Consider the following 56,621-nt stretch of genomic DNA (forward strand, 5'->3'; position numbering starts at 1 on the left):
ATTTTATTCGTCTCTTCATTTTATACGCATTTGGACGTATTAAGCTATATCGGAACTGTTTATACATACTATAATGGATGGGAATGGGAAAGAGACTCTGCGGAAATTGATGAAGACCGCCGCGTGTACAGTTTATATGTAACAAAAACAGGCGTAACGTATGAAAGGGGAAAGGCTTAATGTCCAAAACAAAAAAAATGATGGCGGGAGTTTTGACCACTGCTTTAATGACATCGCTCGTTGCCTGCGGTTCAACTGATCAGGCAAGACCGGCTAAACCGAAAGATAAATCGTGCGACAAGTGGAAATGGGATGAAGATACGCAAACGTACTACTGTTCAGATTCTTCTTCTTCGCACAGCGGCTCATATTATCACGGAGGGCGCTACTACGGGTCTGAAAAACAGCTGACCTCATCATCGTCCTATAAATCATTTAAATCAAGCAGCTCGTATAAATCTGGAATTGGGAGCGGCTCTAAAGGCGGTTTTGGCGGGTAATGCATAAAGAAAAGCGAGAAATGTTTTATAAAGAAATTCAAGATTTTTGGTACGACTTATATGGAACAGAGTACGCTCTTTATGATGTACATATAGAATCTTCTCACATCATTCATTCCATTAAAGAAGCCGCAAATCAAATCGGGGAACTATTTTTTAAAACGGCACCTTTACTTCGTTCATTAGATGATCAGACGCTTCTTTCTTTAGGATTTCCAAAAGCCAGTTTCCCGTACCTACGACTGAAAACGATGGAAACAGAAAGTGTGATTTCACGCCTTGATTTTGCTGTTACGGATGATCAAATCAAGCTTTTAGAACTAAACGCCGATACGCCTACGTTCATTAAAGAATTATTTCATGTAAATGAGTTAGTCTGCCGGCATTTTCAAGTGCAAAACCCTAATAAGTTTGAAGAAAAAAAGCTTGCTTTAGCATTAAAACACGCCATTTTTGAAGCTTATAACGAGCTCGATAGAACGAACTATCCAAACGTCGTTTTTTCTTCTCATGATACACATGAAGAAGATAAGCTAACCACTCTTTATTTAATGAAGCTAGCCGATGTAGATGCTACATATGTTCCATTATCGCAGCTTCGAATTGTCCCTGCCTCTACAGTTGAAGAAGGTCAACATATAGAAGCGGGCGTGTATGATCAATATGGACAAAAAATAGACGTACTCTATCGCCAAACTTATCCGCTTGAACATTTAATTGAAGATGAAGATCCGAGTACGCATGAAAAAGTCGGACACATGCTTTTAACATTGGCACAGCAAAAACAAGTAGCCATAATCAATCCGCCTTCTGCATTTTTACTGCAGTCCAAAGCCGTGCAAGCACTCATTTGGGCTTTGCATGAACAACATCATCCTTTCCTCACTAAAGAAGAGCATCACATCATTGAAACATACTTTTTACCAACGTATTTAGAAGAGGATCCATTTATTGAAAGAAAACAAGCATTTGTGAAGAAACCATCGTTTGGTCGTGAGGGAGATACCGTTGAAATTTATAATGAAGACGGAATCAAAATAGACGAAGATCAGCATAAGACATATCAAGAATACACTGCTGTATATCAACAGTTTATTTCTTTGCCAACTGCAACAATGAAGACGCAAACGCAAACAATAGAGGCTCATATCATGTACGGGTGCTTTTTATTAAATGGAAAAGCAAGCGCAGTAGGAATCCGAGCTGGAAATCAAATTACAGATAACGAATCGTATTATTTGCCGATTGGATTAAAATGAAAAGGGGAACTAAAAATGACACAATGGATTGATTGGGCTAGTATAGGGAGCTTTTTATCTCACGTAGCGGTAGGATTAGGGCTATTATTTATCGGAGTAATCGTATTTGAATTAACAACAAAATTTAATGATCGTGAACTCATAAAAAAAGGAAATGTAGCAGTCGCTTTGAAGTTATGGGGAAAAGGAATTGGGCTTGCTATTGTCATTTTCACTGTGTGGAGCAACAGCTTAAATTTGGTAGATGCAACTCTTTGGGGAATAGTAGGTATCATTACTCAAGTAGTGACATATTGGATTATTGAATTTATTATGACACCTAAAACGAGCCTAGCCAAAAAAGTAGAAGAAGGAAATGTAGCGGTTGGAGTAACTCTTTTTGCAGCGTCGATAGCTGTTAGCCTTATTGTAGCTGGAAGCTTAACATATTAAAAGAAGGCGATTCCTGTTTTACGGGGAATCGCTTTTTTTATGTCCAGATTGCTCGTGTTCACTTAGTAATAATGTACGTGTATTTTCACGGTCGGCACGAACAATTTTTTGCTGTGTGTAAAGCGGAATGACAAAGAGCAAAATAAATAAAAAAACATAGCTCATTTTTGTTATCCTCCCATGTAAATTGTAAACGCCTGCTAATAGTGTGTGACAAACCATACGTAAATATAGCATATTTAATTGGGTAAACTGGGAAAAATTGAGGGATACAGAAAGAATATAATCTTACCGTCAACAAAAACTAAAAGCAGTATAGAGGCACGTCTTTTATTAAGAAAGGAGTTGGGAAAAGTGAAAAGGTGGCTCATTTTGTGTTTATTGATCGTAATCGCGGCTGGATGTGGACGTCCAGATGAAACGTCTCAACCGAGCATTTTCCTTATACCAGAAGGGTACAAAGGATGGGTTATGGTCGAATATGACAAAGATAACGGAAATCCTAGCAAGACAGAAGGAGACTACATTGTATTTAAAGTAAACGAGCAGGGAGTCGGGAAAACCAAAACGCTTTTAAGCGGCGGCGGCTGGGCAAGAAATAAATATTTCTATGTAAATAAAAATGGGGAGCGAAAGCAATTGAAGCAGGGGAAGATGATTCATGGAACGACTCAAGGTAACAAAAATCATACGGTAACCTACTTTTTCGTCGGCACCGCAAAAGAGTTCGACAAAGCCGGGGATTATCGAAGAAAACTTACCGAAGAAAGTTCTTCGTAAAAAAAGAAACGCTGCCTCTTCGGCAACGTTTCTTTTCTATCTTCACTTGAATGTGCAAAAGACGGTGTCTTTTAAACGTTGAATTTCGTTTAATGCTTCTTCCTGCTTATGAATTACCCAATCTGGCAATGAGTGTTCAACCGACAGCTCGTCGAAACAAGCCCCGCATGTTTTAACTTCAATATAAGATTCAATATACTGAAGGTGATCTAAGTTATAAGCCCAAAGTCGACGTTCAGGGCAGATTGTTTCCAAGTAAAGCGGAAGCTGAAAAAAAGGATCTACTGCTTCAGAAAGTTCTAACGGTCCTTGGCCCTCAGCGCTGATGACGTCTAGATAACCACAGTGAGGACACGTGCATGAGTGCGTTGACCCGCTCAATTTTTTATCCAGTTTTACAACTCGCGCACATAGTTCGCAGTTTGGACATTTTACTAAGATAAAGTCAAGGAACTTATCTAAAAATTGTTGCTGTATTACTTGCTGATTTGTCATTTTTTGTACCTCTAACTGTCAAACTTTTTTTAGTTACGAAAATAAATCATGAAACCTACATACTATTCATAACACATGATGGTGGTTAAAACAACAAAAACCCTTTTCGACAGAAGGGTTGTGTGATATAGTATGACAAATCAGAATAAATAAAGAAAAATGGTGAGAAAAATGAGTCAAAACGAACAATGGACATCAAAAATCGGCTTTATCTTGGCATCTGCCGGTTCAGCAATTGGAATAGGAGCCATTTGGAAACTTCCTTATGTAGCCGGAACAAGCGGAGGTGGAGCCTTCTTTTTACTGTTTATCTTGTTTACAGCAATTATTGGTTTACCGCTTTTGCTTGCTGAATTTGTACTAGGTAGACATACACAAAAAGAAGCAATTCGTGCTTATGATGCAGTCGCTCCCGGTTCTCTCTGGAAAGGCATCGGGTATTTAGGCGTGATTACATGCTTCATTTTATTATCATTCTATAGTGTAGTAGGAGGATGGATTTTACAATATATTTTTGCAAGCGTCACGGGTCAGTTGAATGGAGTAAGTGACTACGGGAGTTTATTTAACTCCACCATCGCTAATCCGGCAAGTGCTGTTATCTCTCAATTTGTTTTTCTTCTTTTAACAATTGTTGTAGTCGCAAGAGGCATTCAAAATGGTATTGAAAAAGCAAACAAAATTTTAATGCCTGCTCTCTTTATTTTATTTATTATTATTATTATTCGTTCTTTAACATTAGACGGAGCGATGGAAGGCGTATCTTTCTTTTTGTATCCAGATTTTTCAAAGCTTACCTCCCAAACCATTTTGTTTGCAATGGGACAAGCATTCTTTTCGCTTAGCGTAGGCGTTTCGGTTATGGTTACGTACAGTTCGTATCTGTCTAAGCAGCAAAACTTGCCAAAATCGGCTATTTCAATTTCAGCGTTAAATATTTTGATTTCTTTACTAGCAGGGCTGGCAATTTTCCCTGCGGTCTTTTCAATGGGCGTAAAGCCGACGGAAGGCCCAGGTCTTTTATTTATTGTATTGCCTTCTATTTTTGAACAGCTTCCGTTCGGAATTGTGTTTCAAACTTTCTTTTTGGCGCTGTTTTTATTTGCTACTTTAACATCTGCGTTTTCGATGTTAGAAATTATTGTTGCTTCATTAGCCAAAGGAGAGCAGCATAAGCGTATAAAGCTATCTTGGATTTCAGGCTTACTAATCTTTGTGGTAGGAATACCTTCAGCGCTATCGTATGGTTTATTAAGTGACGTATCGATCTTTGGAAAAAGCATTTTTGACGCTTTTGATTTTCTTGTAAGTAATATCCTTATGCCTCTCGGTGCTCTTTTAATTGCCATCTTTGTTCCTTGGAAAATGAAAAAAGATGTGCTTATTGAAGAATTTAAGCATGGTTCAACGAATGTGAAGCGCTGGTTTTCTTTATGGCTTCTTGCCATTCGATATATCGCACCGGTTTTAATTATCATTGTATTTATTAATATGCTAGGCTTTATCTAACGAAAAAACGCTATTAAAACGCTTGGTTTTAATAGCGTTTTTTGGGAGGAAGAGGAGGAGTATGATGCTTGATTTCTTGTACGATATGTTTGTAGGAGCAGGGGTATTTATTTTATTATTAATTCTGTTGCTAGTAGCGAGAACGTCGGGAAAACGCAAGAAATAGGCGGGTATAATTCCCAGTGTGAAAACCCAAAAAAAGACTAACACCACAGAATTAAACTATGATAATATATTATCCTATGAGCATAACCAATGCTCACATATGTTGTGATGAAGCGTTTTTTAGAAAGAGGGATCATCTTGAGTGGAGAAGTTCTTGTCAAGATTTTATCTCAAGCGTATGAACAAAAAAAGACATTACCAATCGTCTCATTCTCGTCTTTTTTTGAACAAAAAAAGGTGGGCTTTCGTTTAAATAACGATGTGTCCGCTGATATCATCTACCATACGCTTACATGTATTCAGAGAAAAACGTGTGTCCAAGATGTGTTAGTGGAAGTACTAAAAGTTGATAGTCCAAACAATGACGGGGCATTTTCTGATTGTGTATATATTTTAGCAAATGGTACAAAACAGCAAGTGAAAGAATGGGTTCAACCCTTACATCCTAAAAGAGTGAAGCAAGGATATCAGCACGGGACACCCATTGATGCGCCACAGTTAAAAAATGACTACCACGTGTTTGCCGTTACTTGGTCATAAGCGTTTAACCCAAAAAACATCCTGCTGTCGCTGCAGGATGTTTTTTGTTAATAAGGATGAGCGTCTTTTCCTTTTTCATTAGCTTCTTCTACCGCATCGGCAGCTTTGTTACTTCCTAACGGTGAACCGCCTTCTTTTGGCAATTTACCGTATGTAGGAGTTATTTCTGCTCCCATTTCAATTTCTAAAGAGCCATCATCATGCATGAGAAGACCTATACCGTTGGCTACCCGATTGCCGTAGTCAAAATCGCATTGAGTTAAAAGCTCAATCATCTTTGTTTGAACGGTATGGTGACAGCATTTTAAGCCGTCTACTAAGTTTTGAATAAGCTCATCACGCTCCCAGTCCTCTAGTAAACGGTAGCGTTCACCGGCTTGCTTAAAGTCATTTGTACGATCAATTTTTTCTTTTTTACATTTCCTTCAACATAAGGCTGATGAGGTTTTGGATGGTCATGCGCTTCTTGAAGACCCCCAAGAGAAGAAGGCTCATTGACGCGTAGTAAGCGTCTGTTCGTTCTCTCCGCTTGCATAGCGTTTGTCTTCCGAGTCACCTGATCCGCTGACATTTGTACCATGCATGCCTTTATGGCTCATAAAATAATCCTCCTTGTTTCCAACATAATAAGACTATTTTTTTCAGCCCTCGCTTTTTTATTCATTAATATGGAAATAATATAAATTTTTAGAAGAAAAGCTGTTTTACTGAAGAGGGGAACAAATCCGCTAAACGAATAAATTTTAAAAAAGTTTCACATTTCGAAAAAAAATAAATTGTTTTTTTTGAAATATAAAGATAATGTTACGGGTGATTTTTTACCTATTATTAGTGTAGGAAAAGGAATAATATTGGAATATATTAGCTTTTTTGTCGAACTTATTAAGTGTTAAACGACAAGAAACTACGACAATATACACCATACAGCTGTGCTGCTGTCGTTTCCTGTAACATAAATGTAATATTAGTGATGTTATTTTGTAATAATGTGTTGTTACAATGTAAACGTCTTATAGATTAGTAGATTATGGCATTGGAGGAACCTTTTTTTATGAAAAAGTTGATATATTCGTTAGCGTTATGTGGATCTTTAACAGTAGTACCTACAATTAGTGAAGCTGCTTTAGGAGATGCTACGCTACACCCAGGAACAAGTAATTCAGATGTGAAAGAATTACAGCAAAAATTAAAAAACAAAGGTTATTTTACATACGGTACAACCACAAACTATTACGGTTCAATCACGACTAGCGCAGTAAAATCGTTTCAGCGTGCAAATGGTTTATCTGCAGATGGTATTGCAGGTCCATCTACATTTAATAAGCTGCTAGGAAGCGGAAGTTCATCAATTAGCTCAAGTTCATTATTGCGCGTTGGTTCAACTGGATCAAACGTACAATCTTTACAGCAACAGCTAAAGAATAAAGGTTATTTTAAAGGAACTACAACTCAATATTTCGGTTCAATTACAAAGAATGCAGTAATGGCATTTCAACGTGCAAACGGACTCTCTGTGGACGGAATTGCGGGTCCAGCTACGTTAAGTAAATTAAAAAATGGCGGTTCTAGCGCTTCAACTGGCGGTTCTAGCTCTAGCAGTTCAACTATTTTACGTCAAGGCATGAAAGGTTCAGCAGTAAGCAGCCTTCAGCAAAAACTAAAAAATAAAGGTTACTTCTCAGCTGGTGTAACAGGCTACTTTGGCTCAATTACAACAAGTGCAGTAAAATCATTTCAGCGTGCAAATGGTTTATTAGTAGACGGAGAAGCGGGTCCGGATACGCTGAATAAATTAAATTCAAGCAGCTCTAGCAGCTCAAAACCTTCAACATCAACAGGAAGCAGCACAAGCTCAAGCTCAGCTTCAAAAGTTATTTCATACGGTAAACGTTTTATGGGAACACCTTACGTTTGGGGCGGAGCTGCGCCTGGAGGATTTGATTGCAGCGGTTACCTTAACTATGTATATCGCAATGCAGTAGGTGTAAGTCTTCCTCGTACAGTGGCTAGCATCTATCAAACTGGTACGCGTGTAAGTTCACCTCAGCCTGGCGATATCGTTTTCTTTGAAACGTACCAACCAGGAGCTAGCCATGCTGGAATTTATATCGGAAACGGTCAATTCATGCATGCAGGTTCTTCAACAGGCGTAACAATTACATCACTAAGCAACTCTTACTGGTCAAAACGTTACTTAGGAGCAAAGCGTTACCTATAAGATAAGAGTGTAATAAAAAGGAGTAGTTGTAGAACTATTCCTTTTTTCTGTGCACCATAAACGTAAAAGTAGGAAATTTTTGTGTCGTTTGGTATGATAATTAGGAAATAAACAAAAGGAGTGTATAACATGGCTATTGTAGATGTAACCATTATTCCGGTAGGTACGGAAACGCCAAGCGTGAGTCAGTATGTAGCTGATATTCAAAAGGTGTTGGCCAAGCATGAAGATGAAATTACATATCAATTAACCCCTATGAATACGTTGATTGAAGGGGAATTAAGCACGCTGCTAAAAATTGTTCAAGAGATGCATGAAGTACCTTTTGAAAATGGTATTCAGCGCGTATGTACCAATTTACGAATTGATGATCGCCGTGATAAAGAAAATCATACGATGGCTGGGAAATTACAATCAGTACAGTCTAAATTAAAAGCAAAATAAATAGTATGAAATACAATAAAAAACGCTTGAGTATCCACTCAGGCGTTTTTTATTGTATTTATACTTAAGTAGCATGCACAAGAGAAAAAATTTGAAAAGCGACGCGCAGCCGAAGGGTTTCCTCTGATGTGTGAATAGGTCTTTTTAATAACTCTTCGCATTTTTCGATTCGATAGATTACCGTGTTCCGGTGAACGAATAACTGCTTAGCAGTCTCTGAGATTTGGCAATTGGAATTTAGATATGTTTCAAGCGTGTCAAGTAAGATGGAGCGATCTTTTTTATCGTACTGCAGCAAACCTTCTAATGTTTGAGAATAGTAATCCTGTAAATCGTTTGCTGGAAGCAACCTCAGCAGTTCTTTAAACTGTTTTGGCTGATAAAATTGAATAAGCTTCGACTGATCTTTAAAATGGATGGTTTCAAGAGCTTCAACAGCTTCTTTATATGAGTCAGCGATTGTAAGTAGGGATTGGCTTTGGTTTCCAATTCCAAATGACATTCGCTTATCGTAGTGACGGTAAACAGCTTCCTGCAAGCGATGCAAGCATTCTATAATCATAGGTTGAGAATGAGGTGTAAACAAAAGGATGTAAAGATTGTCATAGAAAAACAAAATGGCCTCTGTACGACCTGCTGATAACTCATATTGAAGGAGCTCATAGATCATATCATCATCGCTGTAAGGCGTGAATGTAGAATGAATTTTCCCAACGGCGCAAATATAGCTGTTTCCTGCTGATAAGCCCATCATCTGTGCTTGAAAGGAAGCATCCTCAGGTGTTTTATAATAATTGTTAACAAGCTGATTGAAAAAATCGTTTTTTCGTCGCCGTTCAGCTTCATACAAAGCCTGCTGTCTCATCATTTCGAAGGATAAAACGTTTGTCGCTTGTTCAATCGTTAGGAGCGCTGAATCGGATAAAGAAACTTGGTGTTCAATAAGTAAATAACTGTACTTTCTTGTATGAGTAGCAATGGGAAAAAGCGTAACGGTTTTTTTTGTGTGTAAAAAGGAAAAGGCTGTGTATTTTGACGTTCGTAAAAACAGCTGCTTAGCACCCACTACCGCTTCTTCCATCGGGAGTGAAAAAGGTTCGCGTTTGTTTGTGTAAAAGAGTTCATGGCCATGGGTATCAAAAAGGGCAACGTGAGCATTGCATAACGTTCGAATGGACTGCATAATTTTCTCCATGCCTTTTCCTTGTAAGATGTAGGAGGAAAATAGCTGATGTGTGACCATCGCTTGCTGAAGCTCGGCTGTTTTTTTATCTAAAATAAAGCTGAGAGATTCGTTAATAACCGCGCCTAACGTTTCGTCCGTTTGGAAATCAATGATCGGAAAGTGAAGTTCATCAGCTAGCTGACAAATAGAAGCAGGCACGTGTTCGAAAAAGCGCTTCGTTTTTATGGCCAATCCTGCACATTTCTTTTTAGCCATTCCTTCTACAAGTTTTGCTAAGCTTTCTTCATGTTCTTTGAAGTGATAACCCGTTGTAATTAAAAATTCTCCTTCTTTTAAAAAAGATAAAATATCGGGTGCGTCCATCATATTGACGTTATGTACTTTGCGGGTGACTCCTTTTTGCCCAGCTACTACAGATGCTTTCTCGTAAATTGGAATGCGTAAAAGAGTTTGTAGTTCCATTATTCATTACTCCTTTTGTTAAAAATTCTCACATTTACCTGCGCGTATTTTTATCTATCTTTTATTTTATAAGAAAATTTAGTTAAAATAAATAAAATTTTCAGAAAAAAATGTATAAATTGTTAATGAAGAAGTTTTTTCAATCCTGTAAGATAAAATAAATAACATATAATGTTAGAAAAAGTGACGTATATAAGACTTTGCGTATTTAGTGATAATAGCTAAAAAACCACTAAATCATTGTAGGAAGTGTTAATGAAAACAATCAGTCATTTTCTTAAAATGAAGATAGCAGGAGGGATAGCAATGGTTGCAGATATGACGGGAAAATCTAAGCTTTGTCAGCAAATCGAAGAAAATATTAGCTGGTTGTCACAGTTTGGGTTAGATGAAAAAGAAGGGGTTACGAGACTTTTATATACGGAACAGTGGAATGCAGCTCAAAAGGCATTGGAAGAAAAAATGAGGGGACTTCACCTCAAAACGTATTACGATGATGTAGGAAATTTATTTGGACGGTTGCAAGGAACGGGTCCAGAACAACAAGTTATTTTAACAGGATCCCATATCGACACCGTGATAAACGGAGGAAAATATGACGGGGCGTTTGGTGTTGTAGCAGGTATCATTGCTCTGCAGTACCTATATGCGCATTATGGCTCCCCTACAAAAACCTTAGAGGTTGTATCACTTTGTGAAGAAGAAGGTAGCAGATTTCCTCTTACGTATTGGGGATCAGGTAATATGAATGGATTACACAGCAAAAGTGATGCAAAACATGTTATAAATAAAGAAGGGGTTAAGCTAGATGACGCAATGAAACAGCTCAATTTCGGAGAAGGCCTCCACAGCGAGCCATACCGCACGGACATCGCTTCTTTTATTGAACTGCATATCGAGCAAGGAAAGCAGCTTGAAATGTCTCATTGCGATATCGGAATTGTTTCTAGTATCGTCGGGCAGAAACGGTTTACAGTATCTGTTAAAGGTGAAAGTAACCATGCGGGCACAACCCCTATGAACATCAGAAAAGATGCATTTTATGTGAGCTGCAAACTCGCTAAAGCATTTATTGAATTGAGCGAAAAATATCAGAACGCTTTATACGTAACGGTTGGCAAAATTACACTTTCTCCAAACGCACCGAATGTCATACCAGGATATGTAGAATTCACGGTCGATATAAGACATCATAAGTATGAGGTTTTACAAGAAGCAGAACGAGAAATGAAGGAAATTATAAAGCGAACAGCAGGGGATTTAGAAGTGAATATCAACTGCTGGATGGATGAAAAACCCGTCGCCATGAGCGAAAAATTATCTGAACTTTCCAAAATTATTTCCTCGGAAAAGAATATCTCCTCCCGAGAATTAGTAAGCGGTGCAGGACACGACTCGCAGGTATTCGGGCGAAGAGTTCCCACATGTTTGTTATTCGTACCGAGCCAAGATGGAATCAGCCATTCCCCAAAGGAATTCACCAAAGGAGAACAGTTAGAAAAAGGAGTAAAGGTCTTAATAGAACTATTATATAAACTTGCCTACTAGGAGGAATTTGACATGACTATCACAAAACAGCTTCATACACCGCCGCGTACAATTATGACACCCGGACCCGTAGAAGCAGATCCACGCGTATTAAGAGCATTAGGAACACCTATTTTAGGTCAGTTTGACCCCGCATTTACGCGCATTATGAACGAAACGATGGAAATGCTTCGTGAACTATTTCAAACCAAAAACAAATGGGCTTTTCCCGTTGATGGAACATCTAGAGCTGGGATTGAAGCAGTTCTTGCAAGTGTAGTTGAGCCAGGCGATAAAGTATTCGTCCCGATTTTCGGCCGCTTCGGCTATTTATTAACGGAAATTGCCGAGCGCTACGGAGCTGAGGTACACAATATTGAATGCGAATGGGGGGAAGTGTTTGACCCTGAGACAGTAATCCATGAAATAAAAAAAGTAAACCCAAAAATCGTTGCAATGGTTCATGGTGAAACCTCTACAGGAAGAATGCAGCCCCTTAAAGAAATTGGTGCTGCATGTCGCGACCAAGATGTTTTGTTTATCGTCGACGCAGTAGCCACTATCGGCGGTACGGATGTAAAAGTAGACGAGTGGAACATTGACGCATTGATTGCAGGTACACAAAAATGTTTATCTGTTCCGTCGGGTATGGCACCTATTACGTACAATGATCGTGTTGAAAAAATTATCATGGAACGTAAAAAAGTTGAAAAAGGAATTGCGACAAAAGCAGATGCTCAAACTGTTCGTCTGCGTCCGAATATTATCAGCAACTATTTTGATTTGAGTCAGCTTCAAGACTATTGGAGTGAGCGCAGGCTAAATCATCACACGGAAGCAACGTCCATGCTCTATGCTTTAAGAGAAGGACTGCGCATTATTTTAGAAGAAGGGTTAGAAGAAAGATTTGCAAGGCATCGTCTTCACGAAAAAGCACTTGTAGCCGGAATTAAAGCAATGGGATTATCGTTATTCGGGGATGAGCATTCAAAAGTTCCAACCGTTACGTGTGTCTTAATTCCGCTTGGAGTTGACGGAGAAGCAGTTCGTTCGACGCTTCTTGAACAATTTGGAATTGAAATCGCAAGTTCTTTCGGGCCGATGCACGGAAAAATATGGCGTATCGGTACAATGGGATACAGCTGCCGGAAAGACAACATTCTCTTTACATTGGCTGGTCTTGAAGCAGTGCTTATTCGAAACGGGGCAAGCGTGAATGCAGGTTCTGCTTTGCAAGCAGCATTAGAAGTTTACGAGGAAGAGGTAGCGTTGTCTAGTCTGTAAAGATTCGTTTTATTCATCATATAAAGAAAAGAGGAGATTTTCTATGAGCGAATACTTTTTCACACACCCCTATGCATCGCAGCGTACGTGCACGTTTGGAAAAAACGGAATGGTAGCAACCAGTCAGCCTCTTGCCGCTCAGGCGGGTCTTGAAATGTTGAAAAAAGGAGGCAATGCAGTAGATGCTGCTATTGCCTCCGCAGCTTGTTTAACGGTTGTAGAACCTACGTCAAATGGAATTGGCGGAGACGCATTTGCTCTTGTGTGGATAAATGAAGAGCTATACGGACTCAACGCGAGCGGTCCTGCTCCTGCTTCTATCTCTATTGAAGCTCTGCATGCCATGGGGATAACAGAGATGCCGGCTCGCGGTTTTGTTCCTGTTACGGTCCCAGGGGCCCCGAGCGCGTGGGCGGAGCTGTCAAAACGCTTTGGCCGGCTATCGTTAAAAGAAGTGCTGCAGCCCGCTATTTCATATGCACAAGAAGGGTTCCCAATCTCCCCGATTTTAGGGTACAATTGGGAACGAGCGTTTGAACGATTTACACACGCGTTAAAAGGTGACGAATATAAGCACTGGTTTGAGACATTTACCAACAATGGATCTGCTCCTAAGGTAGGGGAAATGTGGCGGTCACCAGACCACGCTGCTACGCTGCTTGAAATTGCCGAAACGAATGGAGAATCTTTTTATAGAGGGAACTTAGCTGATAAAATAGCAGCTTTTTCGAAAAAACACGGCGGATTTTTAGCAAAAGAGGATTTAGCAGCTTTTAAAGCAGAGTGGGTAAAGCCGATTTCAACTTCTTACCGAGGATACGATGTGTGGGAAATACCGCCCAACGGCCAAGGCCTTATTGCGCTTTTAGCTCTAAATACGCTAAAAGGTTTTTCTTTTGATGCCAAAGATTCTGTCGATACATACCACAAGCAAATTGAAGCTATGAAGCTAGCGTTTGCAGATGGACAAAAATTCATTACAGATGCTGATAAAATGACAGTAGCAGTTGAAGACTTATTGAATGATTCTTATGCAAACAAGCGCAGAGGGCTAATTGGTGAAAAAGCGCTTATTCCCGAAGCCGGACAGCCGTCTCATAGCGGCACGATCTATTTAGCGACAGCCGATGGAGAAGGAAACATGGTATCATTCATTCAAAGTAATTACATGGATTTTGGCTCAGGGCTTGTCGTACCTAATACGGGCATATGCCTGCAAAACCGCGGGCATAATTTTTCGTTAGACCCACAGCACCATAATCGGTTAGAGCCTGGAAAACGAACCTATCATACCATTATTCCTGGATTTTTAACAAAGAATAAAAGTGCTGTAGGTTCATTCGGTGTAATGGGCAAATTCATGCAGCCTCAAGGACATGTGCAAGTCGTCATGAATATGATTGATTTTCATCTAAATCCTCAGGCAGCTTTAGATGCACCAAGATGGCAGTGGATTGAACACAAAAAGGTTCTTGTGGAAAAAGAAATGCCTTCACATATTGTAGAAGCATTAGAACGCAAAGGGCATGATATTCATGTGGCTACGAGCAGACATACGTTTGGAAGAGGGCAGATTATTTTAAGAGATGAACAAACCGGTGTATTATACGGCGGTACAGAAGCGCGAACAGACGGAGCCGTCGTTGCTTATTAGATCACAGAGAAAGGAGCGCGAGAAATGCGACAATTGGATATTTTTATAGCGTTTTTTCGCTCAGGTATGCTCGGCTACGGAGGAGGACCGTCAGCTATTCCACTTGTTAAAAAAGAAGTGGTCGATACGTACAAGTGGATGGATGACGATGAATTTGGCGATTTATTAGCAATTGCCAATACGCTGCCTGGGCCTATTGCTACAAAGCTCGCTGGATACATCGGCTATCGAGTCGGCGGTATTTTGGGTCTCGTGACAGCTTTATTTGCAGCCGTCATTCCAACCGTTTTTTTAATGGTATTGCTGTTAACAACTTTAACGCAATTTAAAGATCAGCCGTGGGTTATGGGCATGACAAAAGCAGTTGTCCCTGTAGTAGGAGTGATGCTCGCAGTTATGACGTGGGACTTTTTTAAAAAATCAACGTCTGGTTTAGGATGGACGCCAGCTATTATCTTACTCATTATTAGCTTAGGTTTAATGGAATTTGCCCATATCCATCCAGCGGTCATTATTATTGTCCTTATGGCAGCAGCTTGGATTCCGCTAAAACGAAAAGGAAAAAAAGACGAAAGTGCTGAGCAGAAGCAGAAGAGGGAATCGGTATGATTTATATTCAGCTATTTATGGCGTTTTTTGTTTCAAATATTTTAGGCTATGGAGGCGGACCTGCGTCGATTCCGCTTATTCAAAAAGAAGTCGTAGATCGCTACCATTGGCTTACGGTCAAAGAGTTTAGTGAAATGCTAGCAATTGGAAATGCGCTGCCGGGTCCGATTGCGACAAAAATGGCGGGGTTTATCGGATATCAGCAGGCAGGGGTTTTAGGCTCGGTGGTTGCTCTTTTTGCAACGATTGCTCCGTCGGTTTTACTTTTAGTTATTTTACTTCGAATATTATTTAAGTATAAAGATTCGCCAAACGTAAAAAAAATGACGAACTACATTCGTCCTGTTATCGCCATTTTACTGGGCTTGATGGCGTATGAATTTTTTATGAATTCATACGGTGATTCAGGTATATGGCAGACTCTATTTTTAGTAGCAGCCAGCTTTCTTTTATTGGAAAAATTACGTGTGCATCCAGCGTTCGTTATTGTCGGAGCACTCGTATACGGAGCTGTTTTTCTCGCGTGAATGAAGCTCTCAAATGATGAGAGTTTTTTTGTGTAAAAGAGACGAAAAGAGGGAGAGCGATGGTTGAAAAAGCGGTGTTAGAAAACGTTCAGGATCTGGTTAACTTGCGAATTTTGCTTATGAAAGAACTCGGAGAATTAAACGGGAACGAGGAGCTGTTTCAAAAAGCTACAGAAGAATATTTTACTGCAAATATAAATAATCCAAATAGCTATACGGCTATTTTAAAAGCGGATGGAGAAATTGTATCAGCAGGAAGCATCGTCTTTTTTATACGTCCGCCTTCACCGGGTAACCTCCAAGGGAAAGAAGCATATGTTATGAACATGTATACAGCTTTTGATCACCGAAAGCACGGCTATTCTTCCGCTATTTTAAAGCATTTGATGCAGTACGGCCAAAAAAGTGGTGTAACCCGAATATGGTTAAATGCTTCCTCCGCTGGAAAAAGCTTGTACCAAAAACATGGATTTATTGAATATGGATCTGAAATGGAATACAAGTTTGAAAAAAATTAAAACAGCAAAACTCTTGATAGAGATGGGTTTGAAGGAGTCATAGTTTTTAAAAAATAAAAAAAATAATAAAAAGTGTTGACGAAGATAAAAAAACCATTCATAATACAAATCAACATCACACAACATTACACACAACTTGGAAGCGACAAACAGTTTCAAACGATTGGAACTGATCATCCAAGTACACATACATAGTCAATACTGAGCGTTGATAGGAGCACTAGTAGAAAAAATTTCCCTGTAACAGAGAGCTGACGGTTGCTGCGAGTCAGAACAAAAATTTTTTCGAAGTACATTCCTTGAGCATCTTTTCCGAGCAGGAAAAGACGGCCTAGCCGTTATTTTAATGAAGAGGCAAGCGAAACGCTTGCAACTAGGGTGGTACCGCGAACTTTCGTCCCTACTGACTCTTAAGAACAATCTTAAGGGTGAGTAGGGACTTTTTGTATTTCGGTCCATTATAATTTTATATCCATTACAAGCGATGAAAAGAGCATAGTAGCAAAATCTTCCCTGTAACAGAGAGCTGATGGTTGGTGCGAATCAGTACAAAAGAGATTGCGAATTACATTCTTGGAGCTTTCTTTTGGCGATAGTCAAAAGCGGCAATAGCCGTTATCTTAATGAAGAGGCAAGCAATGCTTGCAATTAGGGTGGTACCGCGATCAATTCGTCCCTACTGATACAATCAGTAGGGACTTTTTGTATATCCGCATAAGCGGCTGTGTAGGTGTAAAACGGGTTTTTCAATACAAACTAATCGAGAAGATCCGTTCAAGGTTATAAAATCAAAGGAGGATTTTTAAAATGACAAAATCACTAGAACAATTACGAGGACAAATCGACGAAATAAATTTAGAAATTTTAGAATTATTAAATAAACGCGGTGAAATCGCACAAGAAATCGGAAAAGTAAAAGGGACACAAGGTGTGAATCGCTTTGATCCAGTTCGTGAACGTAAATCGTTAGATCAAATCTTAGCTAACCATAATGGACCATTCGAAGCTTCAACAATTCAGCATATTTTCAAAGAAATTTTCAAAGCAAGCTTAGAGCTTCAAGAAGACGATCACCGTAAAGCACTTCTTGTATCTCGCAAAAAGAAATCTGAAGATACAATCGTTGACATCAACGGCACAAAAGTAGGTCCTGGAAACTTAGAATTTGTAATGGGACCATGTGCAGTAGAAAGCTACGAACAAGTAAAAGAAGTGGGCTTAGCGCTTAAAGAACAAGGCATTACATTAATGCGCGGCGGAGCGTTCAAACCACGTACATCACCTTACGATTTCCAAGGTCTTGGAGTGGAAGGGTTAAAAATCTTACGTCAAGTAGGAGATGAGCTAGGCCTATCAATTATCAGTGAAATTGTTTCTCCTCAAGATATTGAAACGGCTCTAGACTACGTAGATGTGATTCAAATTGGTGCACGTAACATGCAAAACTTCGAGCTATTAAAAGCTGCAGGTTCTGTAGACAAACCAATTCTTTTAAAACGTGGATTGGCAGCAACAATTGAAGAATTCATTAACGCTGCTGAATACATTATGTCTCGCGGAAATGGAAACATTATTCTTTGTGAACGCGGTATCCGCACATACGAGCGTGCAACACGCAACACATTAGATATCTCAGCTGTTCCAATCTTGAAAAAAGAAACGCATTTACCAGTTGTAGTAGACGTAACGCATTCAACAGGACGCAAAGACTTACTATTACCATGTGCAAAAGCAGCGATTGCTATCGGCGCAGATGCTGTAATGGCAGAAGTTCATCCAGACCCAGCAGTAGCACTATCAGATTCAGCACAGCAAATGAACATTCCTGAATTCCACAAATTCATGGAAGAATTAAAAGGTGCAGCAGTAAAATTATCTTAATTTCATAGTGATACAGTGATAAGAAACTAGTAGCAAACATTTCCCTGTCTCAGAGAGCTGACGGTTGGTGAAAGTCAGTACAAAAATGTGAGCGAATTACACTCTTGGAGTACTCTTTTACAGAGCGGTCAGCGGATCGTTAACAATTCGAGGTGGCAAGCAATGTTTGCAACTAGGGTGGTATCGCGAGAAAGACTCGTCCCTATGACGTAGGGGCGAGTCTTTTTATTTTTTATAACAGAAAGGAATCGATAATATGAGATATTTAACAGCAGGAGAATCGCACGGCCCTCAATTAACAGCGATTATTGAAGGAGTACCGGCAGGGCTTGAATTAACAGCCGAACATATTAATGAAGATTTAGCAAGAAGACAAAAGGGACATGGGCGCGGACGCCGCATGCAGATTGAAAAAGATCAAGTTCAGATTAAAGGCGGGGTTCGCCACGGTGAAACGCTTGGTTCACCCATTGCTTTAGTCGTTGAAAACAAAGATTTTACTCACTGGAGAAATATTATGGGTGCTGATCCAGTTGATCATGATGCTGAAGTAAAGCGACAAATCACAAAACCTCGTCCAGGTCATGCGGATTTAAATGGAGCGATTAAATACGGTCACAGAGATATGCGAAACGTATTGGAACGTTCATCTGCTCGTGAAACGACGGTACGAGTAGCCACAGGCGCAGTTGCCAAACAGGTACTAAAAGCTGTAGGCGTAAATATTGCGTGTCACGTACTTGAAATCGGCGGTGTGAAAGCTGAAAAAACGGCATATGAGTCACTGACAGAACTTCAGGAAAAAACAGAAGCGTCACCTGTTCGCTGCTTAGATGAAGAAGCGGGACAGAAAATGATGAAAGCAATCGATGATGCAAAAGAAAATGGAGACAGCATTGGTGGCGTAGTGGAAGTAGTAGTAGAAGGAATGCCTACTGCAGTAGGAAGTTACGTGCACTATGATCGTAAGTTAGATTCAAAGCTAGCTGCTGCTATTATGAGCATTAACGCGTTTAAAGGCGTTGAAATCGGCGTAGGCTTTGAAGCAGCTCGCAGACCGGGAAGTGAAGTCCATGATGAAATTCTATGGGATGAACAAAACGGCTATACGCGTAAAACGAACAACGCTGGAGGTTTAGAAGGAGGCATGACAACAGGGATGCCGATTGTTGTGCGAGGTGTCATGAAACCTATTCCTACCTTATACAAGCCGCTGCAAAGTGTAGATATTGATACAAAAGAGCCATTTGCTGCAAGTATTGAACGCTCAGACAGCTGTGCAGTACCGGCGGCAGCGGTTGTAGCAGAATCAGTGATTGCTTGGGAACTAGCATCTGCTATTATCGATCAGTTTGGGGCAGATCGAATTCAGTTAATTCAAGAAAACGTAAAAAAACATGAAGAATACGCAAAGCAATTTTAATGAATAGAGGAGAATGAAAGGTGAAAACACGTGTATTACTTATTGGCGTCGGCCTTATTGGAGGATCAGTAGCGCTAGCTATGAAGAAGCATCGTCACGTCACAGTCGTTGGAGCTGATATCAATACAAATGAAGTACAAGTAGCCAACCAGCTAGGTATCGTTGATTATGTAGCTGAAGATATAAAAACAGAAGCAGCCCAAGCAGATTATATCGTGCTTGCTACTCCAGTAGAGTACACGACAGCATGGATACACGACCTTTCTACTTGGAAGCTTAAAGAAACGGTTATCGTAACGGATGTCGGAAGTACCAAAGGTGAAATTATGAAAGCAGCCCAAGCGCTGAATAAGAAACGTATTTCATTTATTGGCGGGCATCCGATGGCTGGTTCTCATACGAGCGGTGCAGTCAATGCACGAGCGGATTTATTTTGTTCGGCGCGCTATATTTTAACGCCGTTTGAAAATGAGCAAAAAGAAAAAATAGATGCGCTTATGCATTTGCTAGAGCCTACAGGTGCACAATTTGTACCGCTTGATGCAGCTACTCATGACCAAATCACTGGAGTTGTCAGTCATTTACCCCATGTGATTGCGACCAGCCTTGTAAGACAAGTCAAAGGATATTCAGCAAATAATCAGCTTGTTACAGAAATGGCGGCAGGCGGTTTTCGAGATATTACCAGAATTGCTTCAAGCAATCCTCATATGTGGAGAGACATATTAAAACAAAACCGTTCTATGCTTTTAACATTGCTTGATGACTGGATGAAAGAAATGGAACAAGTAAAACTATTAGTAGAAAAAGGTGACGGACACGAGTTATTTGATTACTTTTCAGATGCCAAAGAATTTCGTGATTCGCTTCACGCATAAAAGGAGAGACAGATTGTGACAGTAAAAGCTTTACGAGGAACGATTCAAATTCCAGGAGATAAATCCATTTCTCACCGTTCCGTTATGTTTGGTTCAATCGCAGAAGGAACAACAACAATTAACGGATTTTTGCCAGGAGATGATTGCCTTAGCACCATTTCCTGCTTTCAAAAACTAGGTGTAGATATTCAAATGATTGATGAACAAAGCGTTGTGGTAAAAGGAAAAGGTCTACAAGCTCTAAAAGAGCCATCTGATATTTTAGATGTCGGAAATTCGGGCACCACGATTCGCCTCATGATGGGCATTTTAGCAAATACACCTTTTCATTCAACGTTAATTGGAGACGAATCCATTGCCAAACGTCCCATGAAGCGTGTGACCGGTCCGCTGCGTGATATGAATATTCATTTAGATGGCCGAGAAGACGCTAATTTTACGCCGCTTGTTATTAGAGGTGGTAAAGCAAAAGGTATGCACTATACATCTCCTGTTGCAAGCGCACAAGTAAAATCAGCTATTTTACTTGCTGGACTGCAGGCAGAAGGAACAACTTCTGTAACGGAACCGGCGAAATCGCGTGATCATACAGAACGTATGCTAGAGGCGTTTGGAGTTAAAGTGGACGAAGAAGGCTTAACCGTTTCAATTGAAGGCGGTCAAACGTTAAAAGGAACGCATGTAGAAGTGCCTGGTGATATTTCGTCAGCTGCATTCTTTTTAGTAGCCGGGGCTATTATTGCAAACAGCCGCATTGAAATTCAAAAAGTTGGGATGAATCCGACTCGAACGGGTATTTTAGATGTGCTTTCAAATATGGGCGCTTCGATCGAGACAGTCAAAGAAACAAAAGAAACAGCGGAACCCTATGCAGATTTAGTTGTAGAAGCTTCTCACTTAAAAGGTACGGAAGTAGGCGGAGACTTAATTCCACGCCTAATTGACGAAATCCCAATTATTGCACTAGCTGCCACACAAGCAGAAGGGATTACAGTTATTAAAGATGCTGCAGAGTTAAAAGTCAAAGAAACAAACCGTATTGATACGGTAGTGAATGAGTTAACCAAAATGGGAGCTAACATTGAAGCAACAGAAGATGGAATGATTATTCACGGAGGTACAAAACTTCATGGGGCAAATGTAAACAGCCACGGAGATCACCGTATCGGCATGATGCTCGCTGTTGCCTCTTGTATTGCAGAAGGAGAAACAATTATTGAAAATCGTGATGCGGTATCCGTTTCGTACCCGCAGTTTTTTGCTCATCTAGAGTCTTTACAGCAGTAAATTCCCTTATTATGTTAAAATAGCAGTTTGAAAGTTGTGAGGAATTTATAAAATTAAAACCAATGACTCTATATTTCGCCGGAGAAATCCGATATAATCATTACAACACCTCTAGTATTAAATAGAATTTGGTGAATGATTATGTTTTTGATGATTGTCTACATCGGGGCCATTTTATTTTTTATAAAAATGTTTATGGATCGAGATTTTATTTGGTTTTTGTTTCTATTGCCATTTTTGATGTTTGTTATGTTTTTTGAAACAGACTATCTTGATCATGTCCCTGAATCTGGAAGGTTAATTATCTTTACGTTTTCTTTTTTAGTCATTTATGCAATGGTTTTAGTGTATAATCGATACTTTAGAAAAGAAGGATGTAAAGAGTAAACTCAAATGTGAATCCATTGATAATGATAAAAAAAGCATGCCCTACGGCGTGCTTTTTTTATCGCTTGAATCGACATCCACTGGTGTGAGCGGCTTTTTAGCAGGGCCTTCTACCACAGATCCGTCGTAAGAGAAACGAGAACCGTGACAAGGGCAGTCCCATGTGCGGTCACCGGCGTTCCAATTTACTTCACACCCTAAGTGCGTGCATGTAGTATCGACGCAGTGAAGCTTCCCTTGAGGATCTTTGTAAGCCCCCGTACGTTTGCTGTTTACATATACAACTGACCCTTCATCATTTTGAAGCTGATCCAGTCCTTTTTCAGGCATGGAAAACTTACCGGTAATAAAATGTTCAGCCACATCAAGATTTTGACGAAAGAAATGCTTAAGGCTAGGGTCCGCATAAAAACGAGACGGATTATATAACTCTGCATAGGGGTTGTCTTTTCCTGTTATTGCATCTCGAATAATATGTGCTGCAATGGTGCTATGAGTCATTCCCCATTTTTTAAATCCGGTAGCAATAAAGATATTTGGCTTGCTTTCTTTAATGGGACCGATATATGGAATTTTATCAAGCGTAAATAAATCTTGTGCAGACCATTTGTAACGAAAATGTTGAACAGTAAAATTTTCTTCAGCAAACCTCTGAAGGGACTCATAGTGGAACATAGTATTAATTCCTTGTCCAGCTTTGTGGCCTTCTCCACCAATTAAGATGAGTTCTTCTCCGTCAACTTTTGTTGAACGCAGTGAATGAGTAGGCTGATCAGCACTTAAATACATGCCTCCAGGGTAAGCTTGTTCAACTTTTGCTGCTAACACATACGAACGTTTAGCATACATGCGCGTATAGTAAAAGCCCGCTCCATCATAAAAGGGAAAGTGTGAACATGCCACTACATATTTGCAAGAAATTCGATGTCCGTCTCTTGTGACGACCGTGGGCGACGTGCTTTCTTCTACATCCGTTGCTACGGTGTTCTCAAAAATCAATCCGCCGCTTTCTGTGAATTTTTTTACTAAATGAAGCAGATATTTTAACGGATGAAACTGAGCTTGATCTTTCATAATAGCTGCTGCCCTAATATCAAAACTAAAAGGAAGCTCTGTTGCAAATTCACATGGAATATGTAATCGCTGATAGGCTCGAAATTCTTTGCGAACTCGATGATCAAACTCCAGCGTTTCTCCGTATAAGTAAGCATCTTGTACTGAAAAATCACAGTCAATGTTTTCCGTTTGAATTAAGTTTTTCATAAACTGCAAGGCTTGTTCGTTTGCTTTATAATACAGCAGCGTTTTTTCTTCGCCAATGTGTGAAAGCAGCTCATCGTAGATAACGTCATGCTGAGCTGTAATCTTTGCTGTTGTGTGACCGGTTGTCCCATTTAAAATATTATCAGCTTCAATTAACGCCACGTTCAGTCCTTCTTTTTGTAATAAATAAGCCGTTGTAATACCGCTAATACCGCCTCCTACTACTACAACATCAACTTTTCGATTTTCTGAAAGAGATGGGTATGTTGGAAACTTTAAATGATCGCGCCAGTAGGGCTCAGTATCCTTTGGGATATTTGCCAATTTATTCACCTCCATATGATAAGTCTTATTTTTACCATAGTTTTCTAAAAAATGTATACAAAATAAAGGAATCTACTCTAATAGCATCTCTTTGCTATACCTATTTAAACAAAAGGAGGAGAAAAGAGTGATTACAATCAGCCTTTGTATGATTGTCGCGAACGAAGAAGAAGTTAAACCAAAACATTTGCTCTTCAAGATCCTTCTTTTTCAACATGGCTTCCGCATCTGCACTTTGCCATTTGCTTTGATAGAATTGGTGAATAAAAAGCAGAACATGAAATAATAAAGGTTACAGATTTAAACATGCAGAGCAATAAATTCATATAAATGATAGGGAGCATCATATAATAAAAGTATAGATGCTTAATTCGGCAAAAGGTATTTAAATATCAAGGTCCAAATAAAAGGGCAAACGGCATGTTTGTCCTTTTTTCATGATTATAGTGACAATTTTCATATATAGTAATAAAGTATATATATAGCAAAAAAATCCCAATTTTAAAGAATATAAAAAACGGCTTAAAACCAAAACAAGTTGTACTCTTAGAGTATGTAGCACGTGCAAAAAAACGAAATAATATGTAGTATTGTAATACAGGACGTAATTGGGAAGAAAAATGTAAACGTTGACAAAAAGAGGAGGGGTACCATGTTGGGTTCACTACCTAATGTTATAAATACGTCAACGCTCGTGTCTTCAAGTGAACAACAAGAAGCGTCATCTGAATCATTTAAAACATATACTCATAAAGGAAAAAAATTCAAGGTTTATTTACCTAAATCCTATCATATTTTAAAATCTTATCCACTAATGGTTATGCTGCATGGATGTACACAAAATGCAGATGATTTTGCGATAGGCACGCAAATGAACGAGCTCGCCGACGAAAAGGAATTTATTGTCGTATATCCACAGCAGTCTTCTAACTCAAATATGAATAAGTGCTGGAACTGGTTTGAACCGCTTCATCAAATTAGAGGATTTGGCGAGCCAGCTATTATTGCAGGGATTGTAAAAAAAGTCCAAAACATGCACTTTATTCAGAAAAATAAAGTGTTTATTGCCGGTCTGTCAGCAGGAGGAGCCATGAGCATCGTTATGGGGGTAACGTATCCAGAACTGTTTGCTGGAATAGGTGTGTCAGCAGGTATCGAATATCAGGCGGCTCTCAACGTATTTAATGCGTATTCCGTCATGGCCAGTAAAGGTCCTTCCCCCGTTAAACAAGGAAGAATTGCTTATCAGCAAATGGGAAAACGGGCAAAGCCACTGCCGCTCATTGTATTTCATGGTAACGCCGATTCGACGGTAAATGTAGCCAATGCAGATCAAGTGGTTCACCAGTGGATTACAACGAATAATCTTGCTTATAACGGAAAAATAGATGGATGGATTCAGAATAGCCCGGTTAAAACGAGAGAGGAAAAAATTCTCTTTGGACGGGATTATACAACATATCGCTACGAAAGCAGTAAGGGAGAATTGGCTATTGATAAATATATTATCAATGGAATGGGGCATGCATGGTCAGGAGGGAATTCAGCGGGCAGCTATACGGATCCTAAAGGCCCCAATGCTAGCCGAATCATGTGGGATTTTTTCATGAGTCAAAAAGTATAAATAGAGCATATAATGAGGTTCAGTTGCGTTCTTATCGCAGAGAAGAAGAGCTGAAAGTAGCTCTTCCGGCCCTTATTAGTATAAAGAAGCAGCTGCAGGAGCAATCATTTTAACTAGACGGTTTTTTCTAAAAATTAGGATTTGATTATTTAGAAAACGGGTACTGTAATAAAGAAATATGAAGCCAAAATTACATAGCTTAGGATTGACAGCTTATAGTTGTAAATGTAAGATAACTGCGAGCTGCATTTTGTATGATTAAAACATTAAAATAAGCCGAAAACTGAACAAATAAATAGAAATTGAAAGATGAGCGGGTAAGGAAAAGGAGATTAAAAAATGAATATTGCATTTTTCTTAGTACCAAAAAGTGATGTTGTAACATTAAATATTCAATCTACATTAAGACAGGCTCTTGAAAAAATGGAGTATCATCGCTATTCTACAGTTCCGCTGGTTGACGATGATGGTAAATATGTGGGCGTTCTTACTGAAGGAGATCTTCTTTGGAAGTTAAAAAGCCTAGGAGACTATCGCTTTCAAGATACGGAAAATATTAAATTAACAGAGATTGACCGCTATCAAGATTATAACCCAGTTGCTATATATGATGAAGTTCAAAACATCCTTTCAAAGGCAATTGACCAAAACTTTGTGCCTGTAACGGATGATCAAGGCGTATTTATTGGAATTGTGAGAAGAAGAGAAATTCTAGAGTTTTATGCAGAAAGCGCAAGCAAAGTGAAAAATCAAATATAAAAAGCCGTCTCTAGATGGCTTTTTTTCTTGTCTTATCTCCCCCGTACATATTCCTAAAAACAGGCGTAGGTCATGGCCCACAGCAATGCACTTCCTTGTACTAGTTTACATAATCTATTTATATATAGGTATAAAATTGCCTATATAAATCTTATTTATAGATAAGGATGGTTTATGTGAGTTACAACAACAAAAAGAAGTGTTGCTGGTGTTCTAATCAGTATTATTACAAAACTTCTGGTTATGATCCAAGAAGTAGCCACGAAGGAAAATGCTGTCATAACGATTATAAGCATAACGATCATTGTCCTAAACATGATGATGATCATCGTTCAGGTCATAAAAAATGTCATCATGGCGGGGGTCACGGTAGCGATCATGGCGGTAACCACGGTGGGGGTCATGGCGGCAACCACGGCGGGAGTCATGGCGGCAACCACGATGGAGGGCATCACGATGGTAACCACAGTGGCGGACATCACGGCGGACATCACGACGGTTGTAAAAAACGTCATTGCTGCAAAAGACGTAACTGCTGCTGGGGCTGGGTTTTTTAATACCGGAGCTTTGAAGCAACAGAAAGAACTCAAGAAATTGAGTTCTTTTTTTGTAAGTTGAAACTTATAAACGGTATACTTCGTATATATAGTAAGAGCATTTTGGAGGAGGAAAAAAATGTTTAAAAAAATGTTTGCTAAAATTGGAGTTGGAGCTGCCAAAGTGGATTTACGATTAAATGAAACGGCTTATACGCTCGGTCATGTAATTGAAGGAGCTATTGTCATTCAAGGTGGAAACGTTCAGCAACATATTAATTTAATTGATGTTGAATTTTGGCTTGAAGTTCAAATGAAAAGCGGTCAAATGCATACACACCGTGTGGAAAGCCTGCGCGCAGCTTCTTCATTTACAATTAATGAGGGAGAGAAAAAGGAAATTCCATTTACATATCATTTACCTTTGGATCTTCCAATCTCTGCGAGCAACGTTAGCTATTTCTTTAAGACACACTTAGATATTGAAGGGGGAGTTGACTCAACAGACCGGGACCCTGTGCGCATTAAAGCTCCAACAAGCTTATATCAGCTAGTAGAGGGATTTGAAGCACTTGGGTTTAGAGAAAAACATCATTCAGGAAAATTTAACGGATACAAACAAGAATTTGCATTTTTTCCTACAGACTTCTTAAAGGGGTATGTAAATGAGGTTGAGTTTGAGGTAGCTATTGAACGAGAAGGTATCCGAGTGCTATTGGAGCTAGATTTACCTTCTTTCGGCCGAGAGAGGGAAATAAAAAACGAACTCTTTTTTACCAATGATGAACTCAGCCATCCATCCACTATCGCTCGTTTGCTGGAAGAAGCGATGGAAGAGATGATGGAAAATCCTCGAGACTATGAGTATTATAAGCCTTCTCACTATGATCAGCATTCACACCACCCACGTATGAGCGGGTTAGGAGGAGCAATGGGAGGCTTTGCAGCCGGTATGTTAGGAGGGCTTCTCATTGAGAATTTGATGGATGATATGTTTGAAGACTCGGCGCTTGGTGAAATCGGAGAAGATATTGAAGAAGCCGGGGAGGATCTGTTGGATGGAGATTTTTTTGATGGAGGAGACGATTGGTAAAAGGGATTTTGAATAAATAAAAAGGATGATTAATGATGATCATCCTTTTTTTCTTTCTTCTTTCTTTTTTTTACTTCTATATACTTAATGTGAAAATCTTCTATAATCAAAACTTTAAAGTAAAATTGCTCATGCTGAATAATATCATTTTTGGCCACATCAAACTTTTCGGTTAACACCCACCCGGCAATGGTATCTACTTCTTCGTCGCTAATATTCGTGCCTAGTAAATCATTTACTTGGCTAATGAGCATTTTTCCGTCAAGAATATAATGATCGTCTTTAATTTTTTGTACATAAGGAATTTCGTCTGTGTCAAACTCATCTCGAATTTCTCCCACAATTTCTTCAATAATGTCTTCTACTGTGACAAGCCCTGCGGTTCCACCATACTCATCAAAAAGAATAGCCATTTGAATGCGTTCTTTTTGCATCTTTACAAGCAAGTCATGAATAGGTACGGTTTCAATTACTTTAAAAATAGGCTTGACATACGATTCTAACGTATTGGTACCGTCTTTTTCGTTGAATACAATATCATTATAAATTTCTTTAATATTAACGAGACCGATTACTTTATCTTTATCCCCATCTTCAACAATTGGATAGCGCGTATATTTTTCGACATTTGCGATTTGCAAGAAAACCTCTACGACGTCGTCTTTGGAAGCACTCACAATTTCCGTACGAGGGACCATTACTTCTCTAGCTAAACGATCATCAAAATCAAAAATTTTGCTCATATATCGATATTCGGATTGATTGATTTCACCGCCTTCAAAGCTCTCAGATAACAAAATACGAAGCTCTTCTTCACTATGAGCAGCTTCATTTTCTGAAATCATCGTTATACCAAAAAACTTGGTCAACATACGAGCTGAGCCGTTTAATATTTTAATGAACGGATACATCAGTTTGTAAAACACGATAATCGGTTTTGCAAAGTTCAGCGTAATTTGTTCAGCCATTTGAATAGCAAACGTTTTAGGAGCTAATTCTCCTAAGACAACATGTAAAAAAGTAATAACAACAAATGCAATGACAAAAGATAAAATACCAGCAAGCGGCTCATTCATATGGAAGGTAGTAAAAAGAGGGTGAAGCAGCCGATCTAGCGTCGGTTCACCAAGCCAACCAAGCCCGAGAGCCGTGATGGTGATACCAAGCTGACAAGCGGATAGATATTCATCTAGATGTGTAATAACATGTTTGGCAGAGACGGCTTTTTTATTTCCTTCTTCTAGAAGCTGATTGATTTTTGAACTTCTTACTTTTACAATAGCGAATTCTGTGGCTACAAAAAAAGCAGTTAATGCAATTAAAACTGCGACTAATAGTAATTTTACGGCGATCATTAAAGTCACCACCTTGTATGTAAATGTATATCTTAAGTGTTAGCCAAAGTGGAGAAAACATGTATTAAATCGGGAAAAGAAAAACGCACATAAAAAAACTGCTTCTATCTTTAAAAAGAAAAAGAAGCAGTTTATTATGTTACATGTTCATTTAGGGGAATTAATCTTAACTTTACCATCATGGTCTATCACATATCGGTTCTACAGTTCAACTGACTTTTAGCAAACGTACTGCGAGCGTGTTATGACACCTCCTTTAACTGTAATCCGAGTATATATGATGCATCTCTCACTCCTTTCTATTAGTTAACTGTATTATAATACATAATTAATCAAAATACTACAAATATTCAGAAAATAATTCAAAATGCATAGTTTTTTGTCATTTTCTGAAATATATGCGCAAAAGAGATGGAGACACAACTATATCAATCGAATCTAAAGAGGAACCTACATTCACCATACCAATAAAGAAATCCGAATGAGTTTGATTAAGAATCAAATTCATTCGGACCTTCTTTTAACTAAGATACGTTTGTCTCATCCTCTTTTTAATTAATGCAGCTTATGGCTATTAGGCATCTGAGGAGAAGCAGTAGCTTTTGCAAAACTTGTGATCATTTGCTGCATATCTTCTTTTGCAAGCTGCGGCACTTGATAATAATGGTGTTTGTTTTGATAAAGAGAAATTTCATAAGCCATTTCAATCCAATTAGGAACACTGTCTCCGAATATTCGGCGAACAACAGGATTTGTTATTTCTAAAGCGGTCATGGTTAAAAGAGATGCTTGAGACTTGACTAGACCCAGCATATGACCTGAAATTCCTTTTTCATTAATTTCCTCAACGGACTGATTCGGCTTTTTAGGCTGCGAAGGCTTTAAGCCATAGACAAAGGTATGAGACTGCTTCATGTTATATACATGTGTAGAACCGGCCGGCTTTTGACCAGTAGAAAAAGCTTCTACGATTAAATTATATTCATTTAAAATAAACTGATATTGCCGATCAATAATATCAAGCAGCTCTTGTTCTTTTACATATTGCCTAAACATCATAAACTGATCCATTACATTAATCGAGCCGGCAAGTGTTTCATGAACGTCAAATAGTTCATGCCCTCCATGGTTCAATTGGGGGGGTACAGCTCCAGTTTGCATGTTTGTAGGAATTTCGTGATTATTCATACTAAGTCCTCCTTAAAATCGGTATCGACTATAGTCTTTAAACTTCTTCAAGTTTTATACTCAAACTTGATTTATTCATAAAATGTTTCTCTACATAATTTAATTTACCTCTAGTTAGTTAATTAAAGGGTAAAAATGAAAGGGTTTTATAAAAAAAAAGCGAATATCAATAACAATTCACGATCTATAGATAGGGGAATCAAAAAACATGAATGAGCTGCTGTCATACTCAAGTGAATTAAAATATGAAGCAAATCAACTGGTGGTATCCAACCGTTTATTTAATTTGTTAAGAGAATACGGTTGCCCGCTCTCAGGGGAGAGTTTGGAGTTAAATGTCATGACAAATCGCATCATTAATTTTTACGTAGGAAATGATGAAATGGATGAAGAATCTATTTTTCACATGGGGTATCAGCTTACAAAGCGTTTTCAACCTTATAAGATGATATTTGCTAATGAAAAAGATAAGTATCAGTGGAGTGTGTATATGATTCAGCAGGGTGAAGAGTGGAAGCTTGATATTTCCGTGCTTCCAGAAAATATCGTGAAGGCCAAAGTTGAGAAACAAGAATTATTAAAATCACTTCTCACCGAAAAGAAGCGGGAATGTATTTTATTTTTCAAGCAGCAAAGCGGATATAATCGCTACTATACGAGTGACCATGTGTATAAGGCTGTGCTAGAAGATGACATTCACGATGATATGTCTTTTTTTATGTGGCTGCAAAAACAAAAAAAAGGAAATCAACAAACGTAAAAAAGAGCCGGTTAGGCTCTTTTTATGCATTTACAGATGTTTTTACAGGTAAAGCAGCTTTTAGCATCCAAATATGTTTTTCAATGTTGCCAATTGTTCCAATGAATAAGTCAGCTGTTACGTGATCATGTGCTGCTTCAGCTTTTTCAACTGCATTTTTTAGGTTCTTAACAAGTAGCGTATAGTCATTAATTAAGGTTTCTACCATTTCTTCACTCGTTTGCTCATTTCCATCTTCAGAAAGAGTAGCTGCTTGCAAAAATTGCTTCATCGTAGCAATTGGGCTTCCTCCAATGGCTAATAATCGTTCTGCATATTCATCTATATAGTCCGCCGTCTCATTATAGAATTCTTCAAATTTTTCATGAAGCGTAAAAAATTGAGGCCCTTTTACATACCAGTGAAAGCGATGTAGCTTCGTATATAATACGTTAAAATCGGCAATTTGTTGGTTCAATACGTTTTCTAAATTCATAGTTAATAGCCTCCTAATGAGTTGTTGTTATCTTATGTTTATATTATATCAAATATCAAATTAAAATCAATGCTTATTTATAATAATTATTAAATAATAATAAGGATGCTTTTGAATTGCAGTTATTCTCTTTAAAAATTTTAAAGATATGATAGGATAGAGCAAGAGTATTGAAAGGAAGAAGGGTTAGTCATGCATATTACACCAGAAGCAAAACAATTAATTAACAATATACTTGAAGAGCAGGAGATAACAGGAATTCGCTTGTATTTCAAAGGAATTAGCTGTGAAATACCTAATATTGGGTTAGCTTTTGAAGAACCTTTTGAAAATGATGAAATGTATGAAGTCGACGGAGTACAAGTAGCAATGGAGGCTTCTATTGTGCCTTATACAAATGAATTAATGTTAGATGTTCATACAACGCCGTACGGTCCAGGTTTAGCATTAGTTGGGGCTAAAGAAGCTGAGTAAAAAAATTATGTAAGAGAAGCTAACAGGTTTGTTGTTTGTTTTGGTAAACCTTGGTTTACTTAATTCAAACGTTAGTGAAATGGAGGGGGACCTATGCTTCTTTCTCATCATGTAACGGTTGAACAGAGACAGCAAATCAAACGCTTTAAGCAGCAAATACAAGACGCAAAAACGCTAGACGAGCGCCGTTTGTATCAAGCCCAGCTAAATAAATTTGTTGAGCGCCTATTTATTGAGAATCGCTTGCAGCGCAGCGGCGAACAATAAAAAACACCTAGAAAAGAAGCCTTCAAAAGAAGGTTTCTTTTTTTTTAGTAGATTATTATACTTTTACACCTTGTAATTATTCATTTTCTTATATATCGCCCTTTATCTACTTAAAATCCGGTTTTCTGTATGAATATAGCACTAAAAACGTGTAAGTCACTATTAAATGAAAGCGCTTTCTGATATAGTAAAGGTATAGAATTGTACTTGTTCACCTACAATGTTCATAAGGAGTGGTTTGTATGATTGAAAGAGGAAACTTCTTAATTGGTTTAGCGTGGGGAACATCTTTGAGCATACCTTTATGGATCGCCTTCTTTGGCTGGATAAAATTAGTTTGGCGCTTGCTTTAAATAAATAAAAACAAAAAAAGTAAAAAAAACTTCAGTGAATATGCGCTGAAGTTTTTTTAAATAGCATAAATAGGTATTAGGAACTATTTAATAAAGTATAATTTGTAACGATAAGTAAATAAGACTACTATAAATATTATTTTTGGATTTTTTAGGATTCTAATGTTTTAGGTCTTATTACACAATGGAAAGAAGGAGTACAAATTGAAAAGCTATCGTTTAGTAAGTTTCTCTACCTTATGTATCTGTCTATTCGTTTTATTCATTTCACCTTTTCAAGACACGTCTAGTGCATCAACTGATAAATATCAAAATTTCAAGCAGCTCTCACAGCACGAGTCTTCAGCTAGCTATAAAGTGACGACCAAAGAAACGAAAAGTCCTGTCCTTATCTTTGCTCCACACGGTGGAGGAATTGAAGGAGGGACAAGCGAAATTGCTCAAGAGCTTGGCAAACAAAATGCTCTCTACCTATTCGAATCGTTAAAATCGAAAGGCTCGCGAGATCTGCACATCACAAGCACTCATTTTGATGAGCCTACAGCGCGTAAGATGGTAAGCAAGTATGATAATGTTTTATCTCTTCACGGGTATTCTGGGAATAAAAAATATATTTTTGTAGGGGGAACTGATCGGGAACGTGCAAAAAAATTAACGCAATTATTAAATCAAAATGGATTTCCGGCGGAACTTATCACAAAAGGGCACGATGAGATTGCAGGCATTAACCCTAAAAATATTGCAAATAAAAATCGTACCGGTAAAAGTATTCAATTAGAGATTAGCCAACCGCTGCGAAGTGCCATGTTTCATTCATTCACTTCAAAAGGAAGAGCTTCATCTAAAACTCAAACTTTTTATAGGTTTACAAATGTACTTTCTACATTTGTTTCCACTTCTTACTGAATCAAAAAAAGAATGCTTTCGCAAGCATTCTTTTTTCATAAACTAGTTTCGCTACTCCTGACTTATAATTGGTTTCCAGTTGAAATCTTTTACATCTTGAACAGAAGGCTTTCTCACGTGCTGTAAGCTTTCTTTATTACATGCTCCATAAACTATAAAATTTTGCTGAGCTTCTATTAAAGAAATAGAGTTGGCTCCTAGCTCATTGGCATTCAGCTTTTGATACGGATCGTCTTCCCAAAAACATATCTCACAAATATCATAGTCACCATCACTGTCTAATGATTGATAACCACAGCAAGGGCATGTATACTTTTTCATTGTTTCTATCCTTTCTGTATGAGATTTTAAGCTAGAAAAAAGTCAGCCATCTTATTTAACTATTTTACTATATTCAAAGGTGGTCTGAAAGAATATTCAAAAAAATACACCAGCATATTTCCTAGGATTTGTGAACATTTTATAACGAATTGGTGATAGTTATTGTGAGAATGAGTAAAAAAGGAGTACACTTACTAGGAAAATAGATCGTGTTCGGAAACGTCTACATAAAAGCATTTTTGGATATGATGAATGAAAAAAGAAAAAAGAGATAGGGAGTTACAAATATGAAAAAAATAATAGGTTTACTTTTAGCATGCTTTTTAGCTGTCCCGACAGCTAGTTTTGCTCATACACATGTGCAAACAACAGTACCGGAAAATGGTGCAACTGTTACAGCTCCCCTAAAAGAAATTAAATTAACCTTTGAAACACCCATTGAGAAAATTAGTACAATGACCGTTGCAAAAGATGGACAAAACCTTTCACTTGCGTCGCAAAAAGTAGAGGGTCATGATTTAATAGCTTCTGTGGATCAGCCTCTTGAAAACGGATCTTACGCAGTGAACTGGGAAATTGTAGGGGAAGATGGGCATGTAATAAAAGATTCGATTGCTTTTAAAGTAGATGTGAAAGATGAAGCGAAAGAAGAGAATACTCAAGCAGCCGGAAAAGATAGTGAAAAAAAGCAAGGCGCCACGCAATCCGAACAACACCAAAAAAGTGCAGTAGCAAATGATGAAAAAACAGAGAACAATGATTCTTCATCGTTTTTTGTTGTCATGATTATTGCTATTGTAGTGGTGGTTGGAGCATTACTCTTAATCTTCAGAAAGAAAAAGGCTTAAAAAGATGAGTGTTTTGTTGCCTGTTTTTGAGTGGTTCACATACGTAGCTCTTTCCTTATTATTAGGATTTGTCGTACTGCAATATGTGCCACTTACAAAAAAGCCAACAATTTTATTATCAAAGCGATGGCTACTTGCAAGTGCAGCGGCTGTCGCTATTTTTTCGGTTGGAAATTCGCTTGAGATTATTTTATCTTTTTCAAAAATAAGAGGGTTAGGTGAAACAGTTCGTCTTGTATTATTGGAAACAAGAACGGGACACGCCTGGATCTTTGTTGTACTGATTGCTATTTTATGTATGGTTGCTGTTTCAATAGAGAGCCACCCTCATATGTATACATTACTGACTGTAGCCTTGGTGGGAGGAATCGCCTACGCAAGTCACACAGCATCCGCTTCTGCGCTTAGCGGGATGCTTTCTCATTCCCTTCATATTTTAGCAGTTGGACTGTGGGGAGGGGTAGTTCTGATTGTTGCCGCTTTTTCAAAAGAAACCTCCAATTGGAAAAGTTTCTTAAGCTGGTTTACTCCTTTTGCAATCGCTTGTTTTGTGCTTCTTTCATTAAGTGGATTCATTTCGATGGTCATTATTATGGGGCTGTCCAACTATGTAAATTCATGGGCTACAGATTACGGGCAGTCTCTTTTACTAAAGCATATTACGATTATTCCACTGCTTGCATTTGCGGTCATCAATGGTTTTCTTATGAAAAAAGCGATAAAACATCCCGAATATAAGCCCGTGATGTGGATTCGAGCAGAAAGCATTATTTTGCTTATCATTTTTTTATTTACAGCTATCATGGTGACGCAATCGCCGCCAACTAATATAAGTCATATGACAATGGATTCATCGATTCTTCCGTTTATCTACGGGAAACAAGTGACGCTCCCTCTAACGTTTAACGTAACGGTTGTAGGAATTCTATTCTTATTTGTCGCACTGCTGTTTTTTGTGTATTTACTTATTTGTTTTTACAAAAAGACGGTATGGCTTAGCGTATTAAGTGCAGGTTTGTTTGTTTTTGCTTTTTATATTGCGATGATGACAAGTATTCAAGTCTAAAAACAGTGAGAAGTATCTCACTGTTTTTTTATTAGCCATTAAAAGCTGTGTTATCTCTCGGGCCTTTTCCCGGAGAAGGAGGCATCGGCATTTGAGAATTAGAAGTAGAGCCAGATCCGGATGTAGAGCTGCTTGAAGGTGATATATTTCCTGCATTTCCAAAAATAACGATACCACCAGAAATGGTTCCAATAGAAATAGATTTAATATAAACAGACATTCTTATTCAACCTCTCATCTAGTAAAAGAATTAAGTGTACCATAGTAGTATATGACCAGCTTGTCATTTTCGTATAGACGAGTTTGAAGAATAGGTAAAAGCTTAGAAGTTCAGGTTGAGGAAGGAAATAGTGTAAAATAAGATAGAACTTTGAAGGTAAAGTGTGTGTACCACCTATTAAAAGAAGCAGAAAGGAACTAAGATGAATACGCAAAAAGGAATTCATTTTTCATTTAAAAAATTATGGTTGCTAACGAATCCTCCGACGGGAAAGCTACTTATTTCGTTTATACTGGCCTTAATTAATACCGGAGCGTCTCTTTCTATTCCTCTTGTTATTAAAGAAGTGATGGAGAAAATTGCAGCGGGCGTCTCACCGCAGCTTATAGCAGGACTTCTTGGTTTATTTGCTGCTCAAATGGTAACAAGCGCAGTATCTCTTTATCTCCTTGCTCAAGTAGGGCAAGGTGTTGTAAAAGAACTTAGATTGAGAGTGTGGAACAAGCTCATAAAGCTTCCGGTTTCATTTTACGACCAAAATCGTTCAGGTGAAATGGTAAGCCGCATTACAAATGATACAACCATTGTGATGAATTTATTGTCAACAGAAATGATTGACTTTGTTAAAAATATTTTATCTATTATCGTTGCCGTTGTTATTTTATTCACGCTTGATGTACCCATGACGCTCATTTTATTAGCGGTTATTCCCGTTATGTTTGTACTGGTTATGCCGCTAGCGCGAAAAATACATAAAATTTCACGTGAGCAGCAGGATAAAATGTCCAAGCTTACGGCTTTTTTAGCTCAAATGCTGAGTGAAATCCGCTTGATTAAAGTATCCGGCTCAGAGAAAAAAGAAGTTAATTCCGGCTTACAATCGTTTCAGTCACTCTACCTCTTCGGTGTAAAGAGAGCTAAAATTGAAGCCATCATTACCCCGATTATTAGCACGGTGATGACCGCTGTTATGATTGTCATCGTCGGGTTTGGTGCATATCGGGTGAGTGAGGGATTTATCACTGCAGGAGAGCTGGTGGCTTTTGTTCTTTACCTTTTTCAAATTATGGTTCCGGTTGGTTCACTTACCCGATTTGTTACGAGCTTTCAGCAAACCAAAGGAGCTTCCGAAAGAATCTTTGATATATTAGCTGAGAAAGAAGAGAACTATGAAAATGGAGAAGTGCTTGAACAGGTAGGGAGCTTAAGGTTCGATAAAGTTGCTTTTCAATATGAAGATAAACCCGTATTGCAGGAGGTTTCATTTTCTGCTAAAAAAGGAGAAGTTACCGCTTTTGTTGGACCTAGCGGAGCTGGAAAATCTACTGTTTTTTCGCTTATTGAACGCTTCTATGAGCCTTCATCGGGGTACATATTCTTGGATGGAACAGACAGTCAAAACGTCAACTTACGTTCGTGGCGTCACCTGTTTAGCTACGTTCAGCAGGATTCTCCGATTTTAGCAGGAACAATTCGAGAAAATCTCATTTACGGATTAGAGCGGCATGTGACGGATGAAGAAATAGAAGAAGCAGCGAAGTTAGCCAATGCTCATCATTTCATTCAGTCCTTTGAAGATCAATATGAAACAATGATTGGAGAAAGAGGTATTAATCTCTCAGGAGGACAGCGACAGCGTATTGCAATTGCCCGAGCGCTGTTACGCAATCCCCAGTTTTTACTACTAGACGAAGCGACAGCTAGCTTGGACTCCGAATCAGAAAAGCTTGTGCAAGAGTCATTGGAAACGGTAATGAAAGAACGCACATCACTCGTCATTGCCCATCGTCTATCTACGGTCATTAATGCGGACCAAATTGTTGTAATAGAAGAAGGGAAGGTTACAGGAAGCGGAACGCATAAAGAGCTGTTAGCCTCTCATTCTTTTTACCGGCGTTTGGTAGAGCAGCAGTTTCAAACATCCCTATAGAATAAACAAAAAAAGACTGCTTTCAAGCAGTCTTTTTTTGTTTATTTATTTAGCTTTTTAACTAATTCATCACCCATTAACTCAGAAGAAAAAGGATCTCGGCTTGTGACAATTTGATCATTGGCCCAAACGGCATATGCTTTTTTATCCATCTCAGGGATGTAGTTAGCCACTTCACGAAGTTCTTGTTCTAAACTGTATGGTAAAAAGGGAAGTACTTCTTCCGGTTCAATTTCATCAGGATAACCGGTTACGTCCAGTCCTTTAATTAACAGTTCATCATCGGATCCTTTCAAGAAAGCAAAAACAGAAGGTCCGTGACACTCAGCTGCTAAAATACCTCCGTTGTCGTACACTTTGTTCATAAGTGCATGCAAGTCCACATTTTTTGCTAAGTCAAACATAGCGCCGTGGCCGCCTACTACTAAGATAACGTCATAGTTCTCAGCATCTACTTCTTCAAGTTTCATTGTCTGATCCGCTCTTCCTGATTCATATAATTTCTTATACGTTCCGTCTGGATCAAAGTCTTCTGAAATACTTCGAACGTCTACTTCCGGCTTACCTCCAAAAGGTGAGGCTAAATCAACGGTGTGCCCTGCGTCCTCAAGCTTTTGCAGCGGAGCAAATAATTCTTCTGCCCACCAACCTGTGTGATAATCTTTCTCTTCGTATCCGCTTGATAATACAGCTAACACTCTTGCCATGTTTATACCTCCTAAATGATGTAAAACGTATAGTGATACATATCATGTATTCATTGTGAACTGTACCCTATATAAAAAACTTTAAACAATGGCAAGTTATGAAAAGGTAGCATGAATCATAAACAAAACCAAAAAAGAGATAGCAAATTTAAGATGCCACTTTTTATCTGTACGCTTATAGCGCTTCACACCCATCACAAGTAAACAAACTAGAACAGCCATTGTAATAATTCCTGAAAAGTACGTAAAATTTGCTTGAAATCCTTTTATTAAAGCCATATAACCATGTAAAATAATCAAGGCCGTTGATATAAGAGCAATGGGAACGTGCCACTGACGAACGTACTTGGCTAAAAATTGGATAAGCGGTTTTAACTCGAAATTTCCTTTTTTTATGTGCGATAACGGTTTCCATTTTAATAATAAAAAAACAGGATAAATGGCTAAAGCTGCAAAGAAACCAATTCGTGCAATTGAACCAAGCTCTTTAAAATTCCCTTCATATATTTTAGAATCGAGTGGAAGGGAATGTTTATAAATAGGGATATAAATAAGCCCTGCTACAACTAGCAAAAAAGAGATAGTAAAGATAAAGATCACTTTTTTACGCTCACTTTTATTTTTGATTAATGTCTGTAGCCATGATTTTTTAGCTGGAGATTTAGCTGAATTCATTTTCTTCCTCCTTGGAAAAAACTAGTTAGTGTCAGTATGAACTTTTTTTCTTAAAAAATCTTTAAAAATTCTTCTTTTTTAAAAAAATTCATTTTTTTCTTTGCAATACGCGTTATAGTTAAACAAAGGGTTTAAAAAGGAGATGAATGCATGAAAAAAAGAATAAGTATATTTATCATCAGTCTTTGTTTACTTTTAACGGCCTGTGGTCAGGAACCTGCTCAAAGCACAAACGCTGAGCAGCCAAAACCGTTGGACGTAAATCTTCAAGGCCCAGAGGCGTTACAGAAAAATGAAAGCGGTATCTACAAAGCCGAAATTACATATGGAGACGAAAAAGTAAAAAATGATGATGTTGAAATGATTGAATTTGAAATAAAGAAAAAAGATGGTGAAGGGAAAGGGAAAGGGAAGATGTTAAAGCCTAAACAAATAGGAGAAGGTGTATATGAAATACAAACATCTTTCTCTGAGCCTGGCACATATACCGTGCAATCACATGTTTCTGCAAAAGGGACGCATAACATGCCTCTTATAACCGTTACGGTTAAATAAAAGAAGTCAAGGATTCTAACTCCTTGGCTTCTTTTCGTTTAGTATGTCCATTAAATTCCCATTCTACAAGGGGAAAAGGTTCTTTGGAATAGGATGATTTTTTCTATCATCAATTAAAGTAATGCACTGAGCCAGCTGTTCAATCCCTCGTTTGATCGTATTCTTATTTACTTGTGAGATGCTTAACCGGATAAGAGTGTCTCGTTTATATTCTGGTAAAAAAAATCTAGAAGCATCATCAACATATATGTGCTGCTCGTTTAGCATGTGAACGATCTGTTTTGCTGTCACATGCTCAGGCAAACTAATGGATAAATAGAATCCTGAAGTTGGTTTAGAAAAATGTGTATGAGCGGGCAGCAGTGAATCACATGCTTCTACAAGAGTTTGCATTTTGGTATGGTATACTTCTTTTATCTTTTTAAGATGACTAGTAAACATGCCGCTTTTTAAATAAATTTCAAGAGCACCTTGGGAAAGCGCTGAACTATTAAAATCTGAACTGAATTTATATCGTAAAAAGTTGCTATTCATTAACGAAGGAAGCACGACAGCAGCAATGCGTAAACCAGGAAGCAAGATTTTCGAAAAGCTTTTAATGTAAATGACTCGTCCAGAAGGATTAAAAGAAAATAAAGGATCTGATTTTGCATCGGGATCAAGGTCACCCAAAAAGTCATCCTCGACTATGTATACATCGTATTTTTCAGCCAGCTCCACGATTTTTTTCTTCTCAAAATTTGTATAACAATGCCCAAGAGGATTGTGGAATCTCGGAATAATATAGAAAAATTTTATGTCATTATTTCGAAAAATGTACTCCAAACGATCAAGATCAATGCCTTCCATCGATAGCTCGATCCCAAAAGTAGTAGCTTGGTGCAGGGTAAGAGACTCGATAAAACCGAAATAAGTGGGCTGTTCAATCAGGATATTATTTTTTCCATTTGGAAATGGCATAGAAACTAATAAGTGAAGGGCTTGCTGAGACCCGGATACAACAACTAACCTTTCAGCTTGAGTGAACACCTGTAGATTCTGCAAGTATTTCACTAACTGTACCCGTAATGAGTAAGAGCCTTGTTGATCAGAGTATGTAAAAAGCTCTTCTTTGTAGTGTTCAATCGCTTGGTTTATACAATGCTGAAATTCAAGATAAGGCATAACGTTTTTATCTGGACCAGCAGACAAGAAATCAATCACTTCATTTTCATTCGTCCTATGTTGAAATTCTGCCACAACGTAGTAGCCGCTTTTAGGAACAGAATAAATTAAATGCTCTTTTTCTAATTCGCTGTACGCTTTAATAACGGTATTCTTGCTGCACGAAAAATGTTGGGAGAGTCGGCGAACAGAAGGGAGTTTACCACCTGCAATAAGCAATCCATTTGCTAGGCCAAGCTTAATTTCTTCCATAATTTTCAGATATTTCAAACTCATAGGTCCTACTCCTTTAATTTGTACCCGTACAGTTAGGTAAAAGAATGATTTATTTTAGCAGTTGTCCTGCGCTATCCTTTTAATTATATCAGAACTTTTTTTAGAAAAATGGTACAGTTCTGAAAAATAAAAAAGACAGGGGTAGGGTAAGATGCAAAAAGAAACGAGAGAGAAAATGGGCTTATTGTTAGGGGTAGTAGGCGTTATCTGTTTTAGCTTAACCCTTCCTTCTACAAGCATTGCAGTCGAGTATTTCGGAACGACAGTCGCTGGTTTAGGAAGAACAGCTGTAGCTGCTATTTTAGTAGCTGTGATATTGATTGTACGAAAAGAAAAATTTCCATCTCGTCGCCAATTTAAAAGTCTGCTGATCGTTGCTTTAGGCGCAGTTTTAGGGTTTCCTCTGCTCACTTCCTCGGCAATGAAATCATTGCCTGTTTCTCACGGAGCGGTTGAACTTGCTCTTTTACCATTAGCCACAGCCGGTTTTGCGATGTTTAGAGGGGGTGAACGTCCTTCTTTCAAATTCTGGATGTCAAGCATGATTGGTTCTGCAGCTGTTATCGTGTATGCTCTTCATCTCGGATTTGGTCAACTGCAGTTTGCTGATGCAGCTCTACTAGCAGCGGTGCTGATACTTGGACTAAGCTACGCAGAAGGCGGGGTGTTGGCAAGAGAATTAGGCAGCTGGCAAGTAATTGCTTGGGCCATTATCATCGGTGCGCCATTTTTTGTGATTCCAGTGGGACTAAGCATTACAGCTGAAATGCTTCATGCGCCTTTACAAGCGTGGGTTAGTTTGATTTATCTCTCAGTCGTTAGTCAATTTTTAGCATACGTTGCTTGGTACAGCGGGATGGCTATGGGGGGAATAGCCAGAGTTAGCCAGGTTCAATATTTACAGCCATTTTTAATGATTTTGTTTGCAGCTCTGTTTCTAGGCGAATCAATTACACTTTTTACTCTTGCGATAGCACTAATTGTTGTCTTTTCGGTTGTACTAGGCAAAAACGCCTCGGTATCAAAAAAAGAAGTGCATACACAGGAAATGATGAATAAAGATGCTTAACTAATATGAATTTGTTACATTAAAGCAACATGCTCTATTCCTGTTAGCAATCAGCAGGCTCATTGGGTCTCCTGTTTTCTCTATGTAAGTTTTGAGAGCCAAAATATAAGAAATGAATGAATTTCCTATGTGAAAAAGGTATATAACGGTTTTTTTTCACATAGGTTGAACATTATACAAGAACTTGTACACCGAAAAATACAATTAGACAAATAATTCGTATCGAGCTTGTCATATACATAGAAAGAAGAGGTAGTGATGAAAAAGGACGGGAAATAGAGGAGATAACGAGATGAACACTTTTTTGAAAGGAACGTTTATTCTAGCAGGTGCTGCCTTTGCGGGAGAGTTAATTGAATTTCTTGTAAATATGGTACTTGCTAGAGAATTAGGAAGGGAAGGCATGGGCATGTACATGACTGTTCTTCCTATCATTTTTCTTATTGCCACCGTAGCTAACTTAGAACTGCCTATTTCTATTTCTAAATTTCTTGCTGAACATCATCGCAAAGAACATCAGCATATGATGAAGCATGCCACCATTTTTGCTACTGCTGTGAGTTTGGGCATCTTTTTTATTACACTGGCCGTATTAGCAGCCTTTCCATTTTTTAGTCACTATCATCCTTACTTAAAATGGGTTGTACTATGTTTCATTCCGGTTGTTTCATTTTCAGCGGTGCTTCGTGGATATTTTACGGGTAAAAATAATATGACGACTATCGCTGTGTCTAATTTTATCCGCAAAGCCTTTCAGTTAACTATTTTATTTGTTGTTTTTCAAATGTTTGCTTTCACAGATGTTAAAATGTCACTGTTCATTGCAATTTGTACGCTCATTGGAACCGAAGCTGTTATTTTGCTTTATTTTTTTATCACGTATGTCACTCAGCTAAGTGTTTTATCAAGAGGGCACAGACCTTTGCTTTCTCCAAGTGAGATTCGGAAAAAGCTGTTAGGCGTCTCACTTCCGACCACGGGACTGCGTTTATTTAATGCGGTATGTAATGCTATTCAGCCGTTTTTAATCAAACACGCGCTCGTTTTATCTGGAATGACTTTAACCGGGGCAACACAGCATTTTGGTATGCTAACAGGGGTAGCGATGTCGATCGGCTTTTTTCCCGCTTTCTTTGCTCATTCTCTTTTAGTAGCACTTATACCCGCTGTATCTGAAGCTCATGCGAAAAATCAGGAAGAACAGCTTCAAAGACTTTTGACTCAAAGCATGCAAATGACGTTTTTATATGGAATTCCGTCTATAGTGGCGATGTATTTCTTTGCTGAGCCGCTTACCAACTTGTTTTTTCATTCTACCGAAGCCGTTTACTATTTAAAAGCTTTATGGCCGTATTTTCTTTTCCACTTCTTTGCGGTTCCGCTTCAAGCTTATTTAATTGGCCTTGGCTATGTGAAAGATGCTTTTTATCATACGATATGGTCGCATATTGTGTCTTTTTCCCTGATGTTTTTCTTGGGATCACAAACCAATATTGGCATGCAGGGAATTATAATCGGGATGAACTGTGGGGTGGTTGTCTTAACGGTTCTGCATTATGTAACGATTTGCAAAGTTATTAACGTTTCCTTTTTTTCACTTAAGCATAAAACGCATCTATCTTAAAAAAACCTCCAACAGTGAAGTTGGAGGTTTTTTGGTTACCAGTTATTCATAATTGAGCTAAACAGTGTAGCAGGGTCTTGTCCGCCGCCCCCTGATAAGTATTTCGTTGTTTGCGTAGAATTAGCATTATCAAAGCCAGCGTGGATAGAGACGACTGCATCATCGGTATACCCGACAAACCAAGCATCTTTGACATCGTTGGTTGTACCGGTTTTGCCTGCAGCATCTCGTGAAGAACGAGCGTTAACACCTGTTCCATAGCTTTTTTCAATGACATCTTGCAGCATGGATGTCATTGTATCCGCATTGTCTTCACTCATTACTCGCTCTGTCTGAATGTCCGGCTTTTTCACTTCGCCATCGCGCATCTCGAGTTTTCGAATTGCGTACGGCTTAGTCATGACGCCTTTGTTAGCAAAAGTTGTATATCCTTGTGCTAACTGAAGGGGAGAGAACGTTGTTGTCGTTCCTCCAAGAGCAAGCCCTAATTTGGACTTATCATCATCTTCAAGAGGAAGTCCAGCTTTTTCCATGAATTTTGCGCTTGTATCAATACCAATTTGTTTTAAAAGCCAAACAGCTGGAACGTTAAGTGAACGGGTAAGTGCTTCACGCATTGTCACATGCTTTTGATATTCACCTTCTGCGTTTTTAGGGCTATATCCACCGCCAAAGTCTTGTCGTTCGTCACTTAAGAGTGAAGTTGGCGTATAGTCTCCCGTTTCTAATGCAGGACCGTATACGGCTAAAGGCTTAATAGCTGAACCAAGCTGATAGCCGCTCGTAGCGCGGTTTAAGCCGTTTCGCTCATAGCCGCGGCCTCCATACATCGCTGAAATCCCACCTGTTTTAGGGTTAACAGCTGAAATCCCAACCTCTACTTTCCTGGCTGCTTCATCGTCTCGGAATGTATGATTAGCAACAGAATTGTTAATAGACTCCTGTAAATTAGGATCTAAATCTGTATAAATGGCATAACCACCCTTGTAAAGGTCATCAGCAGATACGCCATACTGTTGGGCGGCTTCTTTAATTACATAATCGATAAATGCTTGATTTGAGTTCGCTTTTTTAAACGGAATACTAGGCTTGACTACACGTTCGTTTAACGCTTGCTGATACTGAGTATCACTAATAACGTTTTGGTCATGCATCAGTTTTAATACAACGTTTCGTCGGGCTGTCGCTTTTTCTGTACTATTGCTTGGTGAATACGTGCTCGGCGCTTTTGGCAGTCCTGCTAAAAGCGCAGCTTCTCCTACGGTTAAATCTGATACAGGCTTATTAAAATAAAGCTGAGAAGCTGCACCAATACCATATACACCGCTTCCGAAATAAATTTGATTTAAATATAATTCCAAGATTTGATCTTTTGTAAATTGTCTTTCTAAGCCTAACGATAGAAACATTTCATCCACTTTACGTTTAATGGTCTTATCACTAGATAGATACAGATTTCTTGCTAACTGCTGCGTAATGGTACTTGCGCCTTCAGCTTTACTCATTGTCACAATGTTCGTAAAAAGGGCGCGGCCAATACCTTGTAAATCAATCCCAAAATGCTTGTAAAAGCGACGGTCTTCCGTTGCAACAAACGCCATTTTTACATAATCGGGAATTTCATCGCTCGAAACATTTTGACGGGGAACGGTTTTATACAATTCGTCAATCTTACGGTCATTTTTGTCATAGACTACCGTACTTTGAACCGACTGCAGTTTCGAGTAAGATAAATCAGCCGTCTGCTGAAATTGCTTTAATACATAGGTAACTCCTAGCATTACAATTAAAACAACGACTAAAAAGGCTAAAATAAATTTCCTCATGTTGGTTCACTCCACTAAGTAATAATTCCATGTTTACACATAGCTACATTTTTCGTCTTTACAAGGTCGTTATGTAAAGAATACTGAAGTTTGTTGGCCCATTCAATCTTTTAACAGAGAGATGGATGATAAAGTATCAACGTTCATAAGCTGACGCGCTAAGTTTTATAAAGGCTATTATTCAAGTGCAGGTAAGTTTTTAGGGTATGAGATGATTGACATAAATAGCTCTTTACGCAGTTATTTTTTGCTTACTCGCAGATGCTTCGTTTTTTTATTAAACTGAAACGAAGTGAAATACAATCATCTGAACTTAGTTTACCCATAAATTTGTGTTTGTCAAATAAAGTCGTATAAAGCACTATTCAGGGCTTTGTTCCCTTTTATGAAAAAACAAACTGGTATTTTACGTTCTGTTTCCCATAGAAAAAAGTTGTTATAACACGTATACGCAATACGATTTAGTGCGCTCGGGTATAAATGCTGATGTCTGTTGAAAGTAACGAAATAAAGCAAAAATTAACTAATTTATCAGACTAGGGCACTTTTTATACGAAGGAGGACGGGAGAGTTTTGATCATTATCCACCTTTTGACGGGAGCACTTAGCTAAAAGTGGAATATTTCTTTCCCCGTTCTAAGTCAAACGAATTAAATCCCTAGCTGCATTTGAGCAAGGGCTATATGAAGTTATTCAGTATTATGTGATACTACCAGCAAAACATACAGGTATTTCTTTGATAGTGGTTCCTTTACAAATGCTTCGAAAGTTCTTATAATAAAATTATCTTTAATTCGAGATATTCAAAAGGAGTGGATATACGTGAAACATATTTTTAAAAAAGGGACGGACGAGACGAAACCGACTTTATTGCTGTTGCATGGTACAGGAGGTACAGAACAAGATCTGCTTCCTATTGCAGATATGATTGATTCCTCGTGCTCCGTATTATCTGTAAGAGGAAACGTACTAGAAAACGGAATGCCCCGTTTCTTTAGACGTTTACAAGAAGGAATATTTGATATAGAAGATTTAATTGAACGTACAAAAGAACTTCATCAATTTTTAGATGAAGCGGCTGAAACGTATTCATTCGACCGAAGCAATATCGTAGCTGTAGGCTACTCAAATGGCGCCAATATTGCAGGAAGTTTGTTGTTTCATTACGAGAATTCTTTAAAAGGGGCGGCTCTTCTTCATCCGATGGTTCCAAGAAGAGGAATTGAAGTGCCTAAGACCGACGCCTCTGTCTTTATAGGCGCAGGTACAAACGACCCTATTTGCCCAGCATCAGAAACGGAAGAACTTTCTGTGCTTTTAGAAAAAGCCGGAGCAGACGTACAGGTGCATTGGGAATCATTTGGACATCAGTTAACACGAACAGAAATTGAAGCAGCTGAAAAATGGTATCGGTCAAAATTTTAATTTAGAAACTTCCCGCACTCGTGCGGGAAGTTTTTTATTTTTAAAAAATAATGACAGTTATCATACAAAAGATAGATGTAAATGGTAAAAAGTACTTTTTTTACTGAATGAAGGGAAATTTTATGATATCATTTTATTTCCGGTATATCCTTGCAGAACCGCTATTTTTAGGTAAAGCATTAAATTATTTTAAAATTCCTGGCTTCTATCACAAAAAAATGAAACCAAAGTCTGAGTAAACCGTTATAATAAATGCAGGATTTAAATTCAAAAGGATGGTTAAAAGCATATGACTCGTTTTTTTATTGTTTTACTTTTCGTTCTAATGGTTATATGTGTATATACCATTATTTCGCAAACCCTTTACCGTCGCTATCATTCATCAGTCATAATAAAAGGGGCCAAAAAGCATAAAATAGCTATAACATTTGACGATGGGCCTCATCCTGTTTATACGCCAAAAATTTTGGACTTGTTCAAACTGCATGAAATGAAAGCTACTTTTTTTATTGTGGGAGAACTAGGGGAAAAGCACCCGTCTATTTTAAACAGGATGATCAACGAAGGACATGAAGTAGCTATACATCATCATCGTCATGTGAGTGCATGGACCCAAACACCGTGGCAATTAAAAAGACAAATTCATCAATGTGCACAGGTTATAGAGAAAGTAACAAATCAAAAGCCGCTTTTTTACCGTCCGCCGTGGGGACATTTAAATATGAGCAGTTTATTAATGGCCAAGCCGTATCATCTCGTGATCTGGACAGGAATCTTTCAGGATTGGACACTAAAAACAACGAAAACGGCATTAGTTCAAAAACTAATGCGTAAAGTAGAAGATGGAGCCATTTTTGTTTTACACGATAACGGAGATACCCCGGGAGCAGATGAAAAAGCACCTGAAATGACGATTGCGGCGTTAGAAGAATTTTTACCTTACTTAAAACAGCAAGGGTATGAAAGTATAACCATGCAGCAATTGATGAATCAATCGTAAATAGAGGAGCGAGCAGTGGACTTAACAATTATTTCTCAGTATATACATTCCTATGGTTATATTGTTATTTTACTTGTACTTTTTTGTGGGATTGTTGGAATTCCAGCGCCTGAAGAATCATTTTTAATATTATTAGGCATGTTTATTGCCAAACATCAGCTGAACTTATACGAATCATCTCTTTTTGCTTTTTTAGGGGTTATAACTGGAATGCTTACTGCTTACGGGCTAGGAAGGTATGCGGGAACCCCATTTTTTGATAAGTACGGAAAATACGTAGGGTTAACCAAAGAGAAAATTGAAGCGGCAAGCGGCAGCTACCATAAATATGGGATATGGACCATTTTATTTGGTTTATATATTCCAGGCTTGCGTCAAATTAGCCCATATATGGCGGGAATAAGCCGCTATCCGTTTTTGCTTTATTTACTGTTATCGGTGGTAGGCAGTCTAGTATGGGTCCTTTCTTTTCTCATTCTAGGTTACTATGTAGGAGACCGGATTCATATTTCGTATATTATCATGGGCGCTGTAGCTTTTTTTGTCATTTATTTACTTATAAAAAGAAAAAGAAACCGAAAACGTGTTGAGAGGAGGGATGGTCAATGAGGAAGGTTTTATTCTTGCCGCTTTTTCAAATGCCATCTGGTCATCACCAAGTAGCAGACGCCGTTATGGATGCCGTCATGGAACGTTTTTCGCACGTTATTTGTCAAAAAATTGATTGTTTAAGCTACTGGAGCAAACCGCTTGAACAAATGATTTCATCGATATACATGAAATGGATTTCTGTTTTTCCAAAGCAGTTTGAAAAATTTTATTACGGTCATGTATACAAAAAAAACGACCATACGATGGATGATTTTGTCGTGAAAAAGTGGCCGATTATCGAATATCATATGAAGAAATTAATTGATGCAGAGCAGCCGGACGTCATTGTTTGCACACACAGCTTTCCTTCCTGTGTATTAAGCGGCTTAAAAGAAAAAGGAATCATTGATCTTCCTATTATAAATGTATACACCGATTTCTTAGTAAGCGACGTATGGGGTAAAAATGGAATCGAGCTTCACTGCGTCCCTGATCAGGATACGAAAGCATTTCTACAAAACGTTCACGGTGTAAAAGAGTCTTCTATTTATGTAACGGGCATTCCCGTTCATAAAGCGTTTTTAAAAAGACGGATTGACCATCTCATGCCACAGAAGCATATCCTGATTGCCGGAGGAAATTCCGGCCTTGGGAATGTACGCAAAATGCTTCAGCAGCTGCCGCAAAACTGTACGTATATGTATTATGTGCTGTGTGGAAAAAACAAAAAGTTGTATCAAGAACTAGTGAAACTAAACCACCCGAAAGTTAAAGCTGTTCCGTATGTAAAATCAAGAGAGAAAATGAATGATCTATATGAGGGAGCAGATGCCATTGTCACAAAAGCAGGGGGCGTGACAATTAGCGAAGCCCTTCATAAGAGACTACCCATTTTTATTCATTCATCTCTTCCTGGCCAAGAGCAAATTAACATTGAATATTTAAAAGAAAAAGAGCTGCTGATACCGCTTAATGATGGTGAAGCCTTTGAACAGCAGCTTAAAAACATTTTAGAAAATGATGTAAAGCGAAATCGTTTGATAAAACGAATGGACGAATATGTAGACAGCTTAGAAGTAAAAGTAGACCGCGTGCTTGCAGATCATTTTAAGCTGTATCGATATGAGACAAGTCAAAATCAATTTTAAGCAGAACATTGGTTATTTCTTTTTACATTCGATAAACTAACTGTAGAGATAACATCTGTAGAAGGTTAAATGAAGTAAAAGGAGATTATAATATGAACTCAGTTATTGAAACGATTTTAAATCATCGTTCTATTCGCAAATATGAAGACAAACCATTGTCGGAAGAGCAAATTCAAACGATTGTAGAAAGTGCACAGGCAGCTTCCACATCAAGCTATATTCAAGCGTACTCCATTATTGGAGTAAAAGATAAAGAAACGAAGCAAAAGCTTGCTCAATTAGCAGGAAATCAGCCTTATGTAGAAACAAATGGACACTTCTTTGTATTTTGCGCTGACTTTCATCGCCATGATGTCATTGCGGAAATGGAGAAAAAAGATTTATCGACAGCGCTCGAAAGCACAGAGCAATTTATGGTAGCTATTATTGACGTTGCCCTTGCTGCGCAAAATGCAACGCTTGCCGCTGAATCAATGGGACTTGGAGCTTGCTACATCGGCGGTTTGCGTAATGAATTAGAAGAAGTAAGCAAATTGTTAAAACTGCCTCATCATGTAATCCCGTTATTTGGTCTAACCGTTGGACATCCAGCGGGTATTACGGATAAAAAGCCGCGCTTACCATTCAAACATGTGTATCATGAAGAAACATATGAGCCGAACGATGAGCAGACGAAACAAGAATTAACGACGTATAACGAAGAAATTTCTGCTTACTACAACGAACGAACAAATGGCAAACGCCAAGACACATGGACTGGTCAAATGGCTGACATGCTTTCAAATCCTAAACGTATGTATATGAAAGAGTTTGTAGAAAAGCAAGGATTTAATAAGAAATAAAAAAGGAATAAAAACACTTGCCCATGTGGTGAGTGTTTTTTTGTTATGGAAAAGCTTAATTCACCCGTTAAATAGTCAATAAAAAAAGATGAGAATAGCCAGCAATGATAAAAAAATTGGGCTATTTTAGGAAAAGGAACAATAAAAAGCAGTAAAAAGTAGAAACGTTTCATCATATACCCAAATTATCAGAAATATTACGATTAAACGTTCTGTTTTGTTAAGTTTTGTAATAAAAGTAGCATGGCTCTGTAACGGCTGTGAAATGTGAGGATGATATCATTCAATCATTGAGTAAATAAGGAGGTATTCGTAATGAAAAAATTTATATTTACTCTAGGAACAACAGCAATCCTTTCAGCGGGATTTGTAGGTGCAGCTTCTGCTTCTACAAGCGGAACGTACCACGTAGAAAAAGGTGATACGTTATGGAAAGTCGCTCAAAAGCACAGCGTGAGCGTAGACGAGCTAAAAGATGCAAATAACTTAACATCTAATATTATTTATCCAAATCAAGAATTAAACGTAGCTACTATAAAAGAAATGACACACAAAGTTCAGCAAGGAAACACATTATGGTCCATCAGTCAGCAATATGGCGTGACGGTAGATCAAATTAAAGAATGGAACGGACTGACGTCAGATTTAATTTATCCTGGCGAACAATTAAAAATTCAGTCTCCAAACGGGCAAGCTCAGCAATCGAGCCCTTCAGTAGCTCAGGCTGCGCCAGAAGCTCAGCAAGCTCAAGCGCCGGCTGAACAAACTCAAACAGAGCAGCAGCAAGCTCAAGCTGAACAAGCTCAAACAGAGCAGCAGCAAGCTCAAGCTGAACAGGCTCAAACAGAGCAGCAGCAAGCTCAGGCTGAACAGGCTCAAACAGAGCAGCAGCAAGCTCAAGCTGAACAAGCTCAAAAACAACAACAACCTGCTGAATCGTCACAACAAGCCAGCGGCAAGTCAATGACAGTTGAAGCGACTGCCTATACGGCTAATTGTGCTGGATGTAGCGGTACAACTGCTACAGGAGTGGATTTAAAAGCAAATCCAAATCAAAAAGTAATCGCTGTTGACCCTAGCGTTATTCCATTAGGTTCGAAAGTTTATGTAGAAGGCTATGGTGAAGCTGTAGCTGCCGATACGGGTGGAGCAATTAAAGGTAATCGAATTGATGTATTCGTTCCTTCTGAAGGTGATGCTCAACAGTTCGGAAGAAAATCTGTTAAAATCACGGTTATGAACTAAGAAGTTTTTTATAAAATTGCTAGTTTAGTATAGAAATACATAGCTAGTAAAGCAAAAGAGGTGCCTTATGGCACCTCTTTTTACTTTATAATACGCTTTGCTCCCGCATAGCTGTTTTTCCAGTACGCTGTTGAAAGTGATTGCGTTTTAACGCCTTTGCTGCTGACATAAATGAATTCTTGTTTATCTAGGTAAATTCCTACAACTGAAACGGATTTGCCGTTTTTAAAGAAAACTAAATCTCCAGCCTGCAGGCTGTTTTGCTTTACGTCCGTGCCGCTTTTATACTGATCTGCTACTGTACGAGGGATAGAAATATTTGAACCCGCGTTTTTATATACATACTGTGTGTACCCTGATACATCAAAACCTTTTGGTGTCGTGCCTCCATATTTATATGGCTTTCCAATCAGTGTTTTGGCATACGATACAATTTGCTGCTGTTTTGCACTAACAGAAGTTTGAGGCGCTGGAGAAGGAGACGGTGCGCTTGCACTTTTCACTTTCAGCACTTGTCCGATTTTTAGCGCATCTGTTTTTAAATTGTTTAATTTTTTTAATTCAGCTACCGTCATGCCGTACTTTTTAGCGACTGCTGTCAGCGTGTCTCCTTTTTTCACCGTGTAGGTGCCATTGCTATCAGCCGGTGTAGATGGAGCTGTTGGTGAAGGTTGAATATCTTCATCAAGCAAATAACTCATATTTGCGTTAAACGCTACTTTTCGCTTTGTTTTATAGCTCTTCGCTTTTTGCTGAAATTGCGTATTGTATGCGTTGATTTCTTTTTCAAAATTTGCAGAGATCTTATTAAATTCCGCGTCACTTACATCTCCATACGCATAGTCTTCAAGATCCACAATGTAATTGTAAAGAGCAATTAAGCTGTCATATAAATACCCTTGAAGCTGATCAGCTTCTGAATTAAGGTGATTCATCGCGTAATTTTTATCAGTCTTTGTTAGAAACTGGTCAATTTGATCCGCAAGCTGATCATATGCCGCTAACGCTTTTTCATCATCTTTTATTCCTTCAATTTCTTTTAGCTTTTTTTCCACTGTTTTATAAAATGGTGCGTAATAATCTGCTAGCGAATTAACGTCTTTTTGATAAATGCTGACAGAAGAAGCAGCATAAGCAGAGTGACTAAAAACAGGCGTTGTCACTGATGCTCCTACTAAAACCGATGCTGCTATAAATGGTACAAGTAGTTTCTCTTTTTTCATTTGTAAAGTCCCCCAAATATCCAAATAATAGTATAGCAGATAGATTATACTATATTAGGTTATAAAAGAACTAGTACTTTTCCTTTAATTTCATATTTTTTAGCAGTTTGCGTACCTGATAGAAGATAATCTAAGGAACAAAGAAAATATGTGATACAATGTACAAATATTCAGTTAAAAAGGAAGTGTACGATATGCAGCAATTTATCAAAGAAATAGCGCGGGGAAAAAGAGGATCAACTGACTTAACGTATGAACAAGCAAAAGAAGCGGCTCGCTTAATTGCTTCTGGGCAAGCTACGGATGCTCAGATCGCTGCTTTTTTTATCGCCGAACGCATTAAAACTGAAAATGCAGATGAACTGTTAGGGTTCGTTCATGCTTTTCGTGAAAAAACAAAAGAAATACCGCTGTCTCAGCCGTTAAAAGATAAATCAATTGATTTTGCAAGTCCCTATGCAGGGAGAAATTCATTTTTTGCGACCATTCCTGTATCGATTTTATTAGCGGAAAGAGGTGTGCCTGCTTTTTTACACTGTACAGAAGCTCTTCCTCCAAAGTTTGGAACAACGATTGAAGACGTACTTCATTCGTTACAGATTCCTCAAGCTCAAACGATTGAAAACATCGGTCATGTGTTTGAAACGTTAAAAATTGGTTTTGTCAATGCCGAAACAATCTCTTATCCTCTTAGTCGCATCAAACAAATTCGTCATGAAATTGGTGTCAGGACGCTAATTAATACGGTTGAAAAATTATTAAATTTATCGAATGCTTCTTCTTTAATGATGGGTGCTTTTCATCGCACGGCCATTAACAAAATTGTGCCCATTTTTGCTTCGCTTCCTTTCAAACACGTATACGTGGTGCAAGGGATAGAAGGATCTGAAGATGTACCTGTACATAGAAGCAGCTTTGTTTTTACTATCTCAGAAGGAGAGATGGAGTCGTTTATTGTCAATCCAAAAGAGTACGGACTGTTCGTGGAAGAAGAGCATTTTGAAAAGAAGATAAGTGTTGAAAAACAAGCGGAATATGTAACGCGCATTCTAGAAGGTGAAGCTTCTTCCGAACTGACTTACGTCTATAATCAAGTAGTGCTAAATGCCGGCTTGCGCTATTATCTATTTGGCTATGAAGGATCTATTGAAAAAGGAATAGACTATGCAAAACATCAGCTAGCTGAAGGTCTAGGATGGAAACACCTGCAGAAATGGAAAAAACAAGAGATTTGAGAAGTATAAAAGATGAGCAAAAAAGCTCATCTTTTTTTATCGGAAGAGATAAATTCTTTGTATTTTATCAGAAAATTTATTATAATTAGTTATATTTATGTTAGAAAATATAACATTTGATGTGAACTAGAAAATAGATTAGGAGAAAGGAAGCTTCCATTGAAACTTACGCCGCGAGAACAAGAAAAATTAATGATTGTCGTAGCTGCCGACTTGGCAAGACGCCGTCAAACAAGAGGATTAAAGCTTAATTATCCTGAAGCAGTAGCTATTATTACATATGAAATTATGGAAGGAGCCCGTGATGGCAAGACGGTAGCACAGCTAATGCGAGAAGGCACCAAGATTTTAAAACGAGAAGATGTAATGGAAGGTGTTCCGGAAATGATTCATGATATTCAAGTGGAAGCGACCTTTCCAGACGGAACCAAGCTCGTCACTGTTCATGATCCAATTCGTTAAGAGGAGGGAAAGATATGATTCCAGGGGAATACGTCTTAAAAAAAGAACCGATCACATGTAATAACAGAAAAAAATCGATTAGCGTGACTGTAATCAATAGAGGAGACCGCCCTGTTCAAGTAGGGTCCCACTTTCATTTTTTTGAAGTGAATGCGGCACTCGAATTCCCCCGCGAAGCTGCGCTTGGCTATCATTTAAATATTCCGGCTGGTACAGCCGTTCGCTTCGAGCCGGGTGATGCAAAAGAAGTAGAGCTGGTTGCTTTCTCCGGAACAAAAGAAATTTATGGCCTGAACAATAAAACAAACAAATCGCTTTCTGATAGAAAGGAAGATGTATAAGATGAGTTTTCAAATGTCGCGACGTCAGTATGCAGATATGTTTGGACCAACGGTTGGAGATGCTGTTCGTTTAGCAGACACAGAGCTATTTATTGAAATTGAAAAAGATTTCACAACCTACGGAGATGAAGTAAAGTTTGGCGGAGGAAAAGTGATTCGTGACGGAATGGGACAGCATCCTCTTGCAACGCGAAGTGAAGCAGCGGACTTAGTGTTGACAAATGCTATTATCGTTGATTATAGAGGCATATATAAAGCAGATATTGGAATAAAAGATGGACTCATTCAAACTATTGGAAAAGCGGGTAATCCCCTGTTGATGGATGAAGTAGACATCGTCATTGGTGCGAGTACGGAAGTAATTGCAGCTGAAGGGAAAATTGTAACCGCCGGCGGTATTGATGCGCATATTCATTTCATTTGTCCGCAGCAAATTGAAACCGCTCTTGCCTCTGGCGTGACCACAATGATCGGAGGAGGAACCGGACCCGCTACAGGAACAAAAGCTACTACTTGTACACCCGGGGCGTGGCATATTGAACGAATGCTTGAAGCTGCCGAAGCATTTCCAATGAATATTGGCTTTTTAGGAAAAGGAAATGCAAGTGCCAAAGAGCCTTTAATCGAACAAATTGAAGCAGGAGCGATTGGACTAAAGCTTCATGAAGACTGGGGAACCACGGCATCTGCCATCGACACAAGCCTGCAGGTAGCAGATGAGTACGATGTTCAAATTGCGATTCACACAGATACTTTAAATGAAGGCGGTTTTGTTGAAGATACGATTGCAGCAATTGGTGATCGCGTCATTCATACCTATCATACTGAAGGGGCTGGAGGCGGACATGCACCTGATATTATGGAAATGGCAAGCTTTCCAAACGTACTTCCATCATCAACTAATCCAACAAGACCCTATACGGTCAACACGCTTGAAGAACATTTAGATATGCTCATGGTCTGTCATCATCTTGATCCCGCTGTACCAGAAGACATCGCTTTTGCTGATTCCCGTATTCGCAAAGAAACGATTGCAGCTGAAGATATTTTACATGATTTAGGTGTATTCAGTATGATTTCTTCAGATTCTCAAGCAATGGGACGTGTAGGAGAAGTGATTACACGAACGTGGCAAACAGCTGATAAGATGAAAAAGCAGCGAGGAAAACTTGATGGTGACAGCGAAGTAGGCGATAACGCACGTGTCAAACGCTATGTAGCTAAATATACGATTAATCCAGCTATCGCTCATGGAATTTCCGAATACGTAGGATCGGTAGAAACAGGGAAAATAGCTGACTTAGTCCTATGGGAGCCAGCGTTTTTTGGAATAAAGCCTGACTTGATTGTAAAAGGTGGTTTAATTGCTCACAGCTTAATGGGAGACCCTAACGCTTCAATTCCAACCCCGCAGCCGGTTTTATACCGTCCGATGTTTGCTTCTTATGGAAAAGCAAGAGCTAAAACTTCTTTTACGTTTGTGTCA

At 38.5% G+C, this 56,621-nt stretch carries 60 protein-coding genes, 1 pseudogene and 3 other annotated features (2 of these 64 cut by a window edge); of the genes and pseudogenes, 45 read left to right on the forward strand and 16 right to left on the reverse strand.

Annotation, left to right across the window (positions count from 1 at the left end; all coding sequences use genetic code 11):
- The 4 genes in view from ACOZIR_RS09255 to ACOZIR_RS09270 are tightly spaced (at most 15 nt apart) and all read left to right on the forward strand, a layout consistent with a single transcriptional unit that may run on beyond the window.
- On the forward strand, positions 1-180 hold the 3' portion of the coding sequence (locus ACOZIR_RS09255; protein WP_045294851.1) for a hypothetical protein. Its footprint begins 279 nt before the window's first position; only the last 180 of its 459 coding nucleotides appear in the window; its start codon lies beyond the left edge, outside the window; its stop codon occupies positions 178-180.
- Positions 180-500, forward strand: a complete 321-nt coding sequence (locus ACOZIR_RS09260; protein ID WP_045294853.1) for a hypothetical protein — start codon at positions 180-182, stop codon at positions 498-500. The genes ACOZIR_RS09255 and ACOZIR_RS09260 overlap by 1 nt, the downstream gene beginning before the upstream one ends.
- The gene (locus ACOZIR_RS09265) at positions 500-1,759 is read left to right on the forward strand and encodes a glutathionylspermidine synthase family protein (RefSeq protein ID WP_045294855.1); all 1,260 of its coding nucleotides are present in this window, start codon (positions 500-502) and stop codon (positions 1,757-1,759) included. Before ACOZIR_RS09260 ends, ACOZIR_RS09265 begins: the two co-directional genes overlap by 1 nt.
- Before the next feature lie 15 nt (positions 1,760-1,774).
- Positions 1,775-2,191 carry a DUF350 domain-containing protein gene (locus ACOZIR_RS09270; protein ID WP_071273240.1) on the forward strand — a complete coding sequence of 139 codons (417 nt, stop codon included), beginning with the start codon at positions 1,775-1,777 and terminating at the stop codon, positions 2,189-2,191.
- Between the two features lie 18 nt (positions 2,192-2,209).
- Here the strand turns inward: ACOZIR_RS09270 and ACOZIR_RS09275 are convergent, their stop codons facing one another.
- Positions 2,210-2,356, reverse strand: coding sequence for a hypothetical protein (locus ACOZIR_RS09275; protein WP_016764718.1), 147 nt, complete (start codon positions 2,354-2,356; stop codon positions 2,210-2,212).
- Positions 2,357-2,545: 189 nt separating this feature from the next.
- On the opposite strand from ACOZIR_RS09275, the gene ACOZIR_RS09280 reads away from it, so the two are divergent.
- Entirely contained in the window at positions 2,546-2,971 is a 426-nt protein-coding gene (locus tag ACOZIR_RS09280; protein WP_045294859.1) for a DUF6843 domain-containing protein, read from the forward strand.
- Positions 2,972-3,013: 42 nt separating this feature from the next.
- Here the strand turns inward: ACOZIR_RS09280 and ACOZIR_RS09285 are convergent, their stop codons facing one another.
- Positions 3,014-3,466 (reverse strand): hypothetical protein, encoded by a 453-nt coding sequence (locus ACOZIR_RS09285; protein ID WP_028412776.1) that lies wholly within the window; start codon positions 3,464-3,466, stop codon positions 3,014-3,016.
- Positions 3,467-3,637: 171 nt separating this feature from the next.
- Between ACOZIR_RS09285 and ACOZIR_RS09290 the strand changes: the two genes are divergently transcribed.
- Both ACOZIR_RS09290 and ACOZIR_RS09295 read left to right on the forward strand, forming a co-directional pair.
- Positions 3,638-4,975: a sodium-dependent transporter gene (locus tag ACOZIR_RS09290; protein ID WP_045294860.1), complete on the forward strand. Its 1,338-nt coding sequence runs from the start codon at positions 3,638-3,640 to the stop codon at positions 4,973-4,975.
- A 303-nt stretch (positions 4,976-5,278) separates the two neighbouring features.
- Positions 5,279-5,680 (forward strand): hypothetical protein, encoded by a 402-nt coding sequence (locus ACOZIR_RS09295; protein ID WP_224357839.1) that lies wholly within the window; start codon positions 5,279-5,281, stop codon positions 5,678-5,680.
- Positions 5,681-5,727: 47 nt separating this feature from the next.
- Here the strand turns inward: ACOZIR_RS09295 and ACOZIR_RS09300 are convergent, their stop codons facing one another.
- The gene (locus ACOZIR_RS09300) at positions 5,728-5,955 is read right to left on the reverse strand and encodes a hypothetical protein (RefSeq protein ID WP_272946349.1); all 228 of its coding nucleotides are present in this window, start codon (positions 5,953-5,955) and stop codon (positions 5,728-5,730) included.
- Positions 5,956-6,084, reverse strand: a pseudogene (locus tag ACOZIR_RS09305) (catalase-related domain-containing protein); the annotation flags it as partial.
- A gap of 647 nt (positions 6,085-6,731) precedes the next feature.
- On the opposite strand from ACOZIR_RS09305, the gene ACOZIR_RS09310 reads away from it, so the two are divergent.
- Both ACOZIR_RS09310 and ACOZIR_RS09315 read left to right on the forward strand, forming a co-directional pair.
- Positions 6,732-7,898, forward strand: a complete 1,167-nt coding sequence (locus tag ACOZIR_RS09310; RefSeq protein ID WP_045294866.1) for a peptidoglycan-binding protein — start codon at positions 6,732-6,734, stop codon at positions 7,896-7,898.
- 129 nt (positions 7,899-8,027) lie between these two features.
- Positions 8,028-8,342: an MTH1187 family thiamine-binding protein gene (locus ACOZIR_RS09315; protein WP_013057706.1), complete on the forward strand. Its 315-nt coding sequence runs from the start codon at positions 8,028-8,030 to the stop codon at positions 8,340-8,342.
- 64 nt (positions 8,343-8,406) lie between these two features.
- Here the strand turns inward: ACOZIR_RS09315 and ACOZIR_RS09320 are convergent, their stop codons facing one another.
- The gene (locus ACOZIR_RS09320) at positions 8,407-9,990 is read right to left on the reverse strand and encodes a PucR family transcriptional regulator (RefSeq protein ID WP_045294868.1); all 1,584 of its coding nucleotides are present in this window, start codon (positions 9,988-9,990) and stop codon (positions 8,407-8,409) included.
- 306 nt (positions 9,991-10,296) lie between these two features.
- Here ACOZIR_RS09320 and allC point away from each other — a divergent pair, with 306 nt between their 5' ends.
- The 11 genes from allC (at position 10,297) to ACOZIR_RS09375 (ending at position 21,965) form a co-directional block, all read left to right on the forward strand.
- On the forward strand, positions 10,297-11,538 hold the full coding sequence (allC, locus tag ACOZIR_RS09325) for an allantoate deiminase (RefSeq protein ID WP_237758577.1): 1,242 nt from the start codon (positions 10,297-10,299) through the stop codon (positions 11,536-11,538).
- Positions 11,539-11,550: 12 nt separating this feature from the next.
- The gene (locus ACOZIR_RS09330) at positions 11,551-12,801 is read left to right on the forward strand and encodes a pyridoxal-phosphate-dependent aminotransferase family protein (protein WP_045294871.1); all 1,251 of its coding nucleotides are present in this window, start codon (positions 11,551-11,553) and stop codon (positions 12,799-12,801) included.
- Between the two features lie 43 nt (positions 12,802-12,844).
- On the forward strand, positions 12,845-14,455 hold the full coding sequence (gene ggt / locus ACOZIR_RS09335; RefSeq protein ID WP_045294872.1) for a gamma-glutamyltransferase: 1,611 nt from the start codon (positions 12,845-12,847) through the stop codon (positions 14,453-14,455).
- Positions 14,456-14,479: 24 nt separating this feature from the next.
- On the forward strand, positions 14,480-15,064 hold the full coding sequence (locus ACOZIR_RS09340; RefSeq protein WP_045294874.1) for a chromate transporter: 585 nt from the start codon (positions 14,480-14,482) through the stop codon (positions 15,062-15,064).
- A complete protein-coding gene (locus ACOZIR_RS09345; RefSeq protein WP_045294875.1) occupies positions 15,061-15,591 on the forward strand; it encodes a chromate transporter in 531 nt (176 codons plus the stop codon). Before ACOZIR_RS09340 ends, ACOZIR_RS09345 begins: the two co-directional genes overlap by 4 nt.
- A 59-nt stretch (positions 15,592-15,650) precedes the next feature.
- Positions 15,651-16,109, forward strand: a complete 459-nt coding sequence (locus ACOZIR_RS09350) for a GNAT family N-acetyltransferase (RefSeq protein ID WP_328120640.1) — start codon at positions 15,651-15,653, stop codon at positions 16,107-16,109.
- 199 nt (positions 16,110-16,308) lie between these two features.
- Positions 16,309-16,514: a binding site (T-box leader), on the forward strand.
- Positions 16,515-16,584: 70 nt separating this feature from the next.
- Positions 16,585-16,790 (forward strand) — a binding site (T-box leader).
- Between the two features lie 126 nt (positions 16,791-16,916).
- Entirely contained in the window at positions 16,917-17,990 is a 1,074-nt protein-coding gene (locus tag ACOZIR_RS09355) for a bifunctional 3-deoxy-7-phosphoheptulonate synthase/chorismate mutase (protein WP_013057698.1), read from the forward strand.
- A gap of 6 nt (positions 17,991-17,996) precedes the next feature.
- Positions 17,997-18,197 (forward strand) — a binding site (T-box leader).
- 49 nt (positions 18,198-18,246) lie between these two features.
- Entirely contained in the window at positions 18,247-19,413 is a 1,167-nt protein-coding gene (gene aroC / locus ACOZIR_RS09360; RefSeq protein ID WP_045294879.1) for a chorismate synthase, read from the forward strand.
- A 20-nt stretch (positions 19,414-19,433) separates the two neighbouring features.
- Positions 19,434-20,291 (forward strand): prephenate dehydrogenase, encoded by an 858-nt coding sequence (locus ACOZIR_RS09365; RefSeq protein ID WP_045294881.1) that lies wholly within the window; start codon positions 19,434-19,436, stop codon positions 20,289-20,291.
- Positions 20,292-20,306: 15 nt separating this feature from the next.
- Entirely contained in the window at positions 20,307-21,578 is a 1,272-nt protein-coding gene (gene aroA, locus ACOZIR_RS09370) for a 3-phosphoshikimate 1-carboxyvinyltransferase (protein WP_045294882.1), read from the forward strand.
- A 141-nt stretch (positions 21,579-21,719) separates the two neighbouring features.
- Positions 21,720-21,965, forward strand: coding sequence for a hypothetical protein (locus ACOZIR_RS09375; protein WP_013057694.1), 246 nt, complete (start codon positions 21,720-21,722; stop codon positions 21,963-21,965).
- Positions 21,966-22,007: 42 nt separating this feature from the next.
- Here the strand turns inward: ACOZIR_RS09375 and ACOZIR_RS09380 are convergent, their stop codons facing one another.
- A complete protein-coding gene (locus ACOZIR_RS09380) occupies positions 22,008-23,552 on the reverse strand; it encodes an FAD-dependent oxidoreductase (RefSeq protein WP_080890236.1) in 1,545 nt (514 codons plus the stop codon).
- 127 nt (positions 23,553-23,679) lie between these two features.
- On the opposite strand from ACOZIR_RS09380, the gene ACOZIR_RS09385 reads away from it, so the two are divergent.
- From ACOZIR_RS09385 to ACOZIR_RS09405, 5 genes are all read left to right on the forward strand, one after another.
- Positions 23,680-23,838: a hypothetical protein gene (locus ACOZIR_RS09385; RefSeq protein ID WP_160297369.1), complete on the forward strand. Its 159-nt coding sequence runs from the start codon at positions 23,680-23,682 to the stop codon at positions 23,836-23,838.
- Between the two features lie 366 nt (positions 23,839-24,204).
- Positions 24,205-25,176 carry an alpha/beta hydrolase family esterase gene (locus tag ACOZIR_RS09390; RefSeq protein WP_045294887.1) on the forward strand — a complete coding sequence of 324 codons (972 nt, stop codon included), beginning with the start codon at positions 24,205-24,207 and terminating at the stop codon, positions 25,174-25,176.
- A 339-nt stretch (positions 25,177-25,515) separates the two neighbouring features.
- Positions 25,516-25,935, forward strand: coding sequence for a CBS domain-containing protein (locus ACOZIR_RS09395; protein ID WP_013057690.1), 420 nt, complete (start codon positions 25,516-25,518; stop codon positions 25,933-25,935).
- Positions 25,936-26,178: 243 nt separating this feature from the next.
- Positions 26,179-26,553, forward strand: coding sequence for a hypothetical protein (locus ACOZIR_RS09400; protein WP_340141943.1), 375 nt, complete (start codon positions 26,179-26,181; stop codon positions 26,551-26,553).
- Between the two features lie 57 nt (positions 26,554-26,610).
- Complete coding sequence (locus ACOZIR_RS09405; RefSeq protein ID WP_045294892.1) at positions 26,611-27,564, forward strand: sporulation protein; 954 nt, start codon at positions 26,611-26,613, stop codon at positions 27,562-27,564.
- A 29-nt stretch (positions 27,565-27,593) separates the two neighbouring features.
- On the opposite strand, the gene ACOZIR_RS09410 is transcribed toward ACOZIR_RS09405, so the two are convergent.
- Complete coding sequence (locus ACOZIR_RS09410; protein WP_340141944.1) at positions 27,594-28,919, reverse strand: hemolysin family protein; 1,326 nt, start codon at positions 28,917-28,919, stop codon at positions 27,594-27,596.
- A gap of 555 nt (positions 28,920-29,474) precedes the next feature.
- Positions 29,475-30,107 (reverse strand): spore coat protein, encoded by a 633-nt coding sequence (locus ACOZIR_RS09415; RefSeq protein ID WP_415382437.1) that lies wholly within the window; start codon positions 30,105-30,107, stop codon positions 29,475-29,477.
- Between the two features lie 208 nt (positions 30,108-30,315).
- Between ACOZIR_RS09415 and ACOZIR_RS09420 the strand changes: the two genes are divergently transcribed.
- Complete coding sequence (locus tag ACOZIR_RS09420) at positions 30,316-30,867, forward strand: hypothetical protein (RefSeq protein WP_045294898.1); 552 nt, start codon at positions 30,316-30,318, stop codon at positions 30,865-30,867.
- Between the two features lie 22 nt (positions 30,868-30,889).
- Here ACOZIR_RS09420 and ACOZIR_RS09425 read toward each other — a convergent pair whose 3' ends face one another.
- On the reverse strand, positions 30,890-31,342 hold the full coding sequence (locus ACOZIR_RS09425) for a Dps family protein (protein WP_045294899.1): 453 nt from the start codon (positions 31,340-31,342) through the stop codon (positions 30,890-30,892).
- 192 nt (positions 31,343-31,534) lie between these two features.
- On the opposite strand from ACOZIR_RS09425, the gene ACOZIR_RS09430 reads away from it, so the two are divergent.
- The 3 genes from ACOZIR_RS09430 (at position 31,535) to ACOZIR_RS09440 (ending at position 33,342) form a co-directional block, all read left to right on the forward strand.
- The gene (locus ACOZIR_RS09430) at positions 31,535-31,816 is read left to right on the forward strand and encodes a hypothetical protein (RefSeq protein WP_013057684.1); all 282 of its coding nucleotides are present in this window, start codon (positions 31,535-31,537) and stop codon (positions 31,814-31,816) included.
- A 93-nt stretch (positions 31,817-31,909) separates the two neighbouring features.
- The gene (locus ACOZIR_RS09435) at positions 31,910-32,083 is read left to right on the forward strand and encodes a hypothetical protein (protein ID WP_013057683.1); all 174 of its coding nucleotides are present in this window, start codon (positions 31,910-31,912) and stop codon (positions 32,081-32,083) included.
- Positions 32,084-32,640: 557 nt separating this feature from the next.
- Entirely contained in the window at positions 32,641-33,342 is a 702-nt protein-coding gene (locus ACOZIR_RS09440; protein ID WP_275035911.1) for a poly-gamma-glutamate hydrolase family protein, read from the forward strand.
- A 51-nt stretch (positions 33,343-33,393) separates the two neighbouring features.
- On the opposite strand, the gene ACOZIR_RS09445 is transcribed toward ACOZIR_RS09440, so the two are convergent.
- On the reverse strand, positions 33,394-33,663 hold the full coding sequence (locus tag ACOZIR_RS09445; protein ID WP_045294904.1) for a CPCC family cysteine-rich protein: 270 nt from the start codon (positions 33,661-33,663) through the stop codon (positions 33,394-33,396).
- A gap of 287 nt (positions 33,664-33,950) precedes the next feature.
- Between ACOZIR_RS09445 and ACOZIR_RS09450 the strand changes: the two genes are divergently transcribed.
- A complete protein-coding gene (locus tag ACOZIR_RS09450) occupies positions 33,951-34,511 on the forward strand; it encodes a copper resistance CopC family protein (RefSeq protein ID WP_310877844.1) in 561 nt (186 codons plus the stop codon).
- A 4-nt stretch (positions 34,512-34,515) separates the two neighbouring features.
- Positions 34,516-35,577: a copper resistance D family protein gene (locus ACOZIR_RS09455; RefSeq protein ID WP_415382442.1), complete on the forward strand. Its 1,062-nt coding sequence runs from the start codon at positions 34,516-34,518 to the stop codon at positions 35,575-35,577.
- 31 nt (positions 35,578-35,608) lie between these two features.
- Here ACOZIR_RS09455 and ACOZIR_RS09460 read toward each other — a convergent pair whose 3' ends face one another.
- Positions 35,609-35,797, reverse strand: a complete 189-nt coding sequence (locus ACOZIR_RS09460; protein ID WP_045294907.1) for a hypothetical protein — start codon at positions 35,795-35,797, stop codon at positions 35,609-35,611.
- Between the two features lie 202 nt (positions 35,798-35,999).
- Between ACOZIR_RS09460 and ACOZIR_RS09465 the strand changes: the two genes are divergently transcribed.
- Positions 36,000-37,727, forward strand: a complete 1,728-nt coding sequence (locus ACOZIR_RS09465; protein ID WP_415382444.1) for an ABC transporter ATP-binding protein — start codon at positions 36,000-36,002, stop codon at positions 37,725-37,727.
- A gap of 41 nt (positions 37,728-37,768) precedes the next feature.
- Here the strand turns inward: ACOZIR_RS09465 and ACOZIR_RS09470 are convergent, their stop codons facing one another.
- Positions 37,769-38,434, reverse strand: coding sequence for a type 1 glutamine amidotransferase domain-containing protein (locus tag ACOZIR_RS09470; RefSeq protein ID WP_013083773.1), 666 nt, complete (start codon positions 38,432-38,434; stop codon positions 37,769-37,771).
- A gap of 96 nt (positions 38,435-38,530) precedes the next feature.
- Positions 38,531-39,109 carry a hypothetical protein gene (locus ACOZIR_RS09475; protein WP_045292690.1) on the reverse strand — a complete coding sequence of 193 codons (579 nt, stop codon included), beginning with the start codon at positions 39,107-39,109 and terminating at the stop codon, positions 38,531-38,533.
- A 150-nt stretch (positions 39,110-39,259) separates the two neighbouring features.
- On the opposite strand from ACOZIR_RS09475, the gene ACOZIR_RS09480 reads away from it, so the two are divergent.
- The gene (locus ACOZIR_RS09480) at positions 39,260-39,664 is read left to right on the forward strand and encodes a FixH family protein (RefSeq protein WP_045292689.1); all 405 of its coding nucleotides are present in this window, start codon (positions 39,260-39,262) and stop codon (positions 39,662-39,664) included.
- 63 nt (positions 39,665-39,727) lie between these two features.
- Here the strand turns inward: ACOZIR_RS09480 and ACOZIR_RS09485 are convergent, their stop codons facing one another.
- Positions 39,728-41,104, reverse strand: coding sequence for a PLP-dependent aminotransferase family protein (locus ACOZIR_RS09485; protein WP_421535553.1), 1,377 nt, complete (start codon positions 41,102-41,104; stop codon positions 39,728-39,730).
- 151 nt (positions 41,105-41,255) lie between these two features.
- Between ACOZIR_RS09485 and ACOZIR_RS09490 the strand changes: the two genes are divergently transcribed.
- Both ACOZIR_RS09490 and ACOZIR_RS09495 read left to right on the forward strand, forming a co-directional pair.
- Positions 41,256-42,173 (forward strand): DMT family transporter, encoded by a 918-nt coding sequence (locus ACOZIR_RS09490; RefSeq protein ID WP_421535554.1) that lies wholly within the window; start codon positions 41,256-41,258, stop codon positions 42,171-42,173.
- A gap of 292 nt (positions 42,174-42,465) precedes the next feature.
- Positions 42,466-43,797 carry a polysaccharide biosynthesis protein gene (locus tag ACOZIR_RS09495; RefSeq protein ID WP_013057669.1) on the forward strand — a complete coding sequence of 444 codons (1,332 nt, stop codon included), beginning with the start codon at positions 42,466-42,468 and terminating at the stop codon, positions 43,795-43,797.
- 35 nt (positions 43,798-43,832) lie between these two features.
- Here ACOZIR_RS09495 and ACOZIR_RS09500 read toward each other — a convergent pair whose 3' ends face one another.
- The gene (locus ACOZIR_RS09500) at positions 43,833-45,623 is read right to left on the reverse strand and encodes a transglycosylase domain-containing protein (RefSeq protein ID WP_421535555.1); all 1,791 of its coding nucleotides are present in this window, start codon (positions 45,621-45,623) and stop codon (positions 43,833-43,835) included.
- Positions 45,624-46,445: 822 nt separating this feature from the next.
- Between ACOZIR_RS09500 and ACOZIR_RS09505 the strand changes: the two genes are divergently transcribed.
- The 6 genes from ACOZIR_RS09505 to ACOZIR_RS09530 all read left to right on the forward strand — a co-directional run bounded on the left by ACOZIR_RS09505 (position 46,446) and on the right by ACOZIR_RS09530 (position 51,874).
- The gene (locus ACOZIR_RS09505) at positions 46,446-47,048 is read left to right on the forward strand and encodes an alpha/beta hydrolase (RefSeq protein WP_114895843.1); all 603 of its coding nucleotides are present in this window, start codon (positions 46,446-46,448) and stop codon (positions 47,046-47,048) included.
- Between the two features lie 289 nt (positions 47,049-47,337).
- On the forward strand, positions 47,338-48,048 hold the full coding sequence (locus tag ACOZIR_RS09510; RefSeq protein WP_045292684.1) for a polysaccharide deacetylase family protein: 711 nt from the start codon (positions 47,338-47,340) through the stop codon (positions 48,046-48,048).
- 15 nt (positions 48,049-48,063) lie between these two features.
- Positions 48,064-48,657, forward strand: coding sequence for a DedA family protein (locus ACOZIR_RS09515; RefSeq protein ID WP_045292683.1), 594 nt, complete (start codon positions 48,064-48,066; stop codon positions 48,655-48,657).
- On the forward strand, positions 48,654-49,787 hold the full coding sequence (locus ACOZIR_RS09520) for an MGDG synthase family glycosyltransferase (RefSeq protein ID WP_045292682.1): 1,134 nt from the start codon (positions 48,654-48,656) through the stop codon (positions 49,785-49,787). The genes ACOZIR_RS09515 and ACOZIR_RS09520 overlap by 4 nt, the downstream gene beginning before the upstream one ends.
- A gap of 92 nt (positions 49,788-49,879) precedes the next feature.
- A complete protein-coding gene (nfsA, locus tag ACOZIR_RS09525) occupies positions 49,880-50,629 on the forward strand; it encodes an oxygen-insensitive NADPH nitroreductase (RefSeq protein WP_045292681.1) in 750 nt (249 codons plus the stop codon).
- 315 nt (positions 50,630-50,944) lie between these two features.
- Positions 50,945-51,874 carry a LysM peptidoglycan-binding domain-containing protein gene (locus tag ACOZIR_RS09530; protein ID WP_421535556.1) on the forward strand — a complete coding sequence of 310 codons (930 nt, stop codon included), beginning with the start codon at positions 50,945-50,947 and terminating at the stop codon, positions 51,872-51,874.
- A gap of 80 nt (positions 51,875-51,954) precedes the next feature.
- On the opposite strand, the gene ACOZIR_RS09535 is transcribed toward ACOZIR_RS09530, so the two are convergent.
- Positions 51,955-53,097 (reverse strand): C40 family peptidase, encoded by a 1,143-nt coding sequence (locus tag ACOZIR_RS09535; RefSeq protein WP_045292679.1) that lies wholly within the window; start codon positions 53,095-53,097, stop codon positions 51,955-51,957.
- 194 nt (positions 53,098-53,291) lie between these two features.
- Here ACOZIR_RS09535 and ACOZIR_RS09540 point away from each other — a divergent pair, with 194 nt between their 5' ends.
- From ACOZIR_RS09540 to ureC, 4 genes are all read left to right on the forward strand, one after another.
- Positions 53,292-54,332, forward strand: a complete 1,041-nt coding sequence (locus ACOZIR_RS09540) for an anthranilate phosphoribosyltransferase (RefSeq protein WP_045292678.1) — start codon at positions 53,292-53,294, stop codon at positions 54,330-54,332.
- A 159-nt stretch (positions 54,333-54,491) separates the two neighbouring features.
- Positions 54,492-54,794, forward strand: coding sequence for an urease subunit gamma (locus ACOZIR_RS09545; RefSeq protein WP_045292677.1), 303 nt, complete (start codon positions 54,492-54,494; stop codon positions 54,792-54,794).
- A 14-nt stretch (positions 54,795-54,808) separates the two neighbouring features.
- The gene (locus ACOZIR_RS09550; protein ID WP_045292676.1) at positions 54,809-55,135 is read left to right on the forward strand and encodes an urease subunit beta; all 327 of its coding nucleotides are present in this window, start codon (positions 54,809-54,811) and stop codon (positions 55,133-55,135) included.
- Between the two features lies 1 nt (position 55,136).
- Positions 55,137-56,621 carry the 5' portion of an urease subunit alpha gene (gene ureC, locus ACOZIR_RS09555; protein WP_045292674.1) on the forward strand. It continues 225 nt past the right edge of the window, so the window shows 1,485 of its 1,710 coding nt (coding positions 1-1,485); its start codon is at positions 55,137-55,139; its stop codon lies beyond the right edge, outside the window.

The organism is Priestia sp. D3YE.R1 (genome assembly GCF_049199565.1).
Classification (GTDB): Bacteria; Bacillota; Bacilli; order Bacillales; family Bacillaceae_H; genus Priestia; species Priestia aryabhattai.

Bases quoted from the DNA above. Each gene is read 5' to 3' on its own strand.
- ACOZIR_RS09275 (WP_016764718.1), bottom strand. From the start codon at position 2,356: ATGAGCTATGTTTTTTTATTTATTTTGCTCTTTGTCATTCCGCTTTAC.
- ACOZIR_RS09260 (WP_045294853.1), top strand. From the start codon at position 180: ATGTCCAAAACAAAAAAAATGATGGCGGGAGTTTTGACCACTGCTTTA.
- ACOZIR_RS09345 (WP_045294875.1), top strand. From the start codon at position 15,061: ATGATTTATATTCAGCTATTTATGGCGTTTTTTGTTTCAAATATTTTA.
- aroC (WP_045294879.1), top strand. From the start codon at position 18,247: ATGAGATATTTAACAGCAGGAGAATCGCACGGCCCTCAATTAACAGCG.
- ACOZIR_RS09390 (WP_045294887.1), top strand. From the start codon at position 24,205: ATGTTGGGTTCACTACCTAATGTTATAAATACGTCAACGCTCGTGTCT.
- ACOZIR_RS09445 (WP_045294904.1), bottom strand. From the start codon at position 33,663: ATGAAAAAGTATACATGCCCTTGCTGTGGTTATCAATCATTAGACAGT.
- ACOZIR_RS09455 (WP_415382442.1), top strand. From the start codon at position 34,516: ATGAGTGTTTTGTTGCCTGTTTTTGAGTGGTTCACATACGTAGCTCTT.
- ACOZIR_RS09405 (WP_045294892.1), top strand. From the start codon at position 26,611: ATGTTTAAAAAAATGTTTGCTAAAATTGGAGTTGGAGCTGCCAAAGTG.
- ACOZIR_RS09550 (WP_045292676.1), top strand. From the start codon at position 54,809: ATGATTCCAGGGGAATACGTCTTAAAAAAAGAACCGATCACATGTAAT.
- nfsA (WP_045292681.1), top strand. From the start codon at position 49,880: ATGAACTCAGTTATTGAAACGATTTTAAATCATCGTTCTATTCGCAAA.
- ACOZIR_RS09410 (WP_340141944.1), bottom strand. From the start codon at position 28,919: ATGATCGCCGTAAAATTACTATTAGTCGCAGTTTTAATTGCATTAACT.
- ACOZIR_RS09400 (WP_340141943.1), top strand. From the start codon at position 26,179: ATGATCCAAGAAGTAGCCACGAAGGAAAATGCTGTCATAACGATTATA.
- ACOZIR_RS09450 (WP_310877844.1), top strand. From the start codon at position 33,951: ATGAAAAAAATAATAGGTTTACTTTTAGCATGCTTTTTAGCTGTCCCG.
- ACOZIR_RS09480 (WP_045292689.1), top strand. From the start codon at position 39,260: ATGAAAAAAAGAATAAGTATATTTATCATCAGTCTTTGTTTACTTTTA.
- ACOZIR_RS09355 (WP_013057698.1), top strand. From the start codon at position 16,917: ATGACAAAATCACTAGAACAATTACGAGGACAAATCGACGAAATAAAT.
- ACOZIR_RS09340 (WP_045294874.1), top strand. From the start codon at position 14,480: ATGCGACAATTGGATATTTTTATAGCGTTTTTTCGCTCAGGTATGCTC.
- ACOZIR_RS09290 (WP_045294860.1), top strand. From the start codon at position 3,638: ATGAGTCAAAACGAACAATGGACATCAAAAATCGGCTTTATCTTGGCA.
- ACOZIR_RS09490 (WP_421535554.1), top strand. From the start codon at position 41,256: ATGCAAAAAGAAACGAGAGAGAAAATGGGCTTATTGTTAGGGGTAGTA.
- ACOZIR_RS09495 (WP_013057669.1), top strand. From the start codon at position 42,466: ATGAACACTTTTTTGAAAGGAACGTTTATTCTAGCAGGTGCTGCCTTT.
- ACOZIR_RS09310 (WP_045294866.1), top strand. From the start codon at position 6,732: ATGAAAAAGTTGATATATTCGTTAGCGTTATGTGGATCTTTAACAGTA.
- ACOZIR_RS09320 (WP_045294868.1), bottom strand. From the start codon at position 9,990: ATGGAACTACAAACTCTTTTACGCATTCCAATTTACGAGAAAGCATCT.
- ACOZIR_RS09485 (WP_421535553.1), bottom strand. From the start codon at position 41,104: ATGAGTTTGAAATATCTGAAAATTATGGAAGAAATTAAGCTTGGCCTA.
- ACOZIR_RS09425 (WP_045294899.1), bottom strand. From the start codon at position 31,342: ATGAATTTAGAAAACGTATTGAACCAACAAATTGCCGATTTTAACGTA.
- ACOZIR_RS09535 (WP_045292679.1), bottom strand. From the start codon at position 53,097: ATGAAAAAAGAGAAACTACTTGTACCATTTATAGCAGCATCGGTTTTA.
- ACOZIR_RS09415 (WP_415382437.1), bottom strand. From the start codon at position 30,107: ATGAATAATCACGAAATTCCTACAAACATGCAAACTGGAGCTGTACCC.
- ACOZIR_RS09315 (WP_013057706.1), top strand. From the start codon at position 8,028: ATGGCTATTGTAGATGTAACCATTATTCCGGTAGGTACGGAAACGCCA.
- ggt (WP_045294872.1), top strand. From the start codon at position 12,845: ATGAGCGAATACTTTTTCACACACCCCTATGCATCGCAGCGTACGTGC.
- ACOZIR_RS09375 (WP_013057694.1), top strand. From the start codon at position 21,720: ATGTTTTTGATGATTGTCTACATCGGGGCCATTTTATTTTTTATAAAA.
- ACOZIR_RS09285 (WP_028412776.1), bottom strand. From the start codon at position 3,466: ATGACAAATCAGCAAGTAATACAGCAACAATTTTTAGATAAGTTCCTT.
- ACOZIR_RS09430 (WP_013057684.1), top strand. From the start codon at position 31,535: ATGCATATTACACCAGAAGCAAAACAATTAATTAACAATATACTTGAA.
- ACOZIR_RS09420 (WP_045294898.1), top strand. From the start codon at position 30,316: ATGAATGAGCTGCTGTCATACTCAAGTGAATTAAAATATGAAGCAAAT.
- ACOZIR_RS09270 (WP_071273240.1), top strand. From the start codon at position 1,775: ATGACACAATGGATTGATTGGGCTAGTATAGGGAGCTTTTTATCTCAC.
- ACOZIR_RS09460 (WP_045294907.1), bottom strand. From the start codon at position 35,797: ATGTCTGTTTATATTAAATCTATTTCTATTGGAACCATTTCTGGTGGT.
- ACOZIR_RS09510 (WP_045292684.1), top strand. From the start codon at position 47,338: ATGACTCGTTTTTTTATTGTTTTACTTTTCGTTCTAATGGTTATATGT.
- ACOZIR_RS09465 (WP_415382444.1), top strand. From the start codon at position 36,000: ATGAATACGCAAAAAGGAATTCATTTTTCATTTAAAAAATTATGGTTG.
- ACOZIR_RS09500 (WP_421535555.1), bottom strand. From the start codon at position 45,623: ATGAGGAAATTTATTTTAGCCTTTTTAGTCGTTGTTTTAATTGTAATG.
- ACOZIR_RS09300 (WP_272946349.1), bottom strand. From the start codon at position 5,955: ATGATTGAGCTTTTAACTCAATGCGATTTTGACTACGGCAATCGGGTA.
- allC (WP_237758577.1), top strand. From the start codon at position 10,297: ATGGTTGCAGATATGACGGGAAAATCTAAGCTTTGTCAGCAAATCGAA.
- ACOZIR_RS09395 (WP_013057690.1), top strand. From the start codon at position 25,516: ATGAATATTGCATTTTTCTTAGTACCAAAAAGTGATGTTGTAACATTA.
- ACOZIR_RS09520 (WP_045292682.1), top strand. From the start codon at position 48,654: ATGAGGAAGGTTTTATTCTTGCCGCTTTTTCAAATGCCATCTGGTCAT.
- ACOZIR_RS09330 (WP_045294871.1), top strand. From the start codon at position 11,551: ATGACTATCACAAAACAGCTTCATACACCGCCGCGTACAATTATGACA.
- ACOZIR_RS09540 (WP_045292678.1), top strand. From the start codon at position 53,292: ATGCAGCAATTTATCAAAGAAATAGCGCGGGGAAAAAGAGGATCAACT.
- ACOZIR_RS09475 (WP_045292690.1), bottom strand. From the start codon at position 39,109: ATGAATTCAGCTAAATCTCCAGCTAAAAAATCATGGCTACAGACATTA.
- ACOZIR_RS09470 (WP_013083773.1), bottom strand. From the start codon at position 38,434: ATGGCAAGAGTGTTAGCTGTATTATCAAGCGGATACGAAGAGAAAGAT.
- ACOZIR_RS09350 (WP_328120640.1), top strand. From the start codon at position 15,651: ATGGTTGAAAAAGCGGTGTTAGAAAACGTTCAGGATCTGGTTAACTTG.
- ACOZIR_RS09435 (WP_013057683.1), top strand. From the start codon at position 31,910: ATGCTTCTTTCTCATCATGTAACGGTTGAACAGAGACAGCAAATCAAA.
- ACOZIR_RS09530 (WP_421535556.1), top strand. From the start codon at position 50,945: ATGAAAAAATTTATATTTACTCTAGGAACAACAGCAATCCTTTCAGCG.
- ACOZIR_RS09265 (WP_045294855.1), top strand. From the start codon at position 500: ATGCATAAAGAAAAGCGAGAAATGTTTTATAAAGAAATTCAAGATTTT.